Annotated in this window: 51 protein-coding genes (2 of these 51 running past the window's edge); 24 read left to right on the top strand and 27 right to left on the bottom strand. The window is 66.1% G+C overall.

Going from position 1 to position 57,042, the window contains the following annotated elements; genetic code table 11:
• The 5 genes in view from J2W36_RS05590 to J2W36_RS05570 are tightly spaced (at most 25 nt apart) and all read right to left on the bottom strand, a layout consistent with a single transcriptional unit that may run on beyond the window.
• Nucleotides 1-1,452, bottom strand: the 5' portion of a protein-coding gene (locus J2W36_RS05590; RefSeq protein WP_307688693.1) for a PqiB family protein. 192 nt of this gene lie to the left of the window's left edge; 1,452 of the gene's 1,644 nt are visible here — the first part of the coding sequence; it begins with the start codon at nt 1,450-1,452; its stop codon lies beyond the left edge, outside the window.
• Nucleotides 1,445-2,185: a paraquat-inducible protein A gene (locus J2W36_RS05585; protein WP_307688692.1), complete on the bottom strand. Its 741-nt coding sequence runs from the start codon at nt 2,183-2,185 to the stop codon at nt 1,445-1,447. Before J2W36_RS05585 ends, J2W36_RS05590 begins: the two co-directional genes overlap by 8 nt.
• Nucleotides 2,185-2,832, bottom strand: coding sequence for a paraquat-inducible protein A (locus J2W36_RS05580; protein WP_307688691.1), 648 nt, complete (start codon nt 2,830-2,832; stop codon nt 2,185-2,187). Before J2W36_RS05580 ends, J2W36_RS05585 begins: the two co-directional genes overlap by 1 nt.
• 25 nt (nt 2,833-2,857) lie before the next feature.
• Nucleotides 2,858-4,273 carry an MFS transporter gene (locus tag J2W36_RS05575; RefSeq protein ID WP_307688690.1) on the bottom strand — a complete coding sequence of 472 codons (1,416 nt, stop codon included), beginning with the start codon at nt 4,271-4,273 and terminating at the stop codon, nt 2,858-2,860.
• A gap of 4 nt (nt 4,274-4,277) precedes the next feature.
• On the bottom strand, nt 4,278-5,486 hold the full coding sequence (locus J2W36_RS05570) for a multidrug effflux MFS transporter (RefSeq protein ID WP_307688689.1): 1,209 nt from the start codon (nt 5,484-5,486) through the stop codon (nt 4,278-4,280).
• Nucleotides 5,487-5,677: 191 nt separating this feature from the next.
• Here J2W36_RS05570 and J2W36_RS05565 point away from each other — a divergent pair, with 191 nt between their 5' ends.
• Nucleotides 5,678-6,178, top strand: coding sequence for a hypothetical protein (locus tag J2W36_RS05565; RefSeq protein WP_307688688.1), 501 nt, complete (start codon nt 5,678-5,680; stop codon nt 6,176-6,178).
• Nucleotides 6,179-6,200: 22 nt separating this feature from the next.
• On the opposite strand, the gene J2W36_RS05560 is transcribed toward J2W36_RS05565, so the two are convergent.
• Complete coding sequence (locus tag J2W36_RS05560) at nt 6,201-7,127, bottom strand: LysR family transcriptional regulator (protein WP_307688687.1); 927 nt, start codon at nt 7,125-7,127, stop codon at nt 6,201-6,203.
• A 78-nt stretch (nt 7,128-7,205) separates the two neighbouring features.
• On the opposite strand from J2W36_RS05560, the gene J2W36_RS05555 reads away from it, so the two are divergent.
• From J2W36_RS05555 to glgX, 3 genes are all read left to right on the top strand, one after another.
• On the top strand, nt 7,206-8,381 hold the full coding sequence (locus J2W36_RS05555) for an MFS transporter (RefSeq protein WP_307688686.1): 1,176 nt from the start codon (nt 7,206-7,208) through the stop codon (nt 8,379-8,381).
• Between the two features lie 39 nt (nt 8,382-8,420).
• A complete protein-coding gene (locus J2W36_RS05550; RefSeq protein WP_307688685.1) occupies nt 8,421-9,452 on the top strand; it encodes an aldo/keto reductase in 1,032 nt (343 codons plus the stop codon).
• 172 nt (nt 9,453-9,624) lie between these two features.
• Nucleotides 9,625-11,805 (top strand): glycogen debranching protein GlgX, encoded by a 2,181-nt coding sequence (gene glgX, locus J2W36_RS05545; RefSeq protein WP_307688684.1) that lies wholly within the window; start codon nt 9,625-9,627, stop codon nt 11,803-11,805.
• 49 nt (nt 11,806-11,854) lie between these two features.
• On the opposite strand, the gene J2W36_RS05540 is transcribed toward glgX, so the two are convergent.
• The 18 genes from J2W36_RS05540 to J2W36_RS05455 all read right to left on the bottom strand — a co-directional run bounded on the left by J2W36_RS05540 (nt 11,855) and on the right by J2W36_RS05455 (nt 33,363).
• Complete coding sequence (locus J2W36_RS05540; protein WP_307688683.1) at nt 11,855-12,760, bottom strand: SDR family oxidoreductase; 906 nt, start codon at nt 12,758-12,760, stop codon at nt 11,855-11,857.
• 46 nt (nt 12,761-12,806) lie between these two features.
• A complete protein-coding gene (locus tag J2W36_RS05535) occupies nt 12,807-13,742 on the bottom strand; it encodes a glutathione S-transferase family protein (RefSeq protein ID WP_307688682.1) in 936 nt (311 codons plus the stop codon).
• Nucleotides 13,743-13,801: 59 nt separating this feature from the next.
• Nucleotides 13,802-15,442: an isovaleryl-CoA dehydrogenase gene (locus J2W36_RS05530; protein WP_307688681.1), complete on the bottom strand. Its 1,641-nt coding sequence runs from the start codon at nt 15,440-15,442 to the stop codon at nt 13,802-13,804.
• 22 nt (nt 15,443-15,464) lie between these two features.
• On the bottom strand, nt 15,465-16,481 hold the full coding sequence (locus J2W36_RS05525) for an NADP-dependent oxidoreductase (RefSeq protein WP_307688680.1): 1,017 nt from the start codon (nt 16,479-16,481) through the stop codon (nt 15,465-15,467).
• 52 nt (nt 16,482-16,533) lie between these two features.
• Nucleotides 16,534-16,986 carry a PaaI family thioesterase gene (locus J2W36_RS05520; RefSeq protein WP_307688679.1) on the bottom strand — a complete coding sequence of 151 codons (453 nt, stop codon included), beginning with the start codon at nt 16,984-16,986 and terminating at the stop codon, nt 16,534-16,536.
• 1 nt (nt 16,987) lies between these two features.
• Nucleotides 16,988-17,782, bottom strand: a complete 795-nt coding sequence (locus J2W36_RS05515) for an SDR family oxidoreductase (protein WP_307688678.1) — start codon at nt 17,780-17,782, stop codon at nt 16,988-16,990.
• Nucleotides 17,779-17,985, bottom strand: coding sequence for a hypothetical protein (locus tag J2W36_RS05510; RefSeq protein WP_307688677.1), 207 nt, complete (start codon nt 17,983-17,985; stop codon nt 17,779-17,781). The genes J2W36_RS05515 and J2W36_RS05510 overlap by 4 nt, the downstream gene beginning before the upstream one ends.
• The gene (locus J2W36_RS05505) at nt 17,985-19,841 is read right to left on the bottom strand and encodes an acyl-CoA dehydrogenase (protein WP_307688676.1); all 1,857 of its coding nucleotides are present in this window, start codon (nt 19,839-19,841) and stop codon (nt 17,985-17,987) included. Before J2W36_RS05505 ends, J2W36_RS05510 begins: the two co-directional genes overlap by 1 nt.
• A gap of 137 nt (nt 19,842-19,978) precedes the next feature.
• Nucleotides 19,979-21,154 (bottom strand): acetyl-CoA C-acyltransferase, encoded by a 1,176-nt coding sequence (locus tag J2W36_RS05500; RefSeq protein ID WP_307688675.1) that lies wholly within the window; start codon nt 21,152-21,154, stop codon nt 19,979-19,981.
• Nucleotides 21,155-21,186: 32 nt separating this feature from the next.
• A complete protein-coding gene (locus J2W36_RS05495; protein ID WP_307688674.1) occupies nt 21,187-22,665 on the bottom strand; it encodes a M20 family peptidase in 1,479 nt (492 codons plus the stop codon).
• A gap of 13 nt (nt 22,666-22,678) precedes the next feature.
• Complete coding sequence (locus J2W36_RS05490) at nt 22,679-24,784, bottom strand: 3-hydroxyacyl-CoA dehydrogenase NAD-binding domain-containing protein (RefSeq protein ID WP_307688673.1); 2,106 nt, start codon at nt 24,782-24,784, stop codon at nt 22,679-22,681.
• Nucleotides 24,785-25,004: 220 nt separating this feature from the next.
• Complete coding sequence (locus J2W36_RS05485; protein ID WP_307688671.1) at nt 25,005-25,700, bottom strand: ABC transporter ATP-binding protein; 696 nt, start codon at nt 25,698-25,700, stop codon at nt 25,005-25,007.
• 1 nt (nt 25,701) lies between these two features.
• Nucleotides 25,702-26,469 carry an ABC transporter ATP-binding protein gene (locus J2W36_RS05480; RefSeq protein WP_307688670.1) on the bottom strand — a complete coding sequence of 256 codons (768 nt, stop codon included), beginning with the start codon at nt 26,467-26,469 and terminating at the stop codon, nt 25,702-25,704.
• Entirely contained in the window at nt 26,466-27,776 is a 1,311-nt protein-coding gene (locus J2W36_RS05475; protein WP_307688669.1) for a branched-chain amino acid ABC transporter permease, read from the bottom strand. The genes J2W36_RS05480 and J2W36_RS05475 overlap by 4 nt, the downstream gene beginning before the upstream one ends.
• Nucleotides 27,777-27,780: 4 nt before the next feature.
• Nucleotides 27,781-28,734 carry a branched-chain amino acid ABC transporter permease gene (locus J2W36_RS05470; RefSeq protein ID WP_307688668.1) on the bottom strand — a complete coding sequence of 318 codons (954 nt, stop codon included), beginning with the start codon at nt 28,732-28,734 and terminating at the stop codon, nt 27,781-27,783.
• Between the two features lie 195 nt (nt 28,735-28,929).
• On the bottom strand, nt 28,930-30,162 hold the full coding sequence (locus J2W36_RS05465) for a branched-chain amino acid ABC transporter substrate-binding protein (RefSeq protein ID WP_307688667.1): 1,233 nt from the start codon (nt 30,160-30,162) through the stop codon (nt 28,930-28,932).
• Between the two features lie 171 nt (nt 30,163-30,333).
• Nucleotides 30,334-31,563, bottom strand: a complete 1,230-nt coding sequence (locus J2W36_RS05460; RefSeq protein WP_307688666.1) for a branched-chain amino acid ABC transporter substrate-binding protein — start codon at nt 31,561-31,563, stop codon at nt 30,334-30,336.
• A gap of 156 nt (nt 31,564-31,719) precedes the next feature.
• Nucleotides 31,720-33,363 (bottom strand): 3-(methylthio)propionyl-CoA ligase, encoded by a 1,644-nt coding sequence (locus J2W36_RS05455; RefSeq protein ID WP_307688665.1) that lies wholly within the window; start codon nt 33,361-33,363, stop codon nt 31,720-31,722.
• Between the two features lie 156 nt (nt 33,364-33,519).
• Here J2W36_RS05455 and J2W36_RS05450 point away from each other — a divergent pair, with 156 nt between their 5' ends.
• The 7 genes from J2W36_RS05450 to J2W36_RS05420 all read left to right on the top strand — a co-directional run bounded on the left by J2W36_RS05450 (nt 33,520) and on the right by J2W36_RS05420 (nt 39,035).
• Nucleotides 33,520-35,010 (top strand): protein adenylyltransferase SelO, encoded by a 1,491-nt coding sequence (locus tag J2W36_RS05450; protein WP_307688664.1) that lies wholly within the window; start codon nt 33,520-33,522, stop codon nt 35,008-35,010.
• Nucleotides 35,007-35,432 carry a peptide-methionine (R)-S-oxide reductase MsrB gene (msrB, locus tag J2W36_RS05445; protein ID WP_307688663.1) on the top strand — a complete coding sequence of 142 codons (426 nt, stop codon included), beginning with the start codon at nt 35,007-35,009 and terminating at the stop codon, nt 35,430-35,432. The genes J2W36_RS05450 and msrB overlap by 4 nt, the downstream gene beginning before the upstream one ends.
• A gap of 34 nt (nt 35,433-35,466) precedes the next feature.
• Nucleotides 35,467-36,009 (top strand): septation protein A, encoded by a 543-nt coding sequence (locus tag J2W36_RS05440; protein WP_307688662.1) that lies wholly within the window; start codon nt 35,467-35,469, stop codon nt 36,007-36,009.
• On the top strand, nt 36,006-36,269 hold the full coding sequence (locus tag J2W36_RS05435) for a BolA family protein (RefSeq protein ID WP_307688661.1): 264 nt from the start codon (nt 36,006-36,008) through the stop codon (nt 36,267-36,269). Before J2W36_RS05440 ends, J2W36_RS05435 begins: the two co-directional genes overlap by 4 nt.
• A 106-nt stretch (nt 36,270-36,375) precedes the next feature.
• Entirely contained in the window at nt 36,376-37,161 is a 786-nt protein-coding gene (locus J2W36_RS05430) for a foldase protein PrsA (RefSeq protein ID WP_307688660.1), read from the top strand.
• An 8-nt stretch (nt 37,162-37,169) separates the two neighbouring features.
• The gene (locus tag J2W36_RS05425; protein ID WP_307688659.1) at nt 37,170-37,964 is read left to right on the top strand and encodes an AraC family transcriptional regulator; all 795 of its coding nucleotides are present in this window, start codon (nt 37,170-37,172) and stop codon (nt 37,962-37,964) included.
• Nucleotides 37,965-38,063: 99 nt separating this feature from the next.
• Nucleotides 38,064-39,035, top strand: a complete 972-nt coding sequence (locus J2W36_RS05420) for a DMT family transporter (RefSeq protein ID WP_307688658.1) — start codon at nt 38,064-38,066, stop codon at nt 39,033-39,035.
• Between the two features lie 26 nt (nt 39,036-39,061).
• Here the strand turns inward: J2W36_RS05420 and J2W36_RS05415 are convergent, their stop codons facing one another.
• Complete coding sequence (locus J2W36_RS05415; protein WP_307688657.1) at nt 39,062-39,871, bottom strand: hypothetical protein; 810 nt, start codon at nt 39,869-39,871, stop codon at nt 39,062-39,064.
• Between the two features lie 86 nt (nt 39,872-39,957).
• Here J2W36_RS05415 and J2W36_RS05410 point away from each other — a divergent pair, with 86 nt between their 5' ends.
• From J2W36_RS05410 to J2W36_RS05390, 5 genes are all read left to right on the top strand, one after another.
• The gene (locus tag J2W36_RS05410) at nt 39,958-40,980 is read left to right on the top strand and encodes a sugar-binding transcriptional regulator (protein WP_307688656.1); all 1,023 of its coding nucleotides are present in this window, start codon (nt 39,958-39,960) and stop codon (nt 40,978-40,980) included.
• Nucleotides 40,981-41,218: 238 nt separating this feature from the next.
• Complete coding sequence (locus tag J2W36_RS05405; RefSeq protein ID WP_307688655.1) at nt 41,219-42,550, top strand: NAD(P)H-dependent oxidoreductase; 1,332 nt, start codon at nt 41,219-41,221, stop codon at nt 42,548-42,550.
• Nucleotides 42,547-43,578: a thiamine pyrophosphate-dependent dehydrogenase E1 component subunit alpha gene (locus tag J2W36_RS05400; RefSeq protein WP_307688654.1), complete on the top strand. Its 1,032-nt coding sequence runs from the start codon at nt 42,547-42,549 to the stop codon at nt 43,576-43,578. The genes J2W36_RS05405 and J2W36_RS05400 overlap by 4 nt, the downstream gene beginning before the upstream one ends.
• Nucleotides 43,568-44,572 carry an alpha-ketoacid dehydrogenase subunit beta gene (locus tag J2W36_RS05395; RefSeq protein WP_307688653.1) on the top strand — a complete coding sequence of 335 codons (1,005 nt, stop codon included), beginning with the start codon at nt 43,568-43,570 and terminating at the stop codon, nt 44,570-44,572. The genes J2W36_RS05400 and J2W36_RS05395 overlap by 11 nt, the downstream gene beginning before the upstream one ends.
• A gap of 2 nt (nt 44,573-44,574) precedes the next feature.
• Nucleotides 44,575-45,891, top strand: coding sequence for an acetoin dehydrogenase dihydrolipoyllysine-residue acetyltransferase subunit (locus J2W36_RS05390; protein WP_307688652.1), 1,317 nt, complete (start codon nt 44,575-44,577; stop codon nt 45,889-45,891).
• 17 nt (nt 45,892-45,908) lie between these two features.
• On the opposite strand, the gene J2W36_RS05385 is transcribed toward J2W36_RS05390, so the two are convergent.
• The gene (locus tag J2W36_RS05385) at nt 45,909-46,535 is read right to left on the bottom strand and encodes a hypothetical protein (protein WP_307688651.1); all 627 of its coding nucleotides are present in this window, start codon (nt 46,533-46,535) and stop codon (nt 45,909-45,911) included.
• 142 nt (nt 46,536-46,677) lie between these two features.
• Between J2W36_RS05385 and J2W36_RS05380 the strand changes: the two genes are divergently transcribed.
• The 6 genes from J2W36_RS05380 (at nt 46,678) to J2W36_RS05355 (ending at nt 51,936) form a co-directional block, all read left to right on the top strand.
• A complete protein-coding gene (locus J2W36_RS05380; protein WP_307688650.1) occupies nt 46,678-47,073 on the top strand; it encodes a transcriptional regulator GutM in 396 nt (131 codons plus the stop codon).
• Nucleotides 47,074-47,163: 90 nt separating this feature from the next.
• Nucleotides 47,164-47,718, top strand: coding sequence for a PTS glucitol/sorbitol transporter subunit IIC (gene srlA, locus J2W36_RS05375; protein ID WP_307688649.1), 555 nt, complete (start codon nt 47,164-47,166; stop codon nt 47,716-47,718).
• A gap of 41 nt (nt 47,719-47,759) precedes the next feature.
• On the top strand, nt 47,760-48,788 hold the full coding sequence (gene srlE, locus J2W36_RS05370) for a PTS glucitol/sorbitol transporter subunit IIB (RefSeq protein WP_307688648.1): 1,029 nt from the start codon (nt 47,760-47,762) through the stop codon (nt 48,786-48,788).
• A 23-nt stretch (nt 48,789-48,811) separates the two neighbouring features.
• Entirely contained in the window at nt 48,812-49,189 is a 378-nt protein-coding gene (locus tag J2W36_RS05365; protein ID WP_307688647.1) for a PTS glucitol/sorbitol transporter subunit IIA, read from the top strand.
• 69 nt (nt 49,190-49,258) lie between these two features.
• A complete protein-coding gene (ptsP, locus tag J2W36_RS05360) occupies nt 49,259-51,217 on the top strand; it encodes a phosphoenolpyruvate--protein phosphotransferase (protein ID WP_307688646.1) in 1,959 nt (652 codons plus the stop codon).
• Between the two features lie 2 nt (nt 51,218-51,219).
• On the top strand, nt 51,220-51,936 hold the full coding sequence (locus J2W36_RS05355; protein WP_307688645.1) for an HAD family hydrolase: 717 nt from the start codon (nt 51,220-51,222) through the stop codon (nt 51,934-51,936).
• Between the two features lie 8 nt (nt 51,937-51,944).
• On the opposite strand, the gene purL is transcribed toward J2W36_RS05355, so the two are convergent.
• A complete protein-coding gene (gene purL / locus J2W36_RS05350; protein WP_307688644.1) occupies nt 51,945-55,976 on the bottom strand; it encodes a phosphoribosylformylglycinamidine synthase in 4,032 nt (1,343 codons plus the stop codon).
• A gap of 133 nt (nt 55,977-56,109) precedes the next feature.
• On the opposite strand from purL, the gene map reads away from it, so the two are divergent.
• Both map and J2W36_RS05340 read left to right on the top strand, forming a co-directional pair.
• Nucleotides 56,110-56,934: a type I methionyl aminopeptidase gene (map, locus tag J2W36_RS05345; protein WP_307688643.1), complete on the top strand. Its 825-nt coding sequence runs from the start codon at nt 56,110-56,112 to the stop codon at nt 56,932-56,934.
• Between the two features lie 13 nt (nt 56,935-56,947).
• A protein-coding gene (locus tag J2W36_RS05340; protein WP_307688642.1) for a [protein-PII] uridylyltransferase crosses the window boundary here: on the top strand, nt 56,948-57,042 show its 5' portion. It continues 2,512 nt past the right edge of the window; the window shows 95 of its 2,607 coding nt (coding positions 1-95); its start codon is at nt 56,948-56,950; the stop codon falls past the right edge of the window.

Below are 57,042 nucleotides of genomic sequence, written 5' to 3'. Positions count from 1 at the left end.
GGCGGTGATCTCCGGCGACACGTCGTTGTTGAGCGTCTTGGTCAGTTGCTCGGCGCTGGTGAGCGTCTTGTTAAGCGTGGACAGCGCCGTGCGCATGTCGGCGCCCAGTTGTTCGAAGGGCACCTTGTTGATCTTGGTGGCAATCTCCTGTACCTGCGACTGAAGTTCGTCGAGGCTGTTGGCCACGGTCGGCAACTCGAGCGGCTCCACGGCAGTGTTGATTTTGGCCGGGGGCGCCTTCGGAAAGAAGTCAAGCGCGACGTAGAGCTGGCCAGTCAGCAGGTTGCCGTTGCGCAGCTGCGCACGCAGGCCCTTGTCGATCATGAAGCGCAGGCGCTGCTCCTGCGTAGCATCCGAAACAGGCACGCCTGCATCGGCGCCGCGACTCAGGCGATCGGGGTAGATCTGCACCAGGACAGGCATGCGGAACTCGCGCGCCGCGCGGTCGAACTCTACACCGATCGATTTGACCTCGCCGATCACCACCCCACGGAAATCGACCGGTGCACCGGGCGACAGCCCGCGCAGCGACTGATTGAAGTGAAGCAAGGCGGTCTTTGCCGGGCCATCGGGCGCCTTCATGGCTCCCGATTCGTCGTCAGCCAGCTTGAAGGCCGTGTTCTCGATGGCAACCGGGCCATTCGCGTCGTCGGGCGCACCGAAGGCAATGCCGCCCAGCAGGATGGTCGCAAGCGACTGCGTGCGCAGGGTCAGGCCGCTCGCACTGAGCTGCATGTCCAGGCCGCTGGCCTGCCAGAAGCGCGTGTTCGCGCCGACGAATTTCTCGTACGGCGTGTTCACGAAGATCCGCAGCGTCACACCCCTGCCATCCGGGTCGAGCTCATAGGCGGCGACCTGGCCGACCTTGATGCGGCGAAAATACACCGGCGAACCTACGTCGAGCGAGCCGATGTCGGTGGCATGCAGCAGGAACTGGCGTCCCGACGCATCGCGCGTGACGATCGGAGGTGTCTCCAGGCCGGTGAACTCGCGGGCGCTTTCCTTGGACACGCCCGCGTCCGCACCGATGTACGCGCCCGACAGCAACGTGTTCAAGCCCGAAATGCCGGAGGTATCCAAGCGTGGCCGCACCACCCAGAAGCGCGTGTCTTCGGCCGTGAATGCATCGGCGTCCTTGTTGAGCTGCAGCACCACGCGCACGTGCGAACGGTCCTTGGCCAGGCGCAGGCTCTGCACCACGCCGATCTGCACATCCTTGTAGCGGACCGCCGTCTTGCCGGCCTCCAGGCCTTCGGCCGTCTTGAAGCTGAGTTCGACCTCGGGGCCGCGATCGATCAGGATCTTGGCGACCAGCGTGATGCCGACCAGCGCAGCCAGCAACGGAATCAGCCAGATCAGCGAAGGCATCCAGTCGCGGCGCCTGACCACGCGCGCCTCGCCCAGGGCCGGCGGCGCAACCGGGTGGGGCTGCGGAATTTTTTCGTCACTCATGCGCGTTGTCTACCTCTGTGTGATGCCGTCCGGGCGCGGTCGGCCCCACCGGCCTGGTGTCCCAGGTGAGCTTCGGATCGAAGCTCAGAGAGGCCAGCATCGTGAGCACCACCACGGCACCGAAGGCCGCAATGCCGACACCGGCCGTGATTTCTGCAAAGCCCTGAATGCGCACGAGGCCGGCGAGCACCGAGACCACGAACACGTCGAGCATCGACCAGCGACCGATCACCTCGATCACATGGTAGAGCCGGGCGCGCTCGGCGCGCCGCCAAGTGCTGCCGCGCTGCGCCGACACCACCAGAATGAACAACGCGGCCAACTTGAACAGGGGCACCAGGAAGCTCGCCACGAAGACGATGGCTGCCAACCCGTAGGCGCCGGTGATCCAGAAATAGATCACCCCGCTGAGGATGGTGTCGTTCTGCACGCCGAACAGCGAGCGCGTGATCATCACAGGCAGCAGGTTCGCTGGCACGTACATCACACAGGCCGCGATCAGGAACGCCCAGGTGCGGTTCAGGCTGTCGGGCTTGCGCTCGCGCAAGGTGGTGCCGCACAGGCCGCAGGCCTCGCCCTCGTGCGCGTCCCGCCAGACGGTGCCGCAGTGCCTGCAGGGCCTGAGTCCCGACGCGGCGGCCGTGACGACGGCCGCGTCCTCGTCCTGCGCACTCACCAGGTCGTCAGGGATGCGTGGCACACGGGGCAGGTGCGCGATCGGCAGGAAACCCATCAGACGGCCTCCCCCGGTGCGGGCACAGACACGGCCTGCGGGTCGGCTTCGGTGGCCATGTCCCAGAAACCACGTGGGTCGAAGGCCAGCACCGCCGTGAGCAGCACCGTGAGCGCCATGAAGGCCCACAGCGCCGGTCCCGGCAGCACCGTGGCGAGGCTCGACAGCTTGACCAGCGCGACCAGCACGCCGAGCAGGAACACCTCGATCATCCCCCAGGGGCGCAGCGACTGCATGATCCGCACCAGCCATGAAAAGCCGCGTGGCAAGCGCCGCTGCGACAGTGGCACCAGCAGCCACACCAAAATAAGCAATTGCAGCAGCGGAAACAGGATGGTGGTTGCCAGCACCAGCAGCGCCACCAGCGCACGCCCCTCATTGCTCAGGGCGACCACCGCCCCCATCAACGTCGTGCGGCTGTGCAGGCCGCGCAACTCGATCTCCACGATCGGAAACAGGTTGGCGATAGCGAACATGATCAGGCTGGCCAGCGCCAGCGGCAGAATGCGGCGGCGCTGTGCGCCCGGATGCCGGTCGAGTTCGGTCCCGCAGCGCGGACAGCGCGCCACTTCGCGCTCGCGCAACGGCGTGCGGTGGTACACCGCATCGCAGCCTTCGCAGACGATCGCTTCAGGAACTTCAGTCATTGAACAAGTAGGAAAGACCCGCAGCTTAATGGCTCGGCACCGGCGTTCGTAGACGAAGGCTGCTGAAGACCCCTGCGACCGCGGCACAAATCGACGCAAGCACCAGCGCAATCACCGGCCCACGTCCGTGGTGCGGACTCCAGACGCTGAAAATGCCGGCCAGCAGCACGGCCCCAATCGTCTGGCCCGTCAGCCGCGCCGTGCCCAGCATGCCGCTGGCCGCCCCACTGCGGTGCGCAGGCGGTGCGCTGACGATGGTGTGGTTGTTCGGCGACTGGAACAGACCGAAACCCGCGCCGCACAGCGCCATGCGCCAGACGATGTCCAGGTTCGACGGCTCGGCGGGCAAGGCTGCCAGCAGCGCCAGGCCCGCCGCGAGCAACCCGAGCCCGATGCCGCCCAGCAGGCCGTCGGGGTAACGGCCGATCAACCGCCCCGCGATCGGGGCGAACACCACGATGGCCAATGGCCAGGCGGTGATCAACAGGCCGGCCTGGATGTGCGTGCGGCCGTAGACATCCAGCAGAAGGAAGGGCAAGGCGATGTACGACAGCATCTGCGCGCAGAAAGCCGCCACCGACGTGCCCATCGACAGCGCAAAGACCGGGATGCGCAGCAAATCGACCGGAAACAGCGGCAGACTCAGCCGCGTCTGTCGCCGCAGGTAGAAAGCACCCACCGCGAGACCGGCCAGCAGCGTCAGCCAGGCCGACCAGCCCCCGCCCTGCCCGGAGTCGCTGCGCACGCCGAGCCGGTCGGCCCCCACGAAGATCAGCGCGAACATGGCGATGTTCAATGCCACGTCCAGCAGTGAGAAACGCGAGCCCCTGGCCGGCGCCGCCGTATTGAAGGGCAATGCGCGCCATCCCAACGACAGCACCAGCACGCCCAGCGGCACGTTGAGCGCGAAGAGCCAGGGCCAGGACGCCACCGACAGGATGGCCGCGGCCACCGACGGCCCTGCCACCGACGCCGTGGCCACGACCAACGAATTGATCGCCATCCCGCGGCCGAGCTGCGCCGAAGGAAAGATGAGCCGCACCAGCGCGGCATTCACGCTCATGATGCCGGCCGCGCCCAACCCCTGGAGTGCGCGCGCCACGATCAAGGTCTCCAGCGAATGCGCAAAAGTAGCACCCAGAGATGCCACGGAGAAAAGTGCCACGCCGGCCAGGTAGATGCGCCGAAAGCCCACGAGATCCCCCAGCGACGCCAGCGGCAGCAGCATCACCAGGACTGCAAGCTGATAGGCATTGACCACCCAGATCGACTGCGCCGCGCTGGCGTGCAGCTCGCGTGCGATGCCGGGCAGCGCCAGGTTCACGATCGTCCCGTCGAGCACCGCCACGGCGATGCCCAGGATGATGACCAGCATCGCGCGCTGGCGTTGCGGCGACGGCAGACCGTCGCTGGCCGTTTTCTGTGGGGAGGTCTGGGTCATTCGATCAAGGGTTGAAACAGGCCTGCTGGGGCCGCGTCCGCCCGAGCGTGAGCCACGTGAGCACGAGGGCAATCAGCGCACCGGCAGCCATGCCCGCGACCATCGGCAGCGGACGGCCGTCGGTGAACATGCCGACCACGGCCATGACCACCGCGCCGGTGAGCATCTGCAGGGTGCCCAGCAGCGCCGAAGCGGTGCCCGCAATGGCGCCGTGCCGCTCGAGCGCCAGCACCGACGTGGTCGGGATCACCAACCCCATGAAGCCGCTGGCAATGAAGTACAGCACGATCAGCACCCAGAGCCGGTCGCCGCCCGCCGCGAAGAAAGCGAACATGAGGACCATCACGACGGCGCAAGCGCTCACCGCGCCCTTGACCACCCGTACCAGACCGAAGCGTTCGCCCAGCGCGCCAGTGAACTGCGACACGCCGATGAACGCCGCTGCGTTCACGCCGAACGCCACGCTGTACATGGCAGGCGACAGGCCGTAATGGTCGATCATCACAAAGGACGAGTTGGCCAGGTAGGTGAAGAAGCCGGCCATCGCGAAGCTGCCGATGAACACCAGCCCCAGGTAGTGGCGGTCACGCAGCAGCAGGCCGTAGGCGGCAAGTGCCCCACGCAGGCTGCTCTCGACCCGCTCGCTGGCCGGGCGCGTCTCGCGCAGCGAGGTCGCCACCAGCACCAGACCGGCCAGCGCGGCAATGGTCACCGACCAGAACACACCGCGCCAGCCTGCGAAGGCGATCACCAGGCTGCCGGCGAGTGGGGCCAGGATCGGCGAAACGCTGAACACGAGCATCAGCAGCGACATCAGCCGCGCCGCGTCGTTGCCCGTGTGAAGATCGCGCACCACCGCTCGCGGAATGGCCATGCCGGCGGCCGCACCCAACCCCTGCACGAAGCGCAGCGCGATCAGCGTGTGGATGTCGGTGGCCAGCGCGCAACCCACGCTCGCCACAGCGAACAGCACCAGCCCGACATAGAGTGGCGGCTTGCGGCCGAACATGTCCGACACGGGCCCATAGAACGGCTGGCCGATGCCCAGCGCGATGAAAAAAGCCGTCAGGCTCATCTGGACCGCGCCGATCTGCGCCCCCAGGCTGCTGCCGATGGCTGGCAAGGCCGGCAAATACATGTCGATCGCGAAAGGCCCGATGGCCGAGAGCAGGCCGAGCACGAGCGCGACCCTGAAAAAAGGCGAGGAAGTCATAAGGCCATTGTCGCCAAGGCGTCAAAAACGTGCCCGGCGCCGTTTGGAGGCGCATGTGATAGGCGCTCGACGGATTGTCGCCGCCCTCTTCACGCTGGCCCGCCCGAATGAAGGCCAGCGCCGTAGGACAGCAGCGTGACGTGGAGCCCGCGCAGCCGCAAGCGCACAGTGGCCCGCTACCATCCGGCGCCATGAAGCTGATCTCGCGTCTTTTCGCCCTCGTCCATGCGTTCATGGCCCTGATGTTCGCCTGTGCGGCGCTCATGCTCGTGGTCATCGCCGTGCAGATCGGGTGGGCGGCCTTTGCGGGTGACCTGGACCGCGCGGCGGCCGAGGTGATCATCGAGGCGGTCGGCCTGCTCGCCGCAGCGGTGGTCGCCCTGCAGATCTCACAGACCATTGCCGAAGAAGAGGTGGTGCGCGAAGCGCACATCAGCGCCCCCACCCGGGTGCGGCGGTTTCTCTCGCGCTTTCTCATGGTGATCGTGGTGGCCGTGGCGGTCGAGGCGCTGGTCGCCACGTTCAAGGCGGCAGACGAACCCGCGCACCTGATCTACGCGGCTGCACTGATGGCGTCCGCCGCGTTGCTGCTGGCCGGCTGGGGCATCTTCATCCGGCTGAACCGGTTCGCCGAGGAGCTGGAGCCCGAGGCCATGGAAGAAGCCAAGCGCGAAGACCGCAAGGTCGACTGAGCCGGCCGCCCTGCAGCGCCGTTCAGGCGCTGGGGTCGGCGCGCGGATGCAGGCGCACCGCCTCCACCAGAAAGTCGAGCACGGCGCGCACGCGCGAGGGCAACCGCCCGGCCTTGCCCAGGTAGACCGCGTGGATCGGCTCCACGTCGCGTGGGTTGAAGTCGTCCAGCAACTCGACCAGGCGCCCGGCGTCCAGGTCGCTGCCCACGTGATAGAGCGACAGCCGTGCGATACCGGCACCGGCGAGCGCGAGATGGCGCAGCGCCTCGCCATCGGACGCCCGCAGCGTGCCCGACATGGGCAGGTGGACGAGCTTGCCGTCCACGCGCAGTGGCCAGTCGGCCACCGTGCGGCGGTAGTTCCAGCCGAGCCGGCTGTGCAGGGTCAGTTCCTGCGACGTTCGCGGCGTTCCGTGGCGCGCCAGATAGCCCGGCGAAGCGACGATGGCCTGCATCGTCTGCCCGAGCGGCCGCGCGACCAGATCGGAAGCGGGCAGCCGGCCCCAGCGGATCGCGATGTCCGCGCGCTCGTCCATCAGGTCGACCACCCGGTCCGTCAACGTCAGATCAATCCGCAACTCGGGATGCCGTTCGAGCAGTTGTGGCAACAAGGGAATCAGCACATGCGTGCCGAACGACACGCTGGTGTTGACGCTGACACGCCCGCGCGGTGCAGCGCCGGAACCCGCACAACGCTCTGCCTCGTCCATGTCGGCCAGCACGCGCACGCTGCGCTCATAGAACTCACGGCCTTCCACGGTGAGCTGCAGCTTGCGCGTGGAGCGGTGCACCAGCTGGATGCCCAGGCGGATCTCGAGACGGCCCACCAGCTTGCTCACCGCCGAAGGTGTCAGGCCCAGCACCCGCGCGGCGGTGGAAAAGCCCCCGCGGTCGACCACCTGCACGAAGGCTTCCATTTCACCGGAACGGTTGACATCGGTGCGAGGCATGAGTGAATTCAATTCACAAGTGATGGTCTTGGCGGCATTCTAGTCACAGGCCTCATTCACCGCGACAGTACGTCGATCATGCCTGTTGCTCTTCTTGCCCTCACCGCCGGTGCCTTTGGCATCGGCACCACCGAATTCGTGCTCATGGGCCTGCTCACGCAGGTGGCGGCCGATCTGCGGGTCTCCATCGCGGCGGCCGGCCTGCTTATTTCGGGCTACGCGCTTGGCGTGGCGGTCGGCGCGCCGGTACTTACCATCGCCACCCGGCGTCTGCCGCGCAAGACGGTGCTGCTGGCATTGATGGCGATCTTCACGCTCGGCAACCTGGCCTGTGCGCTGGCGCCCACCTACGGCTGGCTGATGGCGGCGCGCGTGGTCACGGCGCTGGCCCATGGCACGTTCTTCGGCGTCGGTGCCGTGGTCGCGACCGGGCTGGTGCCGGCCGAACGGCGCGCCTCGGCGATCGCGATCATGTTCACCGGACTGACCGCCGCAACCGTGCTGGGGGTACCTGCGGGCGCCTGGCTCGGGCTTCAGTTCGGTTGGCGCGCCTCGTTCTGGGCGGTGACGCTCATCGGCGTGCTGTCGCTGGCAGTGCTGGCCGCCTTCGTGCCACACAGTCGACCCGAGACGCCCGCGCCTTTGGGCGACGAACTCGCCGTACTGGTACGTCCGCAGGTGCTGCTGGGACTGGCCATGACGGTGGTTGGCTATGCGGGCGTGTTCGTTGTGTTCACCTATGTCCAGCCGCTGTTGACGCAAGTCACCGGCCTGTCGGACGGCGCGGTGTCGGCCGTGCTGCTGCTCTTTGGTGGCGGCATGGCGGTCGGCAACCTGCTGGGCGGAAAGTTGGCCGACCGCGATCCGATGCGCGCGGTGTTGGGCACGCTGGCCGCGCTCACCGCAGTGCTGGCATCGATGCCGTTCGCCATCGGCACGCCCCTCACCGCGATCGTGTTCTTCGGCGTGTTGGGCGTTGCGTCTTTCGCGACGGTGGCGCCGCTGCAGGTGCGGGTGCTGGAGAAGGCCAGCGGTGCCGGGCAGAACCTCGCCTCGAGCCTGAACATCGCCGCATTCAATCTCGGCAATGCGATCGGCGCCTGGCTTGGCGGAATGACCATCGCGCATGGCCCTGGACTCGGCGCGCTGGGCTGGGTGGCGGCACTCGTCACGCTGGCGGGCCTGGGCGTCGCGGTGTGGAGCCGCCGGCTCGACAGGCGGCCGTGCAGGTTGGACGCACGACTTTCGACCTGATCTTTCAACAAACAACCGAACAGACTAAGGAATATCTCCATGGAATACCGCTACCTCGGCCGCTCCGGCTTCAAGGTCCCTGCCCTCGGCTTCGGCGCCGGCACCTTTGGCGGCCAGGGGCCCCTGTTCAGCGCATGGGGCAACACCGACGTGGCGGGCGCCCGGCGCATCGTCGACATCTGCCTGGAGGCCGGTGTCAACCTGTTCGACAGCGCGGACGTGTATTCCAGCGGCGCCTCCGAGTCGATCCTCGGCGCGGCGCTCAAGGGGCGCCGTCAGCAGGCCATCATCTCGACCAAGCTCACGCTGCGCAGCGGCGACGGCCCCAACGACGCCGGCTCGTCGCGCCACCACCTGCTCGAAGGCGTGGACGCCGCGCTGCGACGACTGGACACGACGCACATCGATATCCTGCAGTTGCATGCGTTCGACGCGATGACGCCCGTCGAACAAGTCCTGGGCACGCTCGACGACCTGGTGCGTGCGGGCAAGGTGCGTTATGTGGGCGTGTCGAACTTCTCGGGTTGGCAGCTCATGAAATCGCTGGCCGCTGCCGACCGATTGGGCTTGCCGCGCTACGTGGCCCACCAAACCTACTATTCCCTGATCGGGCGCGACTACGAGTGGGAACTGATGCCGCTGGGCATCGACCAGGGCGTCGGTGCGGTGGTCTGGAGCCCGCTGGGCTGGGGCCGGCTCACCGGCAAGATCCGCCGCGGCCAGCCACTGCCGGCGGGCAGCCGGCTTCATGAAACGGAGGGCTTCGCGCCACCGACCGATGCACAGCGCCTGTACCGGGTGATCGACGCCATGGACGCCGTGGCCGAAGAAAACGGCAAGACGCTGCCGCAAATCGCGCTGAACTGGCTGCTGCAGCGCCCCACCGTGGCGAGCGTGCTGATCGGCGCGCGCGACGAAGTCCAACTGCGCCAGAACCTCGGCGCGCTGGGCTGGCAGCTGACGCCCGCGCAAATGGCGCGCCTGGACACCGCCAGCGCGGTGACCCCGCCCTACCCCTATTACCCGTACTGGAACGGCCAGTTCGCCGAGCACAGCCCTGCGCCCGTCTGACTGGGCGATCGGCGCCAACAAAAACGCATCGCCTGGCACCCGCAGGCGGCGCCGATGCTGCACTGCGCAATTCGCCTACGACGCAACGGGCGGGCGTCCCTGGGCCGGAGGCGGTGCAGCGCCGATGATGTCGGCTGCGTTCCACCCAACTCCAGCCAGCATCCACCATTCCATGACCGACACCTATTCGATCGAAGAGGGAACTTCCCACCCGCGCGGCGCCAGCTACACCGGCGACGGTGTCAATTTCGCGATCTTCTCTGCCCATGCGACCCGGGTCGACGTGTGCATCTATGACGAAAGCGGTACCGAGGAACTCGCCCGCCTGACCTTGCCCGAATACACCGACGAGGTGTGGCACGGCTTTGTGCCCGGCCTGAAGCCCGGCGCACGTTACGGCTACCGTGTGCATGGCCCTTACGAACCGCTCAACGGCCACCGCTTCAATCCCAACAAGCTGCTGATGGACCCGTATGCCAAGGCGCACATGGGCGAACTGAAATGGGGCCCCGAGCTGTTCGGCTATACGGTGGGACATCCCGACGCGGATTTGAGCTTCGACGAACGCGACAGCGCGCCCTTCGTGCCCAAGTGCGTGGTGGTCGATTCGCAGTTCAACTGGACGCCGACCGCCAAGACGCTGGTCCCCTGGGAAAAGACCATCTTCTACGAGACGCACGTACGGGGCTTCACCAAGCGCCACCCGGCCGTGCCCGAACACCTGCGCGGCACCTTTGCCGGGCTGGCGCAGGACGACGTCATTCGCCACATACGCGAATTGGGCGTGACCAGCGTCGAACTGCTGCCCATCCAGATGTTCCTCAACCAACCCTTCCTCACGGACAAGGGCCTGACGAACTTCTGGGGCTACGACACGATGGGCTTCTTTGCGCTCGACCCGCGCTTTTTGGCCGAGCCGACCATCGACGAGTTCAAGAACATGGTCAACCGTTTCCATGAGAACGGCCTGGAAGTGATCCTGGACGTGGTCTACAACCACACGCCCGAAGGCAACGAACTCGGCCCCACGCTGTCGTTCAAGGGCATCGACAACAAGAGCTACTACCGCCTGATGCCCGACGAGGCCTCCGGTGGCCCCGGTGCGCGCTATTACATCAACGACACGGGAACGGGCAACACCGTGAACCTGAGCCATCCGCGCGTGCTGCAGATGGTGACCGACAGCCTGCGCTACTGGGTGACCGAGATGCACGTCGACGGCTTCCGCTTCGACCTGGCAACCATCCTGGCACGCGAGCCGCACGGCTTCGACGAAGGCGGCGGCTTCCTCAAGAGCTGCCGGCAGGACCCAGTGCTCTCCAGCGTCAAGCTCATTGCCGAGCCTTGGGACATCGGCCCGGGCGGTTATCAGGTCGGCGGATTTCCGCCGGGCTGGGCTGAATGGAACGACCAGTTCCGCGACAACGTTCGCGCCTTCTGGAAGGGCGACGAAGGCATGGCGCCCAAGCTGGCGCAATGCCTCACGGCCAGCGGCGATCGTTTCAACCACCGCGGCCGCCGGCCTTGGGCGAGCGTCAACTTCCTGACGGCACACGACGGCTTCACCCTGGCCGATACCGTGCGCTACAACGACAAGCACAACGATGCCAACGGTGAAGACAACCGGGACGGACATTCGGACAACCGCTCGTGGAACTGCGGCGTCGAAGGCCTCACCGACGATGAAGACATCAATGCGCTGCGCGCCCGCCAGCAACGCAACATGCTGGCCACGCTGCTCTTTGCGCAAGGCACGCCCATGGTGCTGGCCGGCGACGAGTTCGGCCGCACGCAGAACGGCAACAACAACGCCTACTGCCAGGACAACGAAATCTCGTGGGTCGACTGGAACATCGACGAGCGCGGCCAGCAACTCAACCGCTTCGTGCAGCGCCTGACGCTGCTGCGCAAGTCGCTGCCTGTGCTGCGCCGCGGGCGTTTCCTGACCGGCGACTTCCAGGAAGGGGCGCAGGTCAAGGATGCCACCTGGCTGCTGCCCAACGGCGACGAGATGGACGGCGCCCACTGGGACGACGGCCTGACGCGCAGCTTGGCGCTGCTGCTCGAAGGCACGGCACAGGTTTCGGCCATCGCGCGGCCCGGCGCTGACGCGAGCGTGCTGATGATCCTCAACAGCTGGCAGGATGCGATCGACTTCAAGCTGGCGCCGCGCGCGGACGGCGTGCAGTGGACGCGCCTGATCGACACCACCCTTGACCAGCAAGAGTGCGCCGACTTCGCGCCCGGAGCCACCTACACCGTGACCGGGCGGTCGCTGCTGCTGTTCGTCGCCTCCGGCGAACCGCAGTCAGCGGACTCAGTCCAAGAACTGCTGCAAGCACTGGGGGCCTGAGCCCGCCCACCACTGCCTCGCTGCCCAGCTACCCAACTGCCCTGGAGCCTCAGGCTTCGCGCAGTTGGGCGCGCAGTTTCTCACCGATGTCCGGCCGCTCCAGGAAAGGGTCGGACGGGTTCTTGCCCTCGACAATGCTCTCCATGCGTGCACGCACGTTGCCCAGCGCCTTCGGGTGGCTGTACACGTAGAACTGGTTGTCGCTGATCGCCGCGAAGACCTTGTGCGCCACTTCGGCCGCGCTGATCTTGCCGCTGCTCACGGCCTTGTTGCTCATGGCCTGGCCAATGAGCTGGCTCTTCGTGAGCTCACTCTCGGCGGGTGCGTTGGGGCGATTGCGTTCACTGCGCGTGATGCCGGTCGGCACGAAATACGGGCACAGCAAGCTCGCGCCGATCTGGTCGGTGACCAGCGCCAGATCCTGGTACATGGTTTCCGTCAGGCTCACGACCGCCGCCTTGGCCGCGTTGTAGATGCCCATGTTCGGCGGCGTCAGCAGGCCGGCCATGCTGGCCGTGTTGGTGATGTGGCCGCGGTACGACGGATCTTGCGCCGCCGCAGCGAGCATCATGGGCGTGAACAGGCGCACGCCGTGGATCACGCCCCACAGGTCGACGCCGAGCACCCATTCCCAGTCGGCCACCGAGTTTTCCCACACCAGGCCACCAGCGCCCACGCCCGCGTTGTTGAACACAAAGTGCGGCGCGCCAAAACGTGCCTGCACGGCTGCGGCGAGCGCCTCCATCTGCGCCGCATCGGCCACGTCGACCTTGCGCGCGAGCACCTCCACGCCCAGCGCTTTCATCTCGGCCTCGGCCGCATCGAGCGCGTCCTGCTGCACGTCGACCAGCACGAGGTTCATGCCACGCGCCGCGCCGATGCGCGCGCATTCGAGGCCGAAGCCCGAACCCGCGCCGGTGAGTACGGCCGTCTTGCCGTGAAAATCCTGAATCATCTTTTGTCTCCTTGAAGGTTCTGTGAAATCGGTGCGTGGCGCTGGGTCACTCGGCCTTCTTCAGCACGAATCCGATGCGCGGGAAATGCACATGCACCGTGCCCGCGCGCGGGTCGGTGCGCGCCAGCGTGTAGTGCATGCGCGATGCCGAGATCAGCGTACCGGCCGTCTCCTCCAGCCCGAAGGTCTCGGCGCGCACGGTCACGGCGCTGCCCAGCGCAATGCCGTGCTCGTCCTGGAAGGTGCTGTCGCTCAGCAGCGACTGCGGCGTCGCGGCCCGGGCCATGTCGATGGCCTCGGCCGAGGTCAGTTTGTCGAAGCTGCCGTGGCCGATGGCCGCCATGCGGTCCATCCAGTCGCCGACCGCAGGCGTCAGGTCCAGGATGCCCTTGACCGCGTTCATCCGGCGTGTGTACCAGAGCGGGTGGTAGGCCGCGAAGTCGGTGATGCAGGGCACGCCGCCCAGCAGGAAGGGCTTGTCGTCGAGCATGTCCGACAGGCGGCGCAGGTAGGACTTGTAGGCCGCAGTGGCATCGCCCGGTCGCAAGCGTGTCATGCCCGAGCCGGTCATCTTGCCGCGGTCTTCGGAGAACGCCTTGGCGGCCTCGGGGGGCGCGTTGGCGAACATCTCGGCTGCGCCCTTGGGCTGCAGGTTGTAGGCCATCGCGGCCCAGAACAGCGTGCTGTCGGCCCATTGCGCCAGGATGCGCGACATGCCCTTTTCGGGCTCCGGGTACAGCGTGGGCAGGGGTTGCAGGTGTTCCAAGACGTCGCAGATCAGGGCGGTGTCGCAGTAGATGTCCGCGCCGATCTGCAGCACGGGCGTCTTGCGGTAACCACCGGTGAGGGCCTCCACGTCGGGCTTGGGCATGATCGGCGGAATCAGCACTGATTTCCACGGCAGCTTCTTGTGGCCGAGGATGAGGCGCATCTTCTCCGAGAAGGGCGAATTGGGGTAGTGGTGCAGGATCAGGTCGGTCATCGTTGGGGTCCGGTCGTGAGGTGGAGACGGGTTGGGGACGGCCTGGAAGCTGGCCTGGGTCAGCGGGGCTGGGCGCGCTGGAGGATGGCGTCGAAATCGTTGTGCGTGCCGAGCGTGCCAAAGGCATGCCCCCAGTTGCCGCCCAGGCGTGAATCGCAGAAAGAGGCGGCAACGGCACCCGGTGCGGTCTGCGCGAGCAGCGCGGCCTGCATCGCCAGTGCCACGTCCTGCACGAGCCGGCGGGCTTCGGTGTCCGAGGCCATGGCCTCGATGCGTGCGGGCAAGGCGTCGGCAATGCGATCCAGGGCCGCATGCTGCCCGCGCGCCGGTGCAAGTTCATGGGCCAGCGCAGCGACGGCATCGCCCTTGCGCAGGCCGCGCAACAGATCGAGCGCCATGATGTTGCCGGCGCCTTCCCAGATGGAGTTCAGTGGCATCTCGCGGTAGATGCGAGCCATCACGCCCTCGCCGCCCTCCTCCACGTAGCCGTTGCCGCCGAGACATTCCATCGCCTCCTGGGCAAAGTGGCTGCCGCGCTTGCAGATCCAGAACTTGGCGACGGGCGTCAGCAGGCGCGCCATCAGGCGTTCATGGTCGTCGCCCGGATGGTCGAAGGCGCGCGCCAGGCGCATCGCCAAAGCGGTCGAGGCCTCGCTTTCGAGCGCCAGGTCGGCCAGCACGTTCTTCATCAATGGCTGCGCAATCAAGGGCTTGCCGAAAGCCTGTCGCTGCGCGGTGTGATCCAGCGCAAGACTCAGCGCCTGGCGCATGAGGCCGCTGGTGCCCAGCGCGCAATCGAGCCGCGTCATGGTGCCCATCTCGAGGATCTGCGGCACGCCACGGCCCTCCTCGCCGACGAGCCAGGCGCTCGCACCGTGGAACTCGACCTCCGAACTCGCGTTGGCCTTGTTGCCGAGCTTGTCCTTCAAGCGCTGGATGTAGATGGCGTTGCGCGTGCCGTCGGGCAGCACACGCGGCAGGAAAAAACAGCTCAGGCCGGCGGGCGCCTGCGCGAGGATCAGGAAGGCGTCACACATGGGCGCCGAGAAGAACCACTTGTGGCCTGTGATGGCGTAGCGTTCGCCCCAGGCATCATTGCCTTCGCGCATGGCCGCCGTGGTGTTGGCGCGGACATCGGAGCCGCCCTGCTTTTCCGTCATGCCCATGCCCATGGTGACGCCGGGCTTGTTCTCCAACGGCGCCAGTGCCGGGTCATACGAGAGACTGGTGAGCTTGGGGCCCCAGTCAGCGTAGACCGCCGCGTTGCCTCGCAATGCAGGCGTGGCGGCATAGCTCATGGAGATCGGACAGAGGATGGAGGGCTCCAGCTCGGTGAAAAGCATGAAGCCGGCCGCGCGCTGGACATGGGCATGCGCCTGGGTACTGCCCCAGGGCGCGCCGTGCAGGCCCGCACCGACCGCCGCACCCATCAGCGCGTGGTAGCTCGGATGGAATTCCACCTCGTCGATGCGCCGGCCGAAACGGTCGTGCGTGTGCAGCTGCGGCCCCTGCGCGTTGGCCAGGCGCGCATGCCGCTGCATATCGGCCGTGCCAACCTTTGCGCCCAGCGCATGGAGCGCGTCCGTGCGCAACTGCGGCGCGTTGAATGCCAACGCGTCGCGCAGCGGCCGGTTCGTCTCGAACAGGTTGTAGCCCACCAGCGGAGCGGGCTGGTTGAAGACCTCGTGCGTCGTGGACATCGCCGGCCTCCTGTGGTTTGATTCAGATCAGCTTGACCAGCTGCTTGCCGAAGTTCTTGCCCTTGAGCAGCCCGAGAAACGCTTCGGGTGCCGCTTCGATACCCTGCGCCACCGACTCGCGCGGCTTGAGCTTGCCGCTGGCCACCAGCGCGCCCAGCTCGGCCAGCGCTTCGGGCCAGACCTCCATGTGCTCGCTCACGATGAAGCCTTCGAGCTTGATGCGGTTGATGAGGAACAGTGCAGGGTTCGCCAGCGGCAGCGGCGCGCCGTCGTAGCCGGCGATCATGCCGCACAGCGCGATCCGGGCGAATGCGTTGCAACGCAGCAGCACCGCGTCGAAGATGTAGCCGCCGACGTTCTCGAAGTAGCCGTCGATGCCTTGCGGGCAGGCTTCCTTGAGCGCTGCGCTCATGCTTTTGACGTCGGGGTGCTGGCGGTAATCGATGCAGGCGTCGAAGCCCAGCTCTTCGGTCACGTACCGGCACTTGTCCGGACCGCCGGCAATGCCGACCACGCGGCAGCCGCGCGCCTTGGCCAGCGCACCGAAGGCGCTGCCCACGGCGCCACTGGCCGCGGTGACGACCACGGTCTCGCCCGCTTTCGGCGCAATGATCTTCACAAGGCCGTACCAGGCGGTCACCCCCGGCATGCCAACCGCACCCAGGTAATGCGACAGCGGCACGTGCGTGGTGTCGACCTTCTTGAGCGAGCCGGGCACGGCCGCGTCGACCACGCTGTACTCCTGCCAGCCACCGAAACCGACCACCTTGTCGCCGGCCTGGAACTTCGGATGCTTGCTCTCGACCACCTCGCCGACCGTACCGCCCTGGAAGACGGCACCCGTCGGCTGGTTGGCGGTATAGCTCTTGGAATCGTTCATGCGGCCGCGCATGTACGGATCGAGGCTCATGTAGTGGTGGCGCACCAGCACCTGGTTGTCCTGCAGCGCGGGCGTTTCGACCGTGACGAGCTTGAAGTTGGACAGCGACGCCTCGCCTTCAGGGCGGTTGTCGAGATGGATCTGGCGGTTCGTGGGCATGAGGGCTCCTTGAGTGCGGAAAGATGGGAAGACCGTCAAACGGCCGCTGGGTTCAGTCGGTCGAGGGCGGCCGTTGCGCGTTGGCGCTGGCCGGCCCGGTCGGCAAGCGGCGCTTGACGTATTTGAAGGTACCGGTCGCATGGGCGCACAGGCGTCCCTGGTCATCGTAGATCCCGGCTTCGGTGAAGGCCAGCGTGGCGGTGCGGTGCATGAGCCGGCCGCGCGCGGCGAGCGGGCCGACCGAGGGTCGCATGAAGCTGGTCTTCATCTCGATGGTGACGACGCCGACCTCCGGCGTCTGGCTGCGCGCGGCGGCGGCCATCGTGATGTCGAGCAGCGTCATGCAGGCGCCGCCGTGCGTCACGTCGAAGGTGTTCAGGTGCTCGGGTTTGGCGGTGTAGCGGATCTCCGATTCACCATCTTCGAACTTCGTGAGCTCGAAGCCCAGATGCCGGGCGAACGGAATCTGGCTGGTGTATGACCGCACGTTGATATCGTCGCTCATGCTAGGCGCCCAGAACCACGCTCACGCCGCCATCGACGGCCAGCCACTGGCCGGTGATGTGCTTGCCGGCGTCGCTGGCGTACAGCAGCGTGATGCCCTTGAGGTCTTCCTCGTCGCCCAGGCGGCCGAGCGGCGCGCGCGCGGCCATCTCCTGCTCGCCCATGCTCTTGATCAGGCCAGCGGCCATCTTCGTCATGAAGAAACCCGGGCAGATCGCATTCACGTTGATGCCGTAGCGGCCCCATTCGGCAGCCAGCGTCCGGGTGAAACCGATCACTGCTGTCTTGGAGGTGTTGTAGGCCAGCGTCTGCATGGCGGGCGGGTTGCCGTTGAGGCCGGCAATCGACGCGATGTTGATGATGCGTCCGGCTTTCTTCGGGATCATGTAGCTGTTGGCCACCTGCTGCGCCAGGATGAAATAGCCGCGCACGTTCAGGTTCATCACCTTGTCCCAGGCTTCGACCGGATGGCTTTCGGCGGGCGAGCCCCAGCTCGCACCCGCGTTGTTGACCAGGATGTCGATCGCGCCCATGCGCTCGAGCGTCTGGGTGGCCAGGCGACGGGTGTCTTCTTCCTTGCCGCAGTCCGCAGCGATCCAGCGCGCATCGATGCCCGCGGCCTGCAGTTCAGCGGTCGCCTCCTCCAGGTCGTCGGCCTTGCGCGAGCTCAGCATGACACGCGCGCCCGCCTCGCCGAGTGCGTGGGCCATCTGGAGGCCGAGGCCGCGCGAGCCGCCGGTGATGAGCGCGGTCTTGCCGGTGAGATCGAACAGTTGCTGCACGTTGCGGGGAGTCATGGCTGGTCTTTCAGGCGAGAGCGAACAAAAATGAGGATGAAGCCGATCACGGCCACCACGACGCCGGGCACGGCGATGGTCCAGCCGAGGGCGGGGTCGGTACGCCCGGTGGCGATACCGAGAATCAGAGCGAAAAGTCCGCCGTAGATCAGGATCCAGATCCATTTCTCCAGCGTTGCATGCGGCTTGGCCTGCTGCGTCATCAAAAAGCGTCCTCGGGCAGTGCCGTGCAGGTCGGGTCCCGACGCTCCACGACCTGGAGCCAGGCACCGATCTTCGGCAGTTCATAGTTGAAGAAGTAGGCGGTCGCACCCAACCGGCCGGCCGTCGCGGGTGCCGTGCCGGCCGCGTCGCACTCCAGCGACCGCAGCGCCACGTCGAGCCAGATCCAGGCCAGGACGGTGTGACCGAACGCCTGCATGTAGGGTACCGCGTTGGCGAGCGCCTCCTGCGGATTTCCCGTCGCCCATGCGGCCTTCGTGGCCGAACCAACGCGTGCCAGCGCCTCGCCGAGCGCCTGCGCGTGGGCTGCGAAGGCGGCGACGCCCGCGGCGCGCGCCATGGTGGCCTGCATGCGCGCGGCCAGCAACTGCAGGCCGCGCCCGCCTTCCATCAGCACCTTGCGGCCCAGCAGGTCGGCCGCCTGGATGCCGTGCGTGCCTTCGTGGATCATGTTCAGCCGGTTGTCGCGCCAGTACTGCTCGACGGGGAAATCGCGGGTGTAGCCGTAACCACCATGAACCTGGATCGCCAGCGAGTTGGCCTCAAGGCACCATTCGCTCGGCCAGCTCTTGGCGATGGGCGTCAGCACCTCCAACAGCAGGCGCGCATCGTCAGCGGCCTGCGCGTCGCCCGTCTTCTGCTCGTCGACGAGCCGCGCGCAATAGAGTTCGAGCGCCAGGGCGCCCTCGCAATAGGATTTCTGCGCGAGCAGCATGCGGCGCACGTCGGCATGCTCGATGATGCGCACCTGCGGGCTCGCCGAGTCCTTGACGACCGCGCTGGCGCCCTCGGCCGCCGGCTTCTTCACCAGCCGGCCCTGCGGGCGGGTCTTCGCATAGTCGAGCGAGGCGTAGTAACCCGCCATGCCGAGCATCGCGGCGGCCGTACCGACGCCGATGCGCGCCTCGTTCATCATGTGGAACATGCAGTGCAGGCCCTTGCCCACCTCGCCCACCAGATAGCCGACCGCACCCGCCTTGCCATCGACCGGGAACCTGCCTTCGCCGAAATTCAGGAGCGTGTTGGTCGTCCCGCGCCAGCCCAGCTTGTGGTTCAGGCCGGCGAGCGCGACGTCGTTGCGCACACCCGTGAGCGCACCGCCGGTATCGACCATCTTCTTGGGCACGATGAACAGAGAAATTCCCCGCGTACCCGGCACCAGCTTGCCGTCGGCATCCGGAATCTTGGCCAGCACGATGTGCACGATGTTCTCGGTCAATTCGTGGTCGCCCGACGAGATCCACATCTTGTTGCCGGTCAGCCGGTAGCGCGGACCGAGCGGGTCGCTCTGGAAGTCCACGCCATCGGGCACGGCGCGCGTGGCGACGTCGCTCAGACTGGAGCCGGCCTGGGGCTCGGACAGGCACATGGTGCCCGACCAGCGCCCGGAAAATTCATTGCGCGCGAACACCTCCTGCTGCATCGCCGTGCCATGCACCATCAGCAGATTGGCGTTGCCGCTGGTGAGCATGCCCGAGCCGATGCTCACCGATGCCATCGCGAAGAAGCTGTTGGCCGCCGCCTGCAACGTGTAGGGCAGCTGCATGCCGCCGATGTCGTAGTCCTGCGCAGCGCTCAGCATGCCCGACTCGACGAAGGCCTTGTGCGCATCGTGCGTGGCCTGCGGCAGGATCACCTTCTCGCCGTCGAAGTGCGGCTCCTGCGTGTCGACGATGCGGTTGCTCGGCGCGTACTTGTCGCGCGCGATGCGCTCGCAGGTGTCGAGCACCGCGTCGAAGGTCTCGCGCGAATGGTCCGAGAAACGTTCGCGCTCATTCAGTGCGGCGGCATCGAGCCAGTCGTAGAGCAGGAAGTCGAGGGTGGGACGAAGGCTCATTGCAATCTCGTGACGGCGCCGGCAAAACGCCGGCCGATTTGCTAGGAACACCGCGGCCCCGGCTTTGCCGGGCCGCTGGTGTTGCCCCCGCAAGGGGGTGGCACAGCGGACACGAAGTGCCGCGTAGCCAGGGGGAGTTACAGGACTTCGAAGACGCCCGCTGCGCCCATGCCGCCGCCGATGCACATCGTCACCAGCACCTTCTTGGCGCCGCGGCGCTTGCCTTCGATGAGCGCATGGCCCGTCAGGCGCTGGCCGCTCACGCCGTAGGGATGGCCCACGGCGATCGCGCCACCGTCGACGTTCAGGCGATCGGCCGGAATGCCCAGCTTGTCGCGGCAATAGATCACCTGCACGGCGAAGGCTTCGTTGAGTTCCCACAGGTCGATGTCGTTGACCGTGAGGCCCAGGCGCTTGAGCACCTTCGGGATCGCAAACACCGGACCGATGCCCATTTCGTCGGGCTCGCAGCCTGCGACCGCAAAGCCGAGGAAACGGCCCAGTGGCTTGAGGCCTCGCTGTTCGGCGTACGTCTCGTCGACGATCACGACTGCGCCGCCGCCATCGGAGAACTGGCTGGCATTGCCCGCCGAGATCAGGCCGCCCGGCATGGCCGGACGGATGCCGCTGATGCCTTCCTTGGTGGTGCCGGCACGGATGCCTTCGTCGTTTTCGACGGTGACCTCCTTGGTGCGCAGACCCATGACCGGGTCGGCCACACCGGCCGTGACGGTGATGGGCGCGATTTCTTCCTTGAAGCGGCCGGCCTCGAGCGCGGCCGTGGCCTTCTGCTGGCTGGCTGCGCCGTACTCATCCATCGCGTCGCGGCCGATGTTGTAGCGCTTGGCGACCTGCTCGGCCGTCTGCAGCATGTTCCAGTAGATCTCGGGCTTGTTCTTCACCAGCCAGGGATCGGCCAGCATGTGCTTGTTGGCTTCGTTCTGCACGCAGGAGATGCTCTCCACGCCGCCAGCCACATACACCTCGCCCTCACCCGCGATGATGCGTTGCGCCGCGGTGGCGATGGTCTGCAGGCCCGACGAGCAGAAACGGTTGATGGTCATGCCGGACGTGGTGACCGGCAGGCCCGCGCGCAAGGCAATCTGGCGCGCAATGTTCGAGCCGGTGGCGCCCTCGGGGGTGGCGCAGCCCATGATCACATCATCGACCTCGGCGCCGTCGATGCCGGCGCGCGACACCGCGTGCTGCACTGCGTGGCCACCGAGCGTGGCGCCGTGCGTCATGTTGAAGGCACCCTTCCAGCTCTTGGCGAGCGGCGTGCGGGCGGTGGAGACGATGACGGCGCGGGTCATGGGGAAGTCCTTTGGAAAGCGGAAGGAAAGGATTACTGCGGCAGCGCGGGCGAACCCGTGCTGCGCAGCAACTGGTGATAGAACTGGATCATCTCGCCGTAGTTCGAGACCGCCAGACGTTCGTTGGTGCCATGGAAGCGCGCGAGGTCCTCGGACTTTGCGCGCAGCGGCGAAAAGCGGTACACGGCATCGCTGACAAGACTGAAGTGCCGCGAATCGGTCGCCGCCGTCATGAGGCCGGGCGCGACCACGGCGTCCTGGAACACCGACCGCACGGCCTGCTGGATCGCCGCGTAACCCGCGCCGGTGGTAGGCGACACAGGCGACGGCTCGGCATTGCCCGGGTAAGGCTTGATGGCGATGCGGTCGTTGCCCAGCGCGCTGCGCAGGTGTGCCTCCACGCTCGCCAGCGTGTCGCCCGGCAGCAGCCGGAAGTTGACGGCGGCCTCGGCGCGTCCGGGAAGCACGTTGTCCTTGTTGCCGGCGCGCACGATGGTCAGCGCGGTGGTGGTGCGCAGCATGGCATTGCTGCTCGGGCTTTTCTCGAGCTGGCTGCGCACCAGCGGTCCGGTCAGCCACAGGTTGGACAGGAGCACGCGATTCACGGCGCTCATCTCGGGCGCCAGGGCGCCGAACATGTCGCCGGCCACGCCCTGCAGGCGTGCGGGCATCGGTGTGGCTTCGAGCCGTACAAGCGCTGCGCTCATCTCGCCAATCGCGCTGTGGGCGGGGGGCATCGACGAGTGGCCGGGGGCGGTATCGAGCGAGAGGAAAAAAGTGCCGTAGCCTTTCTCGGCAACGCCGATCAGCGCGGCGGGCTTGGAAAGACCCGCAAGAACGCCATCGAGCACCAGCAGGCCTTCATCGAGCACCCAGTCGAGCCGCACGCCGCGCGACTTGAGCAGCTCGGCAATCGGCAGCGCGCCGCGCAATCCGCTGACTTCCTCGTCGTCGCCCATCACGAGATACACCGTTTGGCGGGGGCGAAAGCCACTGCCGATCAGCAGCTCGATGGCCTCCATCTGCGCAAAGAGATTGCTTTTGTTGTCCAGCGTGCCTCGGCCCCAGATGAAGCCGTCCCGCACCGCACCGGAGAACGGATCGACGCTCCACATTTTCTCGGTGCCGGGTGCGATGGGCACCACGTCCTGGTGTGCCATCAACGCCACGGGCCGCGCCGCGGGGTCGGAACCTGCCCAGGTATAGAGCAACGCCTTCTGGCCGATGACCTCGCGTTTGAGCGTGGCGTGGACCTTGGGAAACTGCGCCGCCAGATAGGCATGGAGCCGATCGAACTCGGCATTGCTCTGCGCCGCGTCGTCCAGACTGGAGACCGTGCGAATGGCAATGGCACCCCCCAGGCGTTGCGCCGCCGCCGGCAGATCGACGGCCAAGCGCGGCGCAGCCGCCACCGCCAGCTGGCGCGACGGGTGGCGCCAGGTCTGGATGGCCAGCGCGGCAGCCAGCGCAAACAGCGCCAGCAGCACGGCAAGAAAGGCCCGCTTGAACACGATCGGCTGCGCCTCAGCTGAACTGCTTGCCTTCGGCCACCAGGCGCTGGATCAGCGCGGCGGGTTGCCAGAAGCTTGCGTCGTCGCGGGGGTTGCGGGCAAAGCGCTTCATCGTTTCGGCCACGTTGAACAGGCCGACCTGGCTCGCGTAGTGCATCGGGCCGCCGCGCCAGATCGGAAAGCCGTAACCCGTCAGGTACACCATGTCGATGTCGCCCGACTTGCTCGCAATGCCGTCTTCCAGGATGTGTGCGCCCTCGTTGACCAACGCATACACCAGGCGCTGAACGATCTCGTCGTCGGAGATCTTGCGCGGCGCGATGCCTTCGTCCTTGCGGTGCTGCTCGATCAGGTCCAGCACCACCTGGCTCGGGATCGCATCGCGCTTGCCGGCCTGGTAGTCGTACCAGCCCGCGCCGGTCTTCTGGCCGAAGCGGCCGAGTTCGCAGAGCTTGTCGGCCGTGCGGCTGTACTTCATGTCGGCACGCTCGGTCGCGCGGCGCTTGCGGATCGCCCAGCCGATGTCGTTGCCGGCCAGGTCGCCCATGCGGAACGGGCCCATCGCAAAGCCGAACTTCTCGATGGCCTTGTCGACCTGCTGCGGCGTTGCACCTTCGTCGAGCAGGAAGCCGGCCTGGCGGCTGTACTGCTCGATCATGCGATTGCCGATGAAGCCATCGCACACGCCCGAAACGACGGCCGTCTTCTTGATCTTCTTGGCCACTGCCATGACCGTGGCCAACACGTCCTTTGCAGTGTCCTTGCCGCGCACGACTTCCAGCAGTTTCATCACGTTGGCCGGGCTGAAGAAGTGCATGCCGACCACGTCCTGCGGACGTTGGGTGAAAGCAGCAATCTTGTCGACGTCCAGCGTAGAGGTGTTCGATGCCAGGATGGCGCCCGGCTTGGCCACGCGGTCAAGCTCCTTGAACACGGCCTCCTTGACACCCAGCTCCTCGAACACGGCTTCGATCACGAGGTCGGCATCGCCCAGCTCGTCGTAGCTCAACGTGGTGCTCAGGAGAGCCATGCGCTGCTCGTACTTGTCCTGCTTGAGCTTGCCCTTCTTGACCTGCGCCTCGTAGTTCTTGCGGATGGTCGCAATGCCACGGTCCAGCGCCTCCTGCTTCATCTCCAGGATCTTGACCGGAATCCCCGCATTCAGGAAATTCATCGAGATGCCGCCGCCCATGGTGCCGGCACCGATGACGGCCACGCTCTTGATCTCGCGCTTGGGGGTGTCTTCGGCCACGTCGGGAATCTTGCTCGCGGCGCGTTCGGCCACGAACAGATGGCGCAGCGCCAGCGACTCGGGCGTGAACATGAGCGCGGTGAACAGGCGGCGTTCCTCGGCCATGCCCTGGTCGAACTTCATCTTGGTTGCAGCCTCGACGGCATCCACGCATTTGAGCGGCGCCGGGTAGTTCTTCGACATGCCGCCGACCATGTTCTTGGCAAACTGGAAGTACGCGTCGCCCAGCGGGTGCTTGCATGGCAGGTTGCGCACCAGCGGCAGCGCATCGCCGGTCTTGCCAGCCACCGACTTGGCCAGCTGCATGGCATCGTCGAACAGCGCTTCGGGCGAGGCCGAGAGCTTGTCGAACAGTTTCTGCCCAGGCAGCGCGGCGAGCATTTCGCTCTTGACGGCCTCGCCACTGACGATCATGTTGAGTGCCGTTTCGACACCGAGGACACGTGGCAGGCGCTGCGTGCCACCCGCACCGGGAATCAGGCCGAGCTTGACCTCGGGCAGTGCAATGCTGGTGCCGGGTGCAACCACCCGATAGTGGCAACCCATGGCGAGCTCCAGCCCACCGCCCATGCACACCGAATGGATGGCCGCGACGATCGGCTTGGCCGAGGCCTCGAGCGCCAGGATCACGCTCAGCAGATTCGGCTCCTGCGTGGCCTTGGTGGTGCCGAACTCCTTGATGTCCGCGCCGCCCGAAAAGGCCTTGCCCGCGCCGGTGATCACGATCGCGGCGACGGCGTCGTCGGCATTGGCCTTCGACAGCCCCTCGGTAATGGCCACGCGGGTCGAAAAACCGAGGCCGTTGACCGGAGGATTGCTCAGCGTGATGACAGCGACATCGCCCATCACTTTGTATTCAGCCGTCATGCTGCGTTCCTTAAAAACGTTGGAAAGAAAGAATCGGGAGGACATCGTGGCGCCATCACGGCGGCAGAGGCCGTACCGCTATGCGGCGAACCGGCCGGCTGCAACAAAAAGCACGAGTGTTCTTTTTTGTGAATTCTAGGCGTTTCGCGCGTCCGGGCAATGACCTCTCAGTCACTGCCGGGACAAAGCGCCCACCCTGCGGCCAAGCGTCAGGGAGTGTCTAGACCTCGAGCCATTCCTTGCGCGTGGCAGCGTCTGCCCGCAGGCTGTCGGGCGTACCGTCGAACACGATGCTGCCATGGCCCATCACCAGCACACGATCGGAGATCTGCATGGCGATCGTCAGCTTCTGCTCGATCAGCAACACCGAAATGCCCCGGTCCTTCAGCCGCTTGAGGTATTCGCCCACCAACTCGACGATCTTGGGCGCCAGGCCCTCCGTCGGCTCATCGATGATGATGAGGTCAGGGTCACCCATGAGCGTGCGGCACAGCGTCAGCATCTGCTGCTCACCCCCCGACAGCACGCCGGCCTCGGTGTGCTGTCGCTCCTTGAGCCGCGGGAACATGGTGTACATGTCCTCGAAAGACCAGCGTGCCTGCTTCTTGCCACTCTTCTGCCCGAGCATCAGGTTCTGGTGCACCGTGAGCTTGGGGAAAATGTCGCGGTTCTCCGGCACGTAGCCGATGCCCAGGTGCGCGACCTCGTAGGCCTTGCTGCGCAGGATGTCCTTGTCTTTCCAGCGCAGCGTGCCTTCGGCATGCACCAGCCCCATGATGGCCTTGGCGGTGGTCGAGCGACCCGAGCCGTTGCGCCCGAGCAGCGCGACGATCTCGCCCGGCCCGACATCGAAGCTCACGCCATGCAGCACGTGGCTCTTGCCATAGTAGGCATGGACGTCTTGTAGTTTCAGCATCTCAATGACCTCCTTGCGCATCGGCGACGGCCGATCCGAGGTACGCCTCCTGGACACGCGCATTGGCGCGCACGGCCGCCGGTGTGTCGAAGGCGATCACCTCGCCGTACACGACCACTGCGATCTTGTCGGCCAGGCCGAAGACCACCCCCATGTCATGTTCCACCGTCAGCAGCGTCTTGCCCACGGTCACGTGTTTGATGAGCGCGATGAAATGCGCCGTCTCGGTCTTGCTCATGCCCGCGGTCGGCTCATCGAGCAGGATGACGTCGGCGCCACCGGCGATGGTCACGCCGATCTCCAGGGCGCGCTGCTCGGCGTAGGTGAGGTTCACGGCCAGCACATCGCGCTTGCGCTCGAGGCCGACCTGCCGGATCAGCGCCTCGGTGCGTTCGTTGGCATCGTCGAGCCTGGAGAGAAAGCGCAGGAAGGTGTACTTGTAGCCCAGGCTCCAGAGCACGCCGCAGCGCAGGTTCTCGAACACGCTGAGCTTGGGAAAGATGTTGGTGATCTGAAAGCTGCGCGAGAGGCCCAGGCGGTTGATCTCGTACGGCTTCTTGCCGTTGATGCGCTGTCCGTTGAGCAGCACGTCACCACTGGTGGGCGTCAGGCGCCCGCTGATCAGATTGAACAGTGTCGACTTGCCCGCGCCGTTCGGTCCGATGATGGCGATGCGTTCACCCGCGTTCACCGCCAGCTGCGCGCCGCGGATGATTTCGGTCTTGCCGAAATTCTTGCGCAGGTCCTTGAGTTCCAGTGCGTAGGTCATGCAGCCTCCCTGCGCTTGATTTCGGCTTCGATGTATTCCTGTGCGTGGCCCCATGCCAGCACAAAGCGCCTGCGCACCAGCTCCATCAGTACGCCACCCACCACCAGCAGGGCAACGGACACGCTCCAGCTCGTGGGCTTGGAGGTGTCGAGCAGGAAGCCGAAGAACGGCAGTTCGGGGCCGAGGGCCGCGTTGAGCTGCATGTGATAGATCATCTCCACGATGGCGGCCGCCCCGGCGACCATGACCGCACCGGTGACCAGCAACCCCGCATACAGCGCCCAGAAAGGTTTGAAGCGACCGAACTTGGCCACGCGCAGGTTCATCATGATCAGACTGGCCACGCCACCGGGCGCGAACATCACCATGAACAGGAACACCAGCCCGAGGTACAGCAGCCAGGCCTTGCTGAGCTCCGACAGCAGAATCGACGCGAACACCAGCAGCACCGCGCCAATGATCGGCCCGAAGAAGAAGGTCGCGCCGCCCAGGAACGTGAACAGCAGGTACCCGCCCGAGCGGATGCCGTTGAGGCTGTCGGCCGCATTCACGATCTCGAAGTTGATGGCTGCCAACCCGCCACCGATGCCGGCGAAGAAGCCGGCGATGATGAACGAGAAGTAGCGCACGCGCTGCGTGTTGTAGCCGATGAATTCGACGCGCTCCGGGTTGTCGCGCACCGCATTCAGGATTCGCCCGAGCGGCGTGCCGGTGAAGGCAAACATCAGCGCCGTGCAGATGAAGCAGTACACCGCGATCAGGTAGTACACCTGGATCTGCGGTCCAAAGGTCAGTCCCAGGAAGGGCGTTCCATACACGCGGTTGGTAGTGATACCGCCTTCACCGCCGAAGAAGGTCGGGAACATGAGTGCCATCGACGCCACCAGTTCGCCGATGCCCAGCGTGATCATGGCGAAGGTGGTGCCCGACTTCTTGGTTGTCACGTAGCCGAACAGCGTCGCGAAGAACATGCCGCCCAGGCCGCCGACCAGCGGGATGAGGAGCAACGGCACCGGCAGGCTGCCCTTGGCGGCCAGATTCATGGTGTGGATGGCGATGAAGGAGCCCATGCCGGTGTAGACCGCGTGTCCGAAGCTGAGCATGCCGCCCTGGCCCAGCAGCATGTTGTAGCTCAGGCAGATGATGATCAGGTAGCCGATCTGCGAGAGCATGGTGAGCGCGAGGCTGCTGCGAAACAGCATCGGCGCCACGATCAGGGCGATCGCGAACAGCGACCAGATCACGGCCCGGCCGATGTTCCAGGGCTTGAAGCGGTAATAGTCTTTGGTCAGGGAGGCAGTCGTCATGGCGTCAGTCTTCACGGGTTCCGAGCAGGCCCTTGGGGCGGAAGATCAGGATCAGAACGAGGAACAGATAAGGCAGGATGGGCGCGACCTGCGAGATGGTGAGCTTGAGCAGTTCGTAGCCGAAGGTCTGGTCGCTCACTGCCACGCCCAAGGCTCGCAGGCCGGTCGCAAGCGACTGGTCCATGGCCACGGCAAAGGTCTGGATGATGCCGATCAGCAGCGAGGCGAGGAATGCACCGGCCAGCGAGCCCATGCCACCGACCACAACCACCACGAAGATGATCGATCCGACCGAAGCCGCCATCGCGGGCTCCGTGACATAGGTGTTGCCGCCGATCACGCCGGCCAGACCGGCCAGCGCGGCGCCGCCACCGAACACCAGCATGAACACGCGCGGCACATTGTGGCCGAGCGCCTCCACCATCTCCGGATGCTTGAGTGCCGCCTGGATGACCAGGCCGATGCGGGTTCGCGTGAGCAGCAGCCACACCGACAGCAGCATCAGCATGGCGACCAGCATGATGAAGGACCGTGACTTGGGAAATTGGGTGCCATACAGCGTGAACAGCGGACCCTGCAACTGTGTCGGCAGCCCGTAGGGCACCGTCGAGCGGCCCCACAGCAATTGCACCACTTCGAGAATCAGGTAGGACAGGCCGAAGGTGACCAGCAGTTCGGGCACGTGGCCGAATTTGTGCACGCGCCGCAGGCTGTAGCGCTCGAAGGCCGCGCCCAGCGCAAAAACCGCCAGGGGCGCCAGCACCAGCGCCGGCCAGAAGCCGACGACGCCGGAGATCGTGTAGGCCAGGTAGGCCCCGAGCATGTAGAAACTGGTGTGCGCGAAATTGAGCACACCCATCATGCTGAAGATCAGCGTGAGGCCCGAGCTCAACATGAACAGCAGCAGCCCGTAGCTGACGCCGTTGAGCAGCGAGATAACGAAGAATTCGACGTTCATCCGACTTGTCCGTACGTGAAAAGAAAAAAGGCCCGCGTGGAGACGTCGGGCCTCGACCAACTGTCCCCGGCAACGCTCATTGCCGTTGCGCATCCTCGTGGAACACCGAGGAACCGGCTTTGCCGGGCCGCCGGTGTTGCCCCCGGCAGGGGGAAGGAGAAGCAACACGCAGTGTGCGAAGCCTGGGGGTGAGCCTCAGGACGGCCGCTTCATCTGGCACGACGTCGGCGTGCTGGCCACATACGCGTCGTAGTACTTCACAGGTGCCAGCGTGTAGCCCGTATTTTCCGGGCTGTACGGGTACTTGGCACTGGCCTTCTCCCACTTGGTGATGTACAGGCCCTGCTGGAGCTGGTGATCGGATTTGCGCAGTTCGACATCACCGTTGAAGCTCTTGAACTTCATGCCCTCCATGGCAGCGGCCACCTTGACTGGATCGGTCGACTTCGCCTTCACGAAGGCGTCGGTCAGGGCCTGGAATACCGTGTAGATGTCGGTGGTGTAGAGGTCGTCGTTGAACTTCTTCTTGAAGTCGTCGGCGTACTTCTGCATGTCGCCGCCCATGTTGTAGTGGGCATAGCCGACCTGGTAGACCTTGCCGTCGGAACCCGCACCCATCGCCGTGGGCGTGCCGGTCGTCACCGCGTAGTAGGTGTAGAACTTGACGTTCAGGCCCGAGTCGTTGGCCGCCTTGATCAGCAGTGCCAGGTCGGAACCCCAGTTGCCCGTGATCACCGTGTCGGCGCCCGAGGCCTTGATCTTCTGGATATAGGGTGCGAAATCGCGCACCTGCGCCAGCGGATGCAGGTCGTCGCCCACGATCTCCACGTCGGGCCGCTTGTCCTTGAGATTCTGCTTGGCGAACTTCGAGACCTGCTGGCCGTGCGAGTAGTTCTGGTTGATCAGATAGACCTTCTTGATCTCCGGCACGTCCTTCATGTAGGTGGTCAGCGCCTCCATCTTCATCGACGTGTCGGCATCGAAGCGGTACTGCCAATAGCTGCATTTGCTGTTGGTCAGATCGGGGTCGACGGCCGCGTAGTTCAGGTACAGCGCTTCCTTGCCGGGATTGCGCGCGTTGTTCTTTTCAAGCGCGTCGATGATTGCCAGCGCCGGCCCGGACCCGTTGCCCTGCACGATGTAGCGCGCCCCCTGGTCCATCGCTGAACGCAGCGCACTGGTGGTCTCCTGCGGGCTGAGCTTGTTGTCGATGCCGATGATCTCGAACTTCACGCCCGCCGCGTTCTTCTTGTTGAACTCCTCGGCAAAGAACTGGAAGGTCTTGAGCTGATTGGTGCCGACGGCCGCCATCAACCCCGACAGCGGGTCGAGCCAGCCGATCTTGACGGTCTCACCCTTCTGGGCGAAGGCCGCCGTTGCACTGACGAACATGACCGCAACGGCGGTGCATTTCAGAGTGAATTTCATTCGTTGTCTCCTGTTGTGACTGTCGAGTCGAAGTGAGCGTACAAGTCTTTGCACACCCTCCGCTCAGGGAATGCCCGTAAGCATCCGGCGCGCAGCGCGCTTTCTATCGCTCAGGCGACAGCACGCGCCAGACTGGTGCTACCCGACGGTAGAAAAACCAGCTTTTCCCGCTCACGGACGCTTCATCTGGCACGAGGTGGGCGTGCTGGCGACGTAGGGTTCGTAGTACTTGATGGGCGCCATCGTGTATCCGGTGTTCTCGGCGTCGTAGGCGTTCTTGCCGCCCGCCTTTTCCCAGCGCGTGATGTAAAGGCCCTGCTGCAGTTGGTGGTCGGATTTGCGCATCTCGATCTCGCCATTGAAGCTCTTGATCTTCATGCCTTCCAGCGCAGCGGCCACCTTGACGGGATCGGTCGACTTGGCCTTGACGAAGGCTGCGTCCAGCAGCGCAAAGCTGTTGTAGATCGACGTCTGTGTCATGTCGTCGTTCATCTTCTTCTTGAACTCGGCCATCAGCGGCTGGATCGGCCCGCCCATGTTGTAGTGGCCGTAGCTCACGCCGTAGACGCGCCCGGCTGCAGCCGCGCCCATGGCAGTGGGTGCGCCCGAGCCGAAGGCATAGTAGGTGTAGAAGTTGACATTGAGGCCCGCATCGTTCGCCGCCTTGAGGAGCAGCGACAGATCGGACCCCCAGTTGCCCGTGATCACCGTGTCGGCGCCCGAGGCCTTGATCTTCTGGATGTAGGGCGCGAAGTCGCGCACCTGCGCCAGAGGGTGGAGGTCGTCACCCACGATCTGGATGTCCGGACGCTTGGCCTTCAAGTCTTCCTTGGCGAATTTGGAGACCTGCTGGCCGTGCGAGTAGTTCTGACCGATGAGATAGACCTTCTTGATCTCCGGCACGTCCTTCATGTAGGTGGTCAGCGCCTCCATCTTCATCGACGTGTCGGCGTCCAGGCGAAAGTGCCAGTAACTGCACTTGCTGTTGGTCAGGTCCGGATCGACCGCCGCGTAGTTCAGGTACAGCACCTCCTTGCCGGGATTGCGCGCGTTGTTCTTCTCCAGCGCGTCGATGATCGCCAGCGCCGGACCCGAGCCGTTGCCCTGCGTCACATAGCGCGCCCCTTGGTCCATCGCCGAACGCAAGGCGCTGGTGGTCTCCTGGGGACTCAGCTTGTTGTCGATGCCGATGATCTCGAACTTCACGCCGGAAGCGTTCTTCCTGTTGAAGTCCTCGGCCAGCAGCTGATAGGTTTTGAGCTGATTGGTGCCGACGGCAGCCATCAGGCCCGACAACGGATCGAGCCAGGCGATCTTGACGGTTTCGCCCTTCTGGGCAAGGGCCGAAGCGGCCGCGGCAAGCATCGCGCAACCGGCGAGCGTCTTGATGGCAAAGTGCATGGAATGTCTCCTTGTGTTTCGATCTGAAGCCGCTCGCAGGGTACAAGCTGGCCCCGCCGCACATCACAGGGAATGCCCGCAAAAAAGGCCGCGGGAAGCGGCCTCGAGGGTTTAACTGACGCCTGGGCGACCCGTGGGGTGCCCAGACGGCCGACATCAGGCTCCTGGCAGCCTGTAGTCCTTGAGTTGTTCGCGCAGTTTCGTCTTCAGGATCTTGCCGGTGGCACCGATCGGAATCGCGTCCATGAAGACCACGTCGTCCGGAATCTGCCACTTGGCTGTCTTGCCTTCGTAGAACTGCAAGAGTTCGTCGCGCGTGACTTCGGCGTTCGGCTTCTTCACGATCACCACGATGGGGCGCTCGTCCCACTTCGGGTGAAACACCCCCACACAGGCCGCCATGGCCACGGCCGGATGCGCGACTGCAATGTTCTCGATGTCGATCGAACTGATCCATTCCCCGCCCGACTTGATCACGTCCTTGCTGCGGTCGGTGATCTGCAGGTAGCCGTCGGCGTCGATGGTGGCCACGTCGCCAGTGGGGAACCAGCCACGTTGCTGCGCATCGAGGATCAGCGGGTCGCCGCCCTCGCCCTTGAAGTATTCCTTGACGACCCACGGTCCCTTGACCAGCAGGTCACCGTAGGCCTTGCCGTCCCAGGGCAGCGCGTTGCCGTTGCCATCGACGATCTTCATGTCGACACCGAAGATTGCGCGGCCCTGCTTCATGCGGATGGCCGTCTGTGCTTCGAGTGGCAGGTCGAGATGCTTGTTCTTGAGCGTGCACAACGTGCCCAGCGGCGACATTTCGGTCATGCCCCAGGCATGCAGCACCTCGACGCCGTACTTTTCCTGGAAGGCATGAATCATGGCAGGCGGGCAGGCCGAGCCGCCGATCACCGTGCGCGTGAGCGTCGAGAATTTCAGGTCGTTGGCCTGCGCATGGCCCAGCAGCATCTGCCAGACGGTCGGCACGCCCGCAGCGAAAGTGACTTTTTCGGATTCGATCAACTCGAACACCGACTTGCCATCGAGCGCCGGCCCCGGAAACACGATCTTCGCGCCCACGAGCGCCGCCGAATACGGCAACCCCCAGGCATTGACGTGGAACATCGGCACCACGGGCAGCACGGCGTCGCGCGCCGACAGGCACATGACGTCGGGCAGGCAGGCCGCATACGCGTGCAGCAGGGTCGAACGATGGCTGTAAAGCGCGGCCTTCGGGTTGCCCGTGGTGCCGCTCGTGTAGCACATGCTCGACGCAGAGTTCTCGTCGAAGCCCGGCCAGGCGTAGTCGGTGGGCTGCGTGCCCATCCACGCTTCGTAGCTCACCAGATGGGGCACGCCACTGTCGAGCGGCAGCCGGTCTGCATCGCACAGCGCGACCCACTTCCTGATGGTCGGGCAGCGGGCGTGGACGGCTTGTACCAGCGGCAGGAAGCTCAGGTCGAAGCACAGGATCTGGTCTTCGGCGTGGTTGGCGATCCAGGCGATCTGGTCGGGATGCAGCCGCGGGTTGATCGTGTGCAGCACGCGGCCGGAGCCGCTCACGCCGTAGTAGAGCTCCAGGTGCCGGTAGCCGTTCCAGGCCAGGGTGGCGACACGGTCGCTAAAAAGCAGGTCCTCGCCGTCCAGCGCATTGGCGACCTGGCGCGCACGCGACGCGACGTCGGCCCAGGTGTAGCGGTGGATGTCGCCCTCGACCCGGCGCGAGACGATTTCGGCATCGCCATGATGGGATTCGGCGAACTCGAGCAGCGACGAGATCAGCAACGGTTGGTCTTGCATCAAACCCAGCATGGGGGAAAACTCCTGTAAATAATCGAAATCGGGCGTGCGCAGGGCCGCGACACGGCGGCCGCGCGAGCCCCCGCAGTATTGCGCACTGCAGCACGCCGCCGATACGGGAATGCCCGTAAGCGCAGAAGGACGGCGCACCTACGGGACAATCTGCGCATGACCCTGCCTACCGATATCTCCGGGCTGCGCTGGCACCACCGCTTCGCCATGCTCGGCGCCGCATTCCACACCCGGCTGCAACCCACGCCTCTGCCCGAGCCGTACTGGGTTGCACGCAGCGACGCCACGGCACGGCTGCTCGGGCTCGATGCGCAGTGGTTCGCGTCCGACGAGGCGCTGGAGGCGCTGACGGGCAGTCGGCCACTCGCTGGCGCCGAACCCCTGGCGAGCGTTTACAGCGGTCATCAGTTTGGCGTGTGGGCCGGCCAACTGGGCGATGGCCGTGCCATCCTGCTCGGGGAGACCACCGACGGGCTCGAAGTCCAGCTCAAGGGGGCAGGCCGCACGCCCTACTCGCGTGGCGGCGACGGCCGCGCAGTGCTGCGCTCGAGCATCCGCGAATTCCTGTGCAGCGAGGCCATGCATGGCCTGGGCATACCGACGACACGCGCGCTCAGCCTGACCGGCTCCGACCAGCGCGTGCGCCGGGAAACGCTGGAAACCGCCGCCGTCGTCGCCCGGGTGGCGCCCAGCTTCATCCGCTTCGGCCATTTCGAGCATTTCGCAGCCAGCGGCCAGGACGCCGAGCTGCGCGCACTGGCCGACTACGTGATCGAGCGCTACTACCCGGCCTGCCGCAGCACGGAGCGCTTCGGCGGCAATGCTTACGCCGCATTGCTCGAAGCGGTGAGCGAGCGAACCGCTGCGCTGCTGGCCCAGTGGCAGTCCGTCGGCTTCTGCCACGGCGTGATGAACACCGACAACATGAGCATCCTCGGGCTCACCATCGACTACGGCCCGTTCCAGTTCCTCGACGGTTTCGACCCCGGCCACATCTGTAACCACAGTGACACCAGCGGCCGCTATGCCTTCAACCAGCAGCCTAGTGTGGCGTACTGGAACCTGCATGCACTCGCGCAGGCGCTGCTGCCGCTGATCGGCGACAAGGAAACGGCCGTGAGCGCGCTCGCCTCGTACAAGCGGGTGTTCCCGAGCGAGTTCGACCGACGCATGCGCGCCAAGCTGGGGCTGGACACGCCGCCTCCAGGTACCGCTGTCGCAGAGGCCGAGGCCACCGATCGCCTGCTGATCGACGGCGTGCTCAGCCTGCTGGCGGCCGAGCGCACCGACTGGACGATTTTCTGGCGCCGTCTGTCGGTCGCCGTGCAGTCCGGCGACATGGCTGCGGTGACCGATCTGTTCATCGACCGCACCGGCATCGACGCGTGGCTGCCGGCCTATGCGGCTCGCCGCGCCGCAGGACCTGCGCAGGCTGCTGGCCGTATGCTGCAGGTCAACCCGAAGTTCGTCCTGCGGAACCACCTGGGGCAAGAGGCGATCGAACTCGCCCAGAACAAGGACTTCTCTGGCGTCGCGATCTTGCTGACGCTGCTGGAATCCCCATTTGACGACCATCCCGGCCATGAAGCGATGGCCGGCTTCCCGCCCGATTGGGCCTCCACGATCGAAATCAGCTGTTCATCATGACCTCTTCTTCTGCACCCAGGATCCAGAAAACCGACGCGGAATGGAAGGCCCTGCTGGCTGAGAAAGGCGCCGAACGCGCGGCTTTCGAAGTCACCCGCCACGCCGCCACCGAACGCCCCTTTACCGGCAAGTACGAAGCCCATTGGGAAGACGGCACCTATCACTGCGTGTGCTGCGGCGCCAAGCTGTTCGAGTCGGGCACCAAGTTCGACGCAGGTTGCGGCTGGCCGAGCTTCTCCGAAGAAGCCGTGCCCGGCGCCATCACCAACATCGTCGACCGCTCGCACGGCATGACGCGCACCGAGAATGTCTGCACCCAATGCGGGGCCCATCTGGGCCACGTCTTCCCGGACGGCCCGACACCGACCGGCCTGCGTTACTGCATGAATTCGGCGTCGCTCGAATTCAAGACGGCAGAATGAGGCCCGCTTTCAAGACAGCGCTGAACGCCCATCCATGAAAATTCTGCTCGACTTCTTTCCGATCCTGTTGTTTTTCGGCGCGTACAAGCTCTCCGACATTTACACCGCCACCGGCGTTCTCATGGCCGCCACCGTAGTTCAGATGGTCATCATCTATGCCATGGAGCGCAAACTGCAGACCATGCAGAAGGTGACGCTGGCGCTGATTCTGCTGTTCGGCACGCTCACCCTGGTGCTGCATGACGATCGTTTCATCAAGTGGAAGCCGACGGTGCTCTACGGCGCCATGGCCGTGGCCCTGGTCGTCGCCTACTGGGGCTTTCGCAAGAACGTGCTGCAGGCCATGCTGGGCAGCCAGCTGCAGTTGCCCACGCGCGTATGGTCGAACCTGAACATCGGCTGGATCGCCTACTGCCTCTTCATGTCGGCCATCAACGCCTACGTGGCGATGTACTTCAGCACCGAAGCCTGGGTCAACTTCAAGCTCTGGGGCTACGCGTTCCCGATCGTCTTCCTGCTGGCCCAGGGGCTGTACATTTCGCCTCACCTGAAATCCGACGACAAGCCGACCGCATGAGCCTGCCCCACGCCACTGACCTCGATGCCGTGCTGCGCAGCAGCTTGCAACCCACGTATCTCGAGGTGATCGACGAAAGTGCCTCGCACGCCGGCCATTCCGGCGCCGGTGTCGAGGGCTACGGCACGCATTTCAGGGTGCGTGTCGCATCGCCACTGTTCGATGGAAAGACGCGCGTTGCGCGGCATCGGCTTGTGTATGATGCATTGCACTTTTTCATTGCTCAAGGCGTTCACGCCATCGCCATCGAAACGCTCTAGGCTTCAGGCCCACAGGTCGGCGCCTGACAGCCGCAAGAGACAACGTCTTCCCCATCCGCGCTTTGCGCGCCATCACTCTCAGAGTCCCGAGGACTTTTCCCCCTAAATGAAACACTTCAACCTGAAGACCGTTGCGGTCGCCGCCGTGATGACTCTCGCCGCCGCAGGCGCCCTGGCACAGAACGTGGCGATTGTGAATGGCAAGGCCGTGCCGAAGGCACGCATGGAAGCGCTGGCGCAGCAGCTCGCCGCGGCCGGCCGCCCCGTTGGGCCCGAGATGGAGAACCAGCTGCGCGATGAAGTCATTGCGCGCGAAATCTTCATGCAGGAAGCCCAAAAGCAAGGGCTCGATGCCACCGACGACTACAAGAACCAGCTGGAAATCGCGCGTCAGGCCATCATGATCCGCGCGCTGTTCGACAACTACCGCAAGACCAGCCCGGTGACCGATGCCGAAGTGAAGGCCGAATACGACAAGTTCGTTGCGGCCAATGGCGGCAAGGAATACAAGGCGCGCCACATCCTGGTGGAAACCGAAGACCAGGCCAAGAAGATCATTGCCGACGTCAAGAAGGGCGGCAGCTTCGAGGACATCGCCAAGAAGCAATCGAAGGACCCTGGATCGGGCGCCAACGGCGGCGACCTCGACTGGGCCAGCCCCGCGAGCTTCGTGCCCGAGTTCTCGGAAGCGATGGTCAAGCTCAAGCCCGGCGAAATGACGCAGGTGCCGGTCAAGTCGCAGTTCGGCTATCACATCATCCGTGTGGACGAAGTGCGCGATGCGCAGTTGCCCAAGCTGGACGAAGTCAAGCCACAGATCACCCAGCAGCTGCAGCAGCAGAAGCTGCAGAAGTTCCAGGAAGAACTCCGCGCCAAAGCCAAGGTGGAGTAAGCGCGCGGGTGGACCAGGCCGAATTTCGGAGCGTGCCCGGCCTGGCGGGCGTGGAACTGTACCGGGCGCACATCACGCAGCGCGCCTTCGAGCCGCACACGCACCAGGCGTACGGCCTGGGCATGATCGAGGCCGGCGTCGAGCGCTTCCGGTATGGCGGGACGGACCATTTGGCCGCCCCGCAGTCCATCGTGACGATGCATCCGGACATGTTGCACACCGGCCGTGCCGAAACTTCGGACGGCTGGCGCTATCGGATGCTTTACGTCGATCCCGTGCTGGTCGACGAGCTCAGCGGCGAGGCGCACTGGTCGTTCGACGACGTGGTGACGTCGCGCCATCCTGGCTTGGCGCAGCGCATCGCGTTGCTGCATCGTCGACTCTGGCAATGCGACGACAGGCTCGAGGCCGATGGGCTGCTGCTGGAATTCATGAGCGCGCTGCGCCCCCTGGCTCGCACCGGCGCCGGGCCTGCGCGCGACGGGGGGGCGGCACGCCTGGACCCGGTCCTCGACTACATGCGCGCAACGCTGCGTGAGCGCATCTTGCTGGCCGACCTGGCGGCAGTCGTGCAACTGAGCCCTTTTCACTTCCTTCGCAAGTTCAAGGCGCAATACCACGTCACTCCCCACCAGATGTTGATGGCCTTGCGCCTTTTTGCGGCCAAGCAGATGCTGGCGCTGCGCCTGCCGCCGGCCGAAGTGGCGGCAGCGGCAGGGCTCACCGATCAGGCCCATCTGACACGGGCGTTCGCGCGCCGGTATGGGGTCACCCCGTCGCGCTACCAGCGGCAAGTGAGCTGATCGCCTCCCCGTCGTGCACCAGCGCAAGCTGGTACAAGACAGCGGCTCGACCTGTCGCCAAGATGCAGGCTGACTACAAGGCATCGGAAGGGCAAGGCAATGGGAGCAGGCGTGGCATTCGCGTTGACGGCAGGTTTGATGTGGGGTCTGGTGTTTGTCGGCCCCCTCCTCCTGCCCGAATATCCGCCGGCGCTGCACACGGTGGGGCGCTACATGGCCTTCGGCCTGATCGCCCTGCCGATGGCCTGGTGGGATCGCCGCGAATTGCGGCGTCTCACCCGCGCCGACTGGACGGAGGCGCTCAAGCTTTCAGCAGTGGGCAACCTGCTCTATTACATGTTTCTCTCCAGCGCGATCCAGCGGGCGGGCGCGCCACTGCCGACGATGATCATCGGTACGCTGCCGGTGGTCATCGCCATCACAGCCAACCTGCGCAATCCGGCACGTGACGGGCAACTGCCCTGGCGATGGCTGACACCGGCCCTGCTGGTCATCCTGACGGGCATCGCCTGTGTCAACCAGGTCGAATTCGAGGCGCTCTCGCGCGAGTCTGCGGCCGAGCGGAGCCGCTATTTCCAAGGTGCGATGTGCGCCCTGGGCGCAGTGGCGTGCTGGACGTGGTATCCCCTGCGCAACGGCGACTGGATGCGCGCCCATCCAGACCGCAACGCACGCACCTGGGCCACCGCCCAGGGCTTGACCACCTTGCCGCTGGCGCTCCTGGGTTACGTGGTCTACCTCGCATGGGAGCTGGCATCGTCGCCCGCCGGGGCCGTCGTGGCGCCCTTGGGGCCACGCCCGTGGACTTTCGTGGGCCTCATGGCCGCCATCGGCCTGTTTGCATCGTGGGTGGGCACGTTGTGCTGGAACGCCGCCAGCCAGCGGCTGCCCACCGCATTGGTGGGGCAGCTCATCGTGTTCGAGACGCTGGCGGCGCTGCTCTACGCTTTTCTGCTGCGTGGCACATGGCCTGACGGCGTGGCCCTGTTCGGGATCGGATTGCTGATCGCCGGCGTGTGGGGCGCGGTGCGCATTCGGCCAGTGAGGGAACCCGTCCCGACGCCGGATTGACAACAACGCAGCGCGCGCTTCGCGCCTCAGACGTGGCGCAGCGCGAAGCGCATCCAGCGGGCCAGACCGGTCGCTGATGCACCGACAGCCAAGTCGCTTCCCCAAGCATCTCGCGTTGCGCCCACGATCTCGTCGGCCATCCACAACGCGGTGATGGTTTGTTCCTTCGGCGTCAGTTCCGGCAGGCCCACCGCGATCTCACCGGCCAGCACCGTGCAGACAGCGGCCTGCCAGGCCAACTCCGCCGTCGCAAGGAGGCCCTCACGCTCGGGTAGGGCTGCTGGCACCAGAATGTCCGACTTTGCTAGCGCCAGAATGGCATGTGCCAGCAGTCCGAACCTGTCACGCTCCACAGCGGCCGATTCGCTGCCGAGCCAATGCCCCGCGCGTTCGATGCCCTGCTCCCTGACGAACACATCCGTGCGCCCTTTCATCGCCAGCCAATGACGGTAGCGCCAGTAGTGATCCTGCGTGAAACGTCGCAACGCGCTGGATTCCACGCCGTTGTCGAAGTAGGATCCCGAGGAACACAACGGGACTTCCAGCGCGCGATAGGCGCCGTCGGAAGACAGCAGATCGACCGCCGCACGATCGACTGTCCGCAGCAAGCGGGCCGTGGTCCGCATCGCGCGCTCCAACGGCTCGCCCAACAGCGCCAGGGGCCCTGAGACGGACCCTCGGTCCTCCGCCGCGGCCTGCGCGCCCTGGAGCAGTCGCCGAGCACCCTGCCGCAGATTGAAACGCACTTCGCGCACGCCGTCTTTCACCGCCAATCCCATGTCGTCTGCGCGCAGGGGCAATTCAAATTTGGGCGGGCAACCGTTGTTCTCCATCATGAACTCCTGTTCATCCAGTTTGCTTTTAGTAGCATAGTCGTATGAGCCCGGAACGGGCTGAACTTCAGCGACGCGAGCGTACTCCTTTGACTAAAAAGACCAAGCCGAGCCCGGCCCTCGACGACGGCGCCGAATTCGACGCCCCGGCCGCAGACCGCAACCTCGCCAGTGCGCGTACGCGACGCATGCGCCTTCGGGCCGCTTGGATGTACTTCATCGAGGAGATGACGCAGAACGAGATCGCCCAGCAGCTCGGCGTCGGCCGCGTGACGGTCGTGCGGCTGCTGTCGGACGCGCGCGACCGCCATGAGGTCAAGTTCAGCATCGAGAGCGGGCTCTCGGAATGCGTTCGGCTCGAACGCGAACTGGAAAAGCGCTTCGGCCTCCGCGAAGCGATCGTGGTGCCGATGCTCGGCCCCGACGCCGACCCGAGCAAGTCGATCGGCGCGGCCACGGGGCTCTACTTGTCGAACTTCGTGCGGGCCGGCATGAAGATCGGCGTGGGCTGGGGCCGCACGCTGCACGAGTCGCTGCGCTACATCCACGAATCTCCACTGGCCGACATGTCGGTGGTGTCGCTGCTGGGCGGCATCACGCGGGTCAAGCGGTCGAACCCGTCGGAGTTCGCCTGGCGCTTCTCGAGCCTGTTCCAGGCCGAGTGCTACCTGCTGCCCGCACCGGCCATCGTCGACACACCGCAGACACGCCAGTCACTCATCGAACGCTGCGGCCTGGGCGAAGGCTTCGAGCGCGCCAAGTCGCTCGACGCCGTGCTCATCAGCGTAGGCAACCTCGAGCCCACCGGCACGGCCTACCGCGACGGATTCGTGTCGGACGCGCTGCGTCGCTCGATGATCCAGAACGGCGCAGTCGGCGAGGTGCTGTTCCATTATTTCGATGCGCAGGGAAAGCTGATCGACCACCCCATCCACGACTGCGTGATGGCCATCCCTACCAGCACGCTGCAGCGGGTGTCGCAGCGGATCATCGCGTCGGGCGGCCTCGACAAGGCACCCGCGATGCTGGGGGCGCTGCGGCTGGTCAAGCCCACCGTGCTCGTGACGGACGAGGCGGCCGCGTCCCGCATCCTCGAGCTCGACGCCGCCTGAGCGCCAGGCAGCAGCGGCGCATCAACGCCGCTGCTGCACCCCCACACCCCTATCGTTCCTGAAGCGGCGCCTCGCAACAAGGCGCCGCCCAGGGCTTCCTGCGTGTTTCTCCAACGTCTAAGGGATTCCACGGGGTCGACGCGTCTTGCTTGTCAAATGAACATAGTGACAAAATACAATTCAAATGTTCAACCACAGCGCGACACCGCCTACAGCGCATTCACTCCCGGAGAATCCCTTGAACGGTTTCATTCCCAGCGGCCTTGCAGCCGATCTGCAATTGCGTGCCCAGACGGGCAAGCCCATCCGGATCGGGCTCATCGGCTCCGGGATGATGGGCGGCGACATCGTCACCCAGGTGCTGCAGATGCGCGGCATCGTGGTCGCGGCAATCGCCGACATCCACGTGCCGGCGGCCATCGCGGCACTGCAGGAGGCCGGGCACGGCCCGGATGCGCACCGCGTGACCGACTCGCAGCCGGCGTTCGATGACGCGGTCCACGGCGGGCGCATCGCCGTCACACAAGACGCGCAGTTCGTCTGCCGCAGCGAACTGATCGACGTGGTGGTCGACGCCACCGGCAAGCCCGCCGTCGGCGCGACCATTGGGCTGTCGGCCATGGAGCACGGCAAGCACCTGGTGATGATGAACGTCGAGGCCGACGTGACCATCGGCGCCTATCTGAAGCACGAGGCCGATCGCCTGGGCGTGATCTACTCGCTGGGCGCCGGGGACGAGCCGAGCTCGACCATCGAGCTGATCCAGTTCGTCTCGGCCCTGGGCTATCCCGTGGTCGCCGCGGGCAAGGGCAAGAACAACCCGCTGAACATCGACGCGACGCCCGACGACTATGCCGAGGAGGCGCGCAGCAAGCACCTCAACCCGCGCATGCTGGTGGAGTTCGTCGACGGCTCCAAGACGGCGGTCGAGATGAGCGCCATAGCCAACGCGACCGGCCTGGTGCCCGACGTGCCCGGCATGCACGGTCCGGCTGCCGGCCTGGACGAGCTGCACCAGGTGCTCTGCCCGATCGAGGACGGCGGCATTCTGACGCGTAAGGGCGTGGTCGACTACACCATCGGCAAGGGCGTAGCGCCAGGCGTGTTCGTGGTGGCCGAGATGGCGCACCCGCGGCTGCGCGAGCGCATGGACTACCTCAAGCTCGGCAAGGGCCCCTACTACACCTTCTACCGGCCCTACCACCTGTGCGCCTTCGAGGTGCCACTGACCTGCGCGCGCGCCGTGCTCTACGGCCGTGCCGACATGGCGCCGATCGCCAAGCCGACCGCCGAAGTGTGCGCGGTGGCCAAGCGCGACCTGCGTCCCGGCGACAAGCTCGATGCCATCGGCGAATACACCTACCGAGCCTGGGCCATGACGGCGGAGGACGCGCGCCGCGACGGCGCAGTGCCTTGCGGGCTGCTCGAGCAGGGCACGGTGCTGCAGCCGATCCGCAAGGGCGAACTGCTGACCTACGCCAACACGGCGGTCGATGCCACCTCGCGTATCGTCGAGCTGCGCCGCCGGCAGGACGAGCTGATCTACGGCAAGGCAGGAGTCGCCGCATGACCGCCACCGTCGGCACCGAAGGCATCCCGCGCATCTTCGAGCGCTTCAGCCCGCAGGCACTGCAGGGCTTCCTGCGCCAGATGTACCTGATCCGCCAGTTCGAGGAAGGCGCCGAGCAGGCCTACATGCGCGGCCTGGTACACGGCACGATGCACCTGTCGATCGGTCAGGAGGCCAGCGCGGTCGGCGTGTGCTCGGTGCTGGAACGCGCCGACTACATCACCTCGACCCACCGCGGCCACGGCCACTGCATCGCCAAGGGTGCCGAGCCGAAATTCATGTTCGCCGAGTTCTTCGGCAAGGACACGGGCTACTGCCGCGGTCGCGGCGGCTCGATGCACATCGCCGACCTGGCGACCGGCAACCTCGGCGCGAACGGCATCGTGGGCGGCGGCCTGCCAATCGCGGTGGGCGCCGCCCTCGCCCTGCAGCAGGAAAAGCGGCCGCAGGTGGTGGTGAGCTTCTTCGGCGACGGCGCGAACAACGAGGGCGCCTTCCACGAGAGCCTCAACATGGCGGCGATCTGGAAGCTACCGGTGGTGTTCGTGTGCGAGAACAACCAATACGGGATGTCGACCTCGACCGAGCGCTCCACCGCGGTCAAGCGCATCGCCCAACGCGCCCAGGCCTACGACATGCCAGGCGTGACCGTCGACGGCAATGACTTCGCCGCCGTGGCCGAGGCGTCGGCGACGGCTGTCGACCGCGCACGCAGCAGACAGGGTCCGTCGCTGCTCGAATGCCTGACCTACCGCCACCGCGGCCACTCAAAAAGCGATCGCAACCGCTATCGCACCAAGGAAGAGATCGATTCGTGGATCGCGCGCGATCCGATCGGCCGCTTCCAGCACACGCTGATGTCGCACGGCCTGATCGACGAACCCCAGGTCGCGGCACTGGTCGCCAGCGTCGAGCGCGAGATCGCCGAGGGCATCGAGTTCGCCAAGGACAGCCCGGCGCCCGAGCTGTCGAGTCTCACGTCCTTCGTCTATGCCAAAGCACCCGGGGAGTCAGCACATGTCGGTTGAGGTCGAAGCCCGCGAGCTCAGTTACTCGCAAGCCATCCAGGAAGCGCTGGCCATCGCCATGGAGCGCGACGAGCGCGTGTTCCTGATGGGCGAGGACATCGGCGTCTACGGCGGCGCCTTCCAGGTCACGGGCGACTTGGTGCATCGCTTCGGCGAGTCGCGCGTGATCGACACGCCGATCTCCGAACTCGGCGGTGCCGGCGTGGCCGTCGGTGCGGCGCTGCTCGGTCGTCGACCGGTGTTCGAGTTCCAGTTTTCGGACTTCTCGGCATTGGCGATGGAACAGATCGTCAACCAGGCCGCGAAGATCCGCTTCATGCTGGGCGGCAAGGCCTCGGTGCCGCTGGTGATGCGATTCCCGAGCGGCTCCGGCACTGGCGCCGCCGCGCAGCACAGCCAGAGCCTGGAAGCCTGGCTGGCGCACGTGCCCGGCCTGAAGGTAGTTCAGCCGAGCACGCCGCACGATGCCAAGGGCATGCTGCTGGCAGCCATCGAGGACCCGGACCCAGTGATGTTCTTCGAGCACAAGCTGCTCTACAAGATGAAGGGCCCGGTGCCCGAGGGCTACTACACCGAGCCGTTGCACCAGGCGCGGGTGCGGCGCACCGGCGATCAGGTCACGATTGCGGCCAATTCGATCATGGTGCACAAGGCGCTCGAAGCCGCCACGCAATTGGCCACCGAAGGCATCTCGGTCGAGGTGATCGACCTGCGCTCGCTGCGGCCGATGGACTACGGCACCGTGATCGACAGCGTCACCAAGACCACACGCCTGGTGTGCGTGTACGAAGGCACCAAGCAATTCGGCATCGGCACCGAGGTCAGCGCCGCCATCGCCGAGAGCGCGGCCTTCGACCGGCTGGACGCACCGATCGTGCGCCTGGGCGGCGCCGACTGCCCGCTGCCCTACAACCCCGACCTCGAACGCGCCGCCGTGCCGCAGGTGCCCGACATCGTCGCCGCGGTGCGCCGCACGGTGCACGGAAGGACTTGAACATGGTGACCGAAGTCATCCTGCCGCGCGTCGACATGGACATGGCAGAGGGCAAGATCGCCCTCTGGTACGTGAAGAACGGCGACACCGTCACCAAAGGTCAGGTGCTGTTCGAAATCGAGACCGACAAGGCGACGATGGAAGTGGAATCGACGGCCCACGGGGTGATCGACAGCATTCATGCGGAACTCGGCGTGGCGATCCCGGTGGGCCAGGTGGTGGCGTGGATCCGGGCGCCGGGCGAGGCTGCAGCGCACGCCGACATGGCCCCGGCAGCGGCAGCGAGTGGCCAAGGCGCGGCACTAGCGCCCGCATCGTCAGACGCTGCAACCGCGGCGAAACCCGCAACGACGGTCGACACCGGCCGGCGTGCCGCCGACGTCACGCCGAACGACCGCACTGCACTGCTGCGCGCCACACCGCTCGCCCGCAGCCTGGCCCGAGAGCGCGGGATCGACCTGAACGCGCTGAGCGGCAGCGGTCCGCACGGTCGCATACTCGGTTGCGACGTGCCCAACACTCAGTCGACGCGCGAAGCAGACGGAAGCGGACCGTCGCTCCATCTGCACTGGTGGCAGCGCGGCAACGGGTTGCCCGTACTGCTGCTGCACGGCTTCGGCGCCGACCACGGCTCGTGGCGACCGTTGGCGCAGCAGTTGCCGTCGCAACTCCCGCTCGTCGGTATCGACCTGCCACATCATGGCAAATCGCCCGCGCTGCCGGTCGAATCGCTCAAGAACATCGCTGAAGCGGTTGGCCGCCGGCTGGACCAGGAAGGCATCACGGCCTGTCACGTGCTGGGCCATTCGCTGGGCGGCGGTGTTGCGCTCGCATTGGCTGCGGCGCAACCGGAGCGGGTGCGCTCGCTCACGCTGCTGGCGCCCGCGGGGCTCGGCGCGGAGATCGACCGCGGCTTCATCGAGGGCCTGACACGTGCGGATACGGAAGCATCGCTGAAGGCGACCCTGAGTGCGCTGTTCCACGATTCGGCCGCCCTCACCGGCTCCTTCGTCGCTACCGCGTTCCAGCAGTTGCAGGCGCCCGGCCGCCAGGCCGCGTTGTCGGCCCTGGCCGGCGAGCTCATGCCCGAAGGTCAGCAGGCGGAAAGCCTGCGCGAAACGCTCGAAGCATTGCGTGTGCCGGTCAAGCTGATCTGGGGTGTGGCGGACCGGATCGTTCCGGCATCGCATGCGACCGGCGTGTCCGGACGCGTCGCGCTGCACCTGATCCCGAATGTCGGCCATCTGCCGCAGATCGAGGCCGTATCGCTGGTGGCGGAATTGCTGGTCGAGCAGGTGCGTGCAGGCACCGCCTCATGAACACCCGCCGCGGCCCCTCAACCGCCCGAGCTGGGCAGCGCGTCCTGCACGGCGCCCGGCGCGTGCGCCTGCACGCGCTGCGCCAGTGCACGCCGCACGGCGGGACGTTCGGCGATGAGGAGCGGCGCCTGCCAGACCGGCTCGAGTCCGGTAAACAGGTCGAGGAAGGACACGGCGCTGCTCGCGTCCTCGGCCGTGTTTTCGAGGAAGCTGGGCCAGTGGACCGAATGCTCGTCCTGCACCTGGAGAACCGGCATCGGCGCGCCGATCGACATGCGCCATGCCGCCAGCACCGTCAGCACGGTGCGGGTCAGCGCGAACAGCTCACGGCTGCGCTCCCCATGAGGCAGCACGACGGGGTGGTGCACGATCAACTGATAGAGCAGCTGGCCGCTCAGGAAGTGGGAGAAGTCCACCGGGTCGAGGGGCGCCAAACCGCGGTCGCGGTCCAGCGCGGCGGCCCACGCCCAGAAGCTCTTGCCGAGGGCATCGATGTCGACCGCCACGGGATCAGTGGCGCCAGCATTGCCGGCCGACGCCTGCAGGATCGGCGGTATCGCGTCGCGGAACCAGCGCCATCGTCCGAGCAGATCGGGCAACTGCGGCTCGCTGCCCCATCGGATCGCTAAATCGACATCCAGCATGGAAGGCTCTCCTCGATGAACACCCCGGTATTGAACATATTGACTTGCAAAAACACAAATGTACCATCGATCAGCCGGACAGCCGCCGGCTGCGAGTGACCCTTCAACCCTTCGGACATCGTATCCGCCTGAGGAGACATAGATGCAATTCACCCAAAGCGCCCTGCTGATGTTGCTGCTGTTCTGGACGCTGCAGATCGTCGGGTCCTGGATTCAGTGGAAGAACTACCGCACCGCACTCGGCCACGCCACCCGCCGCTGGGGCGATGGCTACGTCGGCATGGGGCGGGCGCAGCCGCGCTTCGGCTTCGGCGTCATCGCGCTGCTGGAAGTGTCGCCCGATCTCGAAGTCCGCAGCCTTCAGACGATGTCGGGCATCACGGTCTTCGCGCGCTTCAAGCCGCTCGCCGGCATGCAGCAGGGGTCGCTGGCCGAGCTCGCCCGCCGCTACGCACCCGGAACCGACGACAGCAAACTGGCCCGCGCGGTGCGGCAGGCGATCACGCAGGTCGAGGAGGTGCGCGCAAAAAAAGGATGACTTCTCACACCCTCTCTTTTTTCCCGATCGTTCCCGATGGCCAGAACGGCCTCGCCCCATCCCAACGCATACTAAAAATGGTGGAGACACATGGACACCTTTGAATTCCTCGCTCGCGGCGCCGAAGCCTTCATCGGCGTCTTCAACGCCGGCGGCAAGACCTTCGTCGGCTTCGTCACCGGCATCCTTCCGACCCTGATCGTGCTGCTCACCGCGGTCTATACGCTGATCGGCCTGGTCGGCGAGCAGCGGGTGCACCGGCTGGCCAAGTTCGCCGCCGGCAACGTGCTGACCCGCTATACGCTGCTGCCGCTGCTGGCCATGTTCTTTCTGACCAACCCGATGGCCTACACCTTCGGCATGTTCGTGGAAGAGAAGCACAAGCCGGCCTTCTACGACTCGGCCGTGTCGTTGTGCCACCCGATCACCGGGCTGTTCCCGCACTGCAATCCGGGGGAGTTGTTCGTCTGGCTCGGCGTGGCGACGGCCATCACCAAGCTCGCGGAAACCGGCAACGCACCCTTCTCGCTCGCCAAACTCGCATTGGCCTATCTGTTGGTCGGCCTGGTCGTGAACCTGCTCAAGGGCATCGTGACCGAATGGATCACCGCCATCATCGCCAAGCGCGAAGGCGTGGAACTCTGATCGACGACGGACCCATCACCCACAAAAACGAGGAGACATCCATGTCGAACAGAACATTCAGGTCGGTCACCGTCAGCAGCGGCCCCGGGGGCTGGGGCGGCCCGCTGGTCATCACACCGACGGCCGAACGCGACAAGATCATGGCCGTGACCGGCGGCGACATCCCGGAAGTGGCGCGCCAGCTCGCCGCCATGACGGGTGCGACGGTGGTCGACGGCTTTCGCGCCCCGCCGCCCGAGAGCGAAGTCGCAGCGGTCGTGGTCGACTGCGGCGGCACCGCCCGCTGCGGCGTGTACCCGCGCAAGCGCATCCCGACGATCAACCTGACGCCCGTGGGCAAGTCCGGCCCGCTGGCCGACTACATTACCGAAGACATCTACGTGTCCGGCGTGACGGTGAAGAACCTGAGCGACGGCGGCAGCGCAGCGCCTGCAGGCGCAGCAGCAGCAACCAGCTTCGGCGGTGCCCCGGCAGGATTCGCCGGTGCCGCTGCCGCCACCGCATCGGTCGGCGGTGGCGCCGCGGCCGTGTCGCAGGGCGGGCTGATCGGCTTCATCACTACGATCGGGCGCGGCATGGGCGGCGTGATCAACGTGCTGTTCAACAGTGGCCGCAAGTCGATCGACCAGGTGCTGCGCAACGTGCTGCCCTTCATGGCCTTCGTGACCATGCTGATCGGCATCATCAATTCGACCGGCATTGGCACGTTGCTGGCACACCTTCTGGAGCCGCTGGCCGGCAACGTGTTCGGCCTTTTGGTGCTGTCGGCCATCTGCGGCCTGCCCTTCCTGTCGCCGATCCTCGGCCCGGGCGCGGTGATCGCACAGGTGATCGGGGCGGCCATCATCGGACCGGCGATCGCCAACGGCACCATCCCGCCCGCCATGGCACTGCCCGCGCTGTTCGCCTACGACACCCAGGTCGGCTGCGACTTCGTGCCGGTCGGCCTCGCGCTCGGCGAAGCCAAGCCCGACACCATCCGCATCGGCGTGCCCGCGGTGCTGATCTCGCGCCAGCTCATGGGCCCGGTGTCGGTAGCGATTGCCTGGGCGGCCAGCTTCATTCTCTAATGCACTTTTTTCAAGGAGACCTCATGATCTATTACTCGACCACCGTGACCGAAATCGGCGAGGAGGTGCCCGACCTGCTCGACGGTGGCGTGCTGATCCTTTATGCCGACGGTGCGCCGTCGGCACTGGCCGAGGTCTCGGTGCAGCACCGCGTGGACGGCGACGTTCCCTCGCAGGCGCCGCCGGTCGGCGCGCTGGTGTCTGTGGGTGACCTTTCCCTGCGCGTCAGCGCGGTCGGCTCGTCGGCCTGGAGCAAGGTGCGCGAGCTCGGCCACGTGGTGCTCAACTTCAACGGCGCGAGCCTGGCCGAACGGCCCGGCGAGATCTGTGTCGAGCCGTGCGACACGACAGCGATGCGCGCCGAGATGCGCTCGGGCAACACCATCCTGATCACTGACTGATTCGGACGCCGCGCGCGCGGCACTCGCTGCGCGCGCCCCTTTTTTCCTTTCCGCTTTCCCCGCTTCGCCATGATCGAGTCATCCACCATCGTCCGCGTCCACGAAGGGTTGCACACCCGCCCCGCAGCCAGCATGGCCAAGCTGGCCAAAGGCTTCGACTGCGGCGTAGAGCTGATCTGCCGCGGCGTGCCGGCAAATGCCAAGAGTTCCGTGAAGCTGATGCTGCTGGGGGTCAAGGAAGGCGACGAGGTGGTTCTGCGCGCAGACGGCCGCGACGAGAGCGCCGCCGTGGCCCAGTTGGTGCATTACCTGCAGGACCCGAACGCGGGCCTGGACGACGCGCTACAGCCCGGCACGGACGCGCCGCCGAGGCCGCCCGCGGCAGCGCCCGAAGGCGCCGTGGCGGACGCGCCGAACTGCGTGCACGGCGTGCCCGGCAGCCGCGGTACCTCAATCGGCCCGGTGCATGTCTATCTGCCGCAGCCCTTGGTGGCCACGCGGCAGGTGATCGACGAGGCGGAGATCGGGGCAGAACTCGATCGCTTCCGCAACGTGCTGATGGCCTTCGTGCAGCCCGCGGCCCGTGCGACCGCCGATACCAAGGTGTCGGCGCAGGATCGCGCGATCCTGCAGGCTCTGGTCGACGTGGCACAGGATGAAGAGTATGTCGGCGCCATCGTCCGCGGCATCAAAGGCCGCGGCGATGCGGCGGCCGTCACGTTGCGAGTGGGCGAGGTGCTGGCCGCGACCTTCGAAGCCATGACCGACGCCTACATGCGGGCGCGCGCCGAGGACATCCGCGGCGTGACCCGCCAGTTGGTCGCAGCGCTGCTCGGCCAGAAGCTTCCCGACCTGTCGCACATCGCACAGCCCAGCGTGCTGGTCGCGGCCGACCTGAGCGCCTGGGAGTTCGCCCAGGTGCCGATCGATAAGGTGCTGGGCCTCGTGTGCATCGGCGGCTCGGCCACCTCGCATGTCGCAATCATGGCGCGCACGCACGGCATTCCGGCCGTGCTGGGCGTGCCGCTGCCCGAGGCCGCGCTGCACACGACACACACGCTGGCGGTGGACGGCGACGGTGGTCGCGTGATCGTCAACCCCGATGCCAAGCAACAGGCGCACGTACGGTCGCGCATCGCCGTCGAACACGAAGCCAAGGCCGCGCTGCACCACTACCGCGACCTGCAGCCGCGCACCCGGGATGGCCGTGCCATCGAGGTGGTGGCCAACCTGGGCGCCCTCAATGAAATCCCGCTGGCGCGCGACGCCGGCGCGATGGGCGTCGGCTTGTTCCGCACCGAGTTGCTGTTCATGCAGCAACGCACGCTGCCGACCGAGGACGAGCAGGCGGCCGTCTATCGCCAACTGGCCGAGGCCTTTCATCCTTACCCGGTGATCATCCGCACGCTCGACATTGGTGGCGACAAGCCGGTGGCGGGCATCGACTTCCCGCGCGAGGAGAACCCCTTCCTCGGCTGGCGCGGCGTGCGAATGTGCCTGGACCGCCCCGAGATCTTCAAGCCGCAGCTGCGGGCCCTGCTGCGCGCCGCCACGGTCGGCAACGTGCGCGTGATGATCCCGATGATCAGCGAGCTCGAAGAGGTGCGCCGCGTGCGGGCGCTGATCACGCAGTGCGAAGCCGAACTGCGCGCCGAAGGCACCGCATGCGCGGCCTTCGAGTTGGGCATCATGGTCGAGACGCCGGCCGCGGTGCTGCAGGCCGATGCACTGGCGGCGGAAGTCGCCTTTTTCTCGATTGGCACCAACGACCTGACCCAGTACGTGATGGCGACTGACCGCGCCAATGCGCGCATCGCATCGCTCTACCGCACCGAGCATCCGGCCGTGATGACCGCCATCGAGATGACCTGCCACGCCGCGCAGCGCGCCGGTATCTGGGTCGGCGTGTGCGGCGAGGCCGCATCGAACCTCGACCTGCTGCCGCGCTTCATCGAGATGGGCGTCACCGAACTGAGCATGAGCCCCGCCGCCATCCTGGCGGCCAAGAAACGCATCTGCGAACTGTGAGCATGCCTGCAATGGAAGCATCGAGCCGGCGCGTGCTGGGCATCCTGAGCGACTGCGACGGCGTGATCGTCGACAGCGAGGTGATCGCCGACGCGATCCTGGTCGAGGTTATGCAGGCAGCCTTAGGACGCGGGGACCTCGGCGATTTCACGCAGGACATGTTCGGCCGCCGGCTGATCGACATCATCCGTCTGATGGAAGAACGCATCGGCCACGCATTCACCTCCGCCGAGCGCATCGCGCTGCAGCAGCGCATCGATGCCGAGGTGGCCGAGCAGGCGCCCGCGGTGCCGGGAACGACCGATGTCTACGGCCGCCTCGGGTTGCCGCTGGCAGTGGTTTCCAACAGCGCCTTCCCGCGCCTTCAGCGCAGCGTCGAACGAGCCGGGCTGCTGCCGCTGGCCGGCATGCACCTCTACAGCGCCGAGGACGTGGGCCGCCCCAAGCCGGCGCCCGATGCCTACCTGCATGCGGCCCGCCAACTGGGACTGCATCCACGCAACTGCCTGGTGATCGAGGACAGCCTCACCGGCGTGCGAGCGGGCCGCGCGGCAGGCATGCGCGTACTGGGCTTCCTGGGCGGCAGCCACATCGGCGCCGGGCATGCAGCGCGGCTCGCCGAAGCCGGCGCGATGGACGTGTTCGCCGACATGCGCGAACTGCCGGGCCTGATCGCAGTCGCCGAGCAGAGTTCAGGCGACTTGCGGCGCTCGGCTTAGGCCCACGCTCAACCGACCCATTTTCGCGCGTTGCGCCAGATCTGCATCCACGGGCTGAACGCATTCACGTCGCCCGAAGTCCAGCTCGACTGCACGTTGCGGAACACGCGTTCGGGGTGCGGCATCATGGCCGTGAAGCGGCCGTCGGCAGTGGTGACAGCCGTCAGTCCGCCGGCACTTCCGTTCGGGTTGAACGGGTACTGCTCGGTGGCTGCGCCGTGGTTGTCGACGAAGCGCATGGCGGCAATCGCCTGCGTTGCGTCGCCGCGGTGCTTGAAGTTCGCGTAGCCCTCGCCATGCGCCACGGCGATCGGCAGGCGACTGCCCGCCATGCCCGCGAGGAAAAGGCTCGGCGACTCGAGCACCTCGACCATCGACAGCCGCGCCTCGAAGCGCTCGCTCTGGTTGGTTGTGAAGCGGGGCCAGGCCTCGGCACCGGGAATGATCTCGGCGAGTTCGGCGAACATCTGGCAGCCGTTGCACACGCCCAGCCCGAAGGTGTCGGCCCGGCCGAAGAAGCCTTGGAACTGCGCGGCCAGCGTCGGGTTGAAGGTGATGCTGCGGGCCCAGCCGATGCCGGCGCCCAAGGTGTCGCCGTAGCTGAATCCGCCGCAGGCGACCACGCCCTTGAAGTCGGCCAACTGCGCGCGCCCGCTCTGCAGGTCGGTCATGTGGACGTCGTACGCCTCGAAGCCAGCTTCGGTGAACGCGTAAGCCATCTCGACATGGGAATTGACGCCCTGCTCGCGAAGGATGGCCACCTTCGGCCGCGCCTGAAGGATCGCCGGGGCAGCCAGGGCCGCGCCCTCCCCCTGGAGGCCGCCTGCCGGCAGAAAGACGTGCATGCCCGGATCCGAAGGCTCGCCGGCCGCGGCGTGCTCGGCATCGGCGCACACCGGGTTGTCGCGCTCGCGGGCGATCTTCCAACTGACCGAGTCCCAGACCTGGTGCAGGTCGTGCAGGCTGGCGCTGAACACCGACTTGGCGTCGCGCCAGACTTCGAGCTTGCCCTTGCCAACGTCCATGGTCGAGCTGCCCGGCCGCGTCTTGCCGACGAAGTGGCTGCGCGCGCTCAGGCCATGCGCGCGAAGCACCTGCATGACCTCGTTGCGCTCCGCGGTGCGCACCTGCAGCACCATGCCAAGCTCTTCGCTGAACAGCGCCTTGAGCGTGAGTTCCTCGCGGCGCGCGCTGACCTGCTGCGCCCAGTTCTTGGCATCGCCGGTTTCCATGCGGCTGTCGGAAATGCCGTCGCCTTCGGTGACCAGCATGTCGACGTTGAGCGCCACGCCCACGTGGCCAGCGAAGGCCATCTCGCAGGCCGTAGCGAACAGGCCGCCGTCGCTGCGGTCGTGCATCGCCAGGATCTTGCCGTCGGCACGCAGTGCGTTCACGGCCTTGACCAGACTCACCAGGTCTTCGGGACGATCCAGATCAGGGACCGTGTCACCGCTCTGCCCCAGCGTCTGCGCCAGGATGCTGCCGGCCATGCGATGCTGACCGCGGCCCAGGTCGATGAGCACCAGCGTGGTGTCGGCCTCTTCACGGTCGAGCTGCGGCGTGAGCGTGCCGCGCACGTCGGCCAGCGTGGCGAAGGCGGTGACGATCAGGCTCACCGGCGAGGTGACCTTCTTCTTTTCAGCGCCTTCCGACCACTGCGTGCGCATCGACAGCGAATCCTTGCCGACCGGGATCGAGATGCCCAGCGCCGGGCACAGCTCCAAGCCGACCGCCTTCACCGTCTCGTACAGCGCGGCGTCCTCGCCGGGCTCGCCGCAGGCCGCCATCCAGTTGGCCGACAGCTTGACGCGCGAGAGCTCGATCGGCGCAGCCAGCAGGTTGGTGATGGCTTCGGCCACTGCCATGCGGCCGGAGGCCGGCGCGTCGATCGCCGCCAACGGCGTGCGTTCGCCCATGCTCATCGCCTCGCCAGCGAAGCCGCTGTAGTCGGCCAGCGTCACGGCGCAGTCGGCCACTGGCACCTGCCACGGGCCGACCATCTGGTCGCGGTGGCTCATGCCGCCAACGGAGCGGTCGCCGATGGTGATGAGGAAGCGCTTGGACGCGACGGTCGGATGCGACAGGACGTCGATGGCGGCCTTCTGCAGGTCGACGCCAGTCAGGTCGAGCGGCTTGAACCGGCGCGCGACGGTCTTCACGTCGCGCAGCATCTTGGGCGGCTTGCCGAGCAGCACGTCCATCGGCATGTCGACGGGCTGCACTGCGGCGCCCTCGTCCACCAGGAGCAGCTGGCGCTCTTCGGTCGCCACGCCGACCACCGCGAACGGGCAGCGCTCGCGCTCGCAGAAGGCCTTGAATTGCTCGAGCGACTCCGGCGCGATGGCCAGCACGTAGCGCTCCTGGCTCTCGTTGCACCAGATTTCCTTGGGCGCCATGCCCGACTCCTCGAGCGGCACGCCGCGCAGATCGAAGCGCGCGCCACGGCCGGCGTCGTTGGTCAGTTCGGGAAAGGCATTCGACAGGCCGCCGGCGCCCACGTCATGGATGGCCAGGATCGGGTTGGCGGCGCCCTGCTGCCAGCAGTGGTTGATGACCTCCTGCGCACGGCGCTCGATTTCGGGGTTGCCGCGCTGCACCGAGTCGAAGTCGAGTTCGGCCGCGTTCGCGCCCGTCGCCATCGAGCTGGCGGCGCTGCCGCCCATGCCGATGCGCATGCCGGGGCCGCCCAGCTGGATCAGCAGCGAGCCGGCGGGGAACTGGATCTTCTTCGTCTGGTCGGCGTCAATGCTGCCGAGCCCGCCCGCGATCATGATGGGCTTGTGGTAGCCACGCTGCACGGTGTCTGCGTCGCTGACGATCGCCTGTTCGTACTCGCGGAAGTAGCCCAGCAGGTTCGGCCGGCCGAATTCGTTGTTGAAGGCGGCGCCGCCCAGCGGCCCCTCGGTCATGATCTGCAGCGGGCTGGCGATGTGTTCGGGCTTGCCGTAGTGACCCTCTTCGGGCCACAGCTTCGACACGGTGAATCCGGTGAGGCCGGCCTTGGGCTTGGAGCCGCGGCCGGTCGCGCCCTCGTCGCGGATCTCGCCGCCAGCGCCGGTCGATGCGCCGGGGAACGGGGAGATGGCCGTCGGGTGGTTGTGCGTTTCGACCTTCATCAGCACGTGGCTCAGCGCGCCCTGCTTCTCGTAGCTGCCGCTGGCCGCGCCATCGGCCGCCACGAAGCGCTCGATCTGCGTGCCTTCCATGATCGACGCGTTGTCGGCGTAGGCCACGATGGTGTGCTGCGGGCTCAGCTTCTCGGTGTTGCGGATCATGCCGAACAGGCTGATCGGCTGCTTCTCGCCGTCGATCACGAAATCGGCGTTGAAGATCTTGTGGCGGCAGTGCTCGCTGTTGGCCTGCGCGAACATCATCAGTTCGACGTCGCTCGGGTTGCGGCCGAGCCGGGTGAAGGCGTCGACCAGGTAGTCGATCTCGTCCTCGGCCAGGGCCAGGCCGAAGGTGCTGTTGGCCGAGACGAGGGCCGCGCGGCCACCGGTCAGCACGTCGACCTGCGCCATCGGCTGGGCGGGCAGCTCGGCAAACAAGGCCGCTGCGCCTTCGATGCCTTGCAGTACCGATTCGGTCATGCGGTCGTGCAGCAGCGCGCCCACGGCGGCCAGCTTGTCGCCTTCGAGCACGGGTGCCTTGCCAAGCAGCGGCGACTTCATGACCACGTGGTATTGCGTCACGCGCTCGACCCGGCGCAGCAGCAGCCCGCAGTTGTGGGCGATGTCGGTGGCCTTGGACGCCCACGGCGACACGGTCCCCAGGCGCGGCGTGACCACCAGGGTGGTCGACGCCTTGGGCGCGGTGAAGGGCTCGCCATAGGTCAGGAGCGCGGCAAAGCGCGCGCTTGCCGCCGCGTCGGGTGCCACATCGGTGACCACCAGATGCACGAAGCGGGCACGCAGGGCTTCGATGCGCGGCTCGATGGCCTGCAGTTGCGGCAGGAGCTGGCGGGCGCGAAACTCGCTCAGGGCGTCGCCGCCCTCGAAAACGGTCACGGCGGGAGGGGCGATGTGGGAGGGCTGCGTCACGGTCTGGGGGCCTGGCGGCCCGGCTGGGAGAGTGAATCGGAATGAATCGAGAGGGACGATGCGGAGCGTCGCTGACTGGGGCGTTCCGTACAAGCCGGGCATTTTACCGGGCCGAATGGGATAATTTGGCTCTATGAGCATTAACTACAAAGACGCCGAAGGTATCGCCGCGATGCGCGTCGCCTGCCGGCTGGCTTCCGAGGTGCTGGATTACCTGACGCCTTTCATCAAGCCGGGCATCACCACGAACGAAATCGACCGCCTGGCTGCCGAATACATGGTCCAGCAAGGTACCACCTCGGCCACCGTCGGCTACCTGGGCGCGAGCAGCGTGCCTTTTCCGAAGTCGCTGTGCACGTCGGTGAACCACGTGGTGTGCCACGGCATACCGAACGACAAGCCCCTGAAAAAGGGCGACATCATGAACATCGACGTCACGGTGGTGAAGGACGGCTGGTTCGGCGACAACAGCCGCATGTACCTGATCGGCGACGCTTCCATCGCGGCCAAGCGCCTGTGCCACGTGACTTTCGAGGCCATGTGGCACGGCATCCTGCAGGTCCGCCCCGGCGCCCGCCTGGGCGACGTCGGCCACGCCATCCAGAAATTCGCAGAAGGCCACGGCTATTCGGTCGTGCGCGAGTTCTGCGGCCACGGTGTCGGACAGAACTTCCACGAAGAGCCACAGGTGCTGCACTACGGGCGGCCCGGCACGCTGGAAGAACTCCAGCCGGGCATGATCTTCACGATCGAGCCCATGATCAATCTCGGCAAGCGGGACATCAAGGAAGACGCCAAAGGCGGCAAGTACGACGGCTGGACCATCGTCACGCGCGACCATTCGCTGTCCGCACAATGGGAACACACCGTGCTGGTCACGCCCACGGGCTACGAGGTGCTGACGCTGTCGGCCGGCAGCCCGCCGCTGCCTTCGTTCGTCACGGCCACGGCCACCTGACCCGGACGGCACGGTGGTCGATCTGAGCGCGCTGCGCGAGGCCTATCGCGGCAGGAAACTGGCCCTTTTCGACATGCTGCGCAGCGCCCATGCGCCCACGCGCAGTGT

Origin of the sequence: Variovorax ginsengisoli (assembly GCF_030811835.1) — a bacterium.
Lineage (GTDB): Bacteria > Pseudomonadota > Gammaproteobacteria > Burkholderiales > Burkholderiaceae_C > Variovorax > Variovorax ginsengisoli_C.
This window is presented reverse-complemented; position numbering and strand designations above follow the sequence as displayed.

Coding starts and splice junctions, on each gene's coding strand:
- J2W36_RS05585 (WP_307688692.1), bottom strand. CDS start 2,185: ATGGGTTTCCTGCCGATCGCGCACCTGCCCCGTGTGCCACGCATCCCT.
- J2W36_RS05580 (WP_307688691.1), bottom strand. CDS start 2,832: ATGACTGAAGTTCCTGAAGCGATCGTCTGCGAAGGCTGCGATGCGGTG.
- J2W36_RS05575 (WP_307688690.1), bottom strand. CDS start 4,273: ATGACCCAGACCTCCCCACAGAAAACGGCCAGCGACGGTCTGCCGTCG.
- J2W36_RS05570 (WP_307688689.1), bottom strand. CDS start 5,486: ATGACTTCCTCGCCTTTTTTCAGGGTCGCGCTCGTGCTCGGCCTGCTC.
- J2W36_RS05565 (WP_307688688.1), top strand. CDS start 5,678: ATGAAGCTGATCTCGCGTCTTTTCGCCCTCGTCCATGCGTTCATGGCC.
- J2W36_RS05560 (WP_307688687.1), bottom strand. CDS start 7,127: ATGCCTCGCACCGATGTCAACCGTTCCGGTGAAATGGAAGCCTTCGTG.
- J2W36_RS05555 (WP_307688686.1), top strand. CDS start 7,206: ATGCCTGTTGCTCTTCTTGCCCTCACCGCCGGTGCCTTTGGCATCGGC.
- J2W36_RS05550 (WP_307688685.1), top strand. CDS start 8,421: ATGGAATACCGCTACCTCGGCCGCTCCGGCTTCAAGGTCCCTGCCCTC.
- glgX (WP_307688684.1), top strand. CDS start 9,625: ATGACCGACACCTATTCGATCGAAGAGGGAACTTCCCACCCGCGCGGC.
- J2W36_RS05540 (WP_307688683.1), bottom strand. CDS start 12,760: ATGATTCAGGATTTTCACGGCAAGACGGCCGTACTCACCGGCGCGGGT.
- J2W36_RS05535 (WP_307688682.1), bottom strand. CDS start 13,742: ATGACCGACCTGATCCTGCACCACTACCCCAATTCGCCCTTCTCGGAG.
- J2W36_RS05530 (WP_307688681.1), bottom strand. CDS start 15,442: ATGTCCACGACGCACGAGGTCTTCAACCAGCCCGCTCCGCTGGTGGGC.
- J2W36_RS05525 (WP_307688680.1), bottom strand. CDS start 16,481: ATGCCCACGAACCGCCAGATCCATCTCGACAACCGCCCTGAAGGCGAG.
- J2W36_RS05520 (WP_307688679.1), bottom strand. CDS start 16,986: ATGAGCGACGATATCAACGTGCGGTCATACACCAGCCAGATTCCGTTC.
- J2W36_RS05515 (WP_307688678.1), bottom strand. CDS start 17,782: ATGACTCCCCGCAACGTGCAGCAACTGTTCGATCTCACCGGCAAGACC.
- J2W36_RS05510 (WP_307688677.1), bottom strand. CDS start 17,985: ATGACGCAGCAGGCCAAGCCGCATGCAACGCTGGAGAAATGGATCTGG.
- J2W36_RS05505 (WP_307688676.1), bottom strand. CDS start 19,841: ATGAGCCTTCGTCCCACCCTCGACTTCCTGCTCTACGACTGGCTCGAT.
- J2W36_RS05500 (WP_307688675.1), bottom strand. CDS start 21,154: ATGACCCGCGCCGTCATCGTCTCCACCGCCCGCACGCCGCTCGCCAAG.
- J2W36_RS05490 (WP_307688673.1), bottom strand. CDS start 24,784: ATGACGGCTGAATACAAAGTGATGGGCGATGTCGCTGTCATCACGCTG.
- J2W36_RS05485 (WP_307688671.1), bottom strand. CDS start 25,700: ATGCTGAAACTACAAGACGTCCATGCCTACTATGGCAAGAGCCACGTG.
- J2W36_RS05480 (WP_307688670.1), bottom strand. CDS start 26,469: ATGACCTACGCACTGGAACTCAAGGACCTGCGCAAGAATTTCGGCAAG.
- J2W36_RS05475 (WP_307688669.1), bottom strand. CDS start 27,776: ATGACGACTGCCTCCCTGACCAAAGACTATTACCGCTTCAAGCCCTGG.
- J2W36_RS05470 (WP_307688668.1), bottom strand. CDS start 28,734: ATGAACGTCGAATTCTTCGTTATCTCGCTGCTCAACGGCGTCAGCTAC.
- J2W36_RS05465 (WP_307688667.1), bottom strand. CDS start 30,162: ATGAAATTCACTCTGAAATGCACCGCCGTTGCGGTCATGTTCGTCAGT.
- J2W36_RS05460 (WP_307688666.1), bottom strand. CDS start 31,563: ATGCACTTTGCCATCAAGACGCTCGCCGGTTGCGCGATGCTTGCCGCG.
- J2W36_RS05455 (WP_307688665.1), bottom strand. CDS start 33,363: ATGCTGGGTTTGATGCAAGACCAACCGTTGCTGATCTCGTCGCTGCTC.
- J2W36_RS05450 (WP_307688664.1), top strand. CDS start 33,520: ATGACCCTGCCTACCGATATCTCCGGGCTGCGCTGGCACCACCGCTTC.
- msrB (WP_307688663.1), top strand. CDS start 35,007: ATGACCTCTTCTTCTGCACCCAGGATCCAGAAAACCGACGCGGAATGG.
- J2W36_RS05440 (WP_307688662.1), top strand. CDS start 35,467: ATGAAAATTCTGCTCGACTTCTTTCCGATCCTGTTGTTTTTCGGCGCG.
- J2W36_RS05435 (WP_307688661.1), top strand. CDS start 36,006: ATGAGCCTGCCCCACGCCACTGACCTCGATGCCGTGCTGCGCAGCAGC.
- J2W36_RS05430 (WP_307688660.1), top strand. CDS start 36,376: ATGAAACACTTCAACCTGAAGACCGTTGCGGTCGCCGCCGTGATGACT.
- J2W36_RS05420 (WP_307688658.1), top strand. CDS start 38,064: ATGGGAGCAGGCGTGGCATTCGCGTTGACGGCAGGTTTGATGTGGGGT.
- J2W36_RS05415 (WP_307688657.1), bottom strand. CDS start 39,871: ATGATGGAGAACAACGGTTGCCCGCCCAAATTTGAATTGCCCCTGCGC.
- J2W36_RS05400 (WP_307688654.1), top strand. CDS start 42,547: ATGACCGCCACCGTCGGCACCGAAGGCATCCCGCGCATCTTCGAGCGC.
- J2W36_RS05395 (WP_307688653.1), top strand. CDS start 43,568: ATGTCGGTTGAGGTCGAAGCCCGCGAGCTCAGTTACTCGCAAGCCATC.
- J2W36_RS05390 (WP_307688652.1), top strand. CDS start 44,575: ATGGTGACCGAAGTCATCCTGCCGCGCGTCGACATGGACATGGCAGAG.
- J2W36_RS05385 (WP_307688651.1), bottom strand. CDS start 46,535: ATGCTGGATGTCGATTTAGCGATCCGATGGGGCAGCGAGCCGCAGTTG.
- J2W36_RS05380 (WP_307688650.1), top strand. CDS start 46,678: ATGCAATTCACCCAAAGCGCCCTGCTGATGTTGCTGCTGTTCTGGACG.
- srlA (WP_307688649.1), top strand. CDS start 47,164: ATGGACACCTTTGAATTCCTCGCTCGCGGCGCCGAAGCCTTCATCGGC.
- srlE (WP_307688648.1), top strand. CDS start 47,760: ATGTCGAACAGAACATTCAGGTCGGTCACCGTCAGCAGCGGCCCCGGG.
- J2W36_RS05365 (WP_307688647.1), top strand. CDS start 48,812: ATGATCTATTACTCGACCACCGTGACCGAAATCGGCGAGGAGGTGCCC.
- ptsP (WP_307688646.1), top strand. CDS start 49,259: ATGATCGAGTCATCCACCATCGTCCGCGTCCACGAAGGGTTGCACACC.
- J2W36_RS05355 (WP_307688645.1), top strand. CDS start 51,220: ATGCCTGCAATGGAAGCATCGAGCCGGCGCGTGCTGGGCATCCTGAGC.
- map (WP_307688643.1), top strand. CDS start 56,110: ATGAGCATTAACTACAAAGACGCCGAAGGTATCGCCGCGATGCGCGTC.